This window comes from Reyranella sp., assembly GCF_036558665.1.
Classification (GTDB): domain Bacteria; phylum Pseudomonadota; class Alphaproteobacteria; order Reyranellales; family Reyranellaceae; genus Reyranella.
In genome coordinates, this window is sequence record NZ_DATBFE010000057.1 from 56,187 (window position 1) to 112,886 (window position 56,700).

51 protein-coding genes (2 of these 51 running past the window's edge) are annotated in these 56,700 nt (G+C 66.0%); 25 read left to right on the forward strand and 26 right to left on the reverse strand.

Going from position 1 to position 56,700, the window contains the following annotated elements:
• A protein-coding gene (locus tag VH499_RS08185; protein ID WP_332052215.1) for a DUF3108 domain-containing protein crosses the window boundary here: on the forward strand, positions 1–633 show its 3' portion. Its footprint begins 192 nt before the window's first position; 633 of the gene's 825 nt are visible here — the last part of the coding sequence; its start codon lies off the left edge, out of view; the stop codon is at positions 631–633.
• 16 nt (positions 634–649) lie between these two features.
• On the opposite strand, the gene scpA is transcribed toward VH499_RS08185, so the two are convergent.
• Positions 650–2,806: a methylmalonyl-CoA mutase gene (scpA, locus tag VH499_RS08190; RefSeq protein WP_332052216.1), complete on the reverse strand. Its 2,157-nt coding sequence runs from the start codon at positions 2,804–2,806 to the stop codon at positions 650–652.
• 231 nt (positions 2,807–3,037) lie between these two features.
• On the opposite strand from scpA, the gene VH499_RS08195 reads away from it, so the two are divergent.
• The 4 genes from VH499_RS08195 to VH499_RS08210 all read left to right on the forward strand — a co-directional run bounded on the left by VH499_RS08195 (position 3,038) and on the right by VH499_RS08210 (position 6,266).
• A complete protein-coding gene (locus VH499_RS08195; protein ID WP_332052217.1) occupies positions 3,038–3,619 on the forward strand; it encodes a chromate transporter in 582 nt (193 codons plus the stop codon).
• Positions 3,616–4,143 carry a chromate transporter gene (locus VH499_RS08200; RefSeq protein ID WP_332052218.1) on the forward strand — a complete coding sequence of 176 codons (528 nt, stop codon included), beginning with the start codon at positions 3,616–3,618 and terminating at the stop codon, positions 4,141–4,143. Before VH499_RS08195 ends, VH499_RS08200 begins: the two co-directional genes overlap by 4 nt.
• Positions 4,144–4,294: 151 nt before the next feature.
• A complete protein-coding gene (locus tag VH499_RS08205; protein WP_332052219.1) occupies positions 4,295–5,302 on the forward strand; it encodes a D-cysteine desulfhydrase family protein in 1,008 nt (335 codons plus the stop codon).
• 16 nt (positions 5,303–5,318) lie between these two features.
• Positions 5,319–6,266, forward strand: coding sequence for an alpha/beta hydrolase (locus tag VH499_RS08210; RefSeq protein ID WP_332052220.1), 948 nt, complete (start codon positions 5,319–5,321; stop codon positions 6,264–6,266).
• On the opposite strand, the gene VH499_RS08215 is transcribed toward VH499_RS08210, so the two are convergent.
• The 10 genes from VH499_RS08215 to VH499_RS08260 all read right to left on the reverse strand — a co-directional run bounded on the left by VH499_RS08215 (position 6,263) and on the right by VH499_RS08260 (position 18,146).
• Positions 6,263–8,062, reverse strand: coding sequence for an adenylate/guanylate cyclase domain-containing protein (locus tag VH499_RS08215; RefSeq protein WP_332052221.1), 1,800 nt, complete (start codon positions 8,060–8,062; stop codon positions 6,263–6,265). The genes VH499_RS08210 and VH499_RS08215 overlap by 4 nt on opposite strands.
• 69 nt (positions 8,063–8,131) lie before the next feature.
• Positions 8,132–8,995: an SDR family oxidoreductase gene (locus VH499_RS08220; protein WP_332052222.1), complete on the reverse strand. Its 864-nt coding sequence runs from the start codon at positions 8,993–8,995 to the stop codon at positions 8,132–8,134.
• A gap of 9 nt (positions 8,996–9,004) precedes the next feature.
• Positions 9,005–9,634 (reverse strand): hypothetical protein, encoded by a 630-nt coding sequence (locus VH499_RS08225; RefSeq protein WP_332052223.1) that lies wholly within the window; start codon positions 9,632–9,634, stop codon positions 9,005–9,007.
• Positions 9,631–11,301 (reverse strand): transporter substrate-binding domain-containing protein, encoded by a 1,671-nt coding sequence (locus tag VH499_RS08230; protein WP_332052224.1) that lies wholly within the window; start codon positions 11,299–11,301, stop codon positions 9,631–9,633. The genes VH499_RS08225 and VH499_RS08230 overlap by 4 nt, the downstream gene beginning before the upstream one ends.
• A 10-nt stretch (positions 11,302–11,311) precedes the next feature.
• On the reverse strand, positions 11,312–12,019 hold the full coding sequence (locus VH499_RS08235) for a methyltransferase domain-containing protein (protein WP_332052225.1): 708 nt from the start codon (positions 12,017–12,019) through the stop codon (positions 11,312–11,314).
• Positions 12,016–14,088: an adenylate/guanylate cyclase domain-containing protein gene (locus VH499_RS08240; protein ID WP_332052226.1), complete on the reverse strand. Its 2,073-nt coding sequence runs from the start codon at positions 14,086–14,088 to the stop codon at positions 12,016–12,018. The genes VH499_RS08235 and VH499_RS08240 overlap by 4 nt, the downstream gene beginning before the upstream one ends.
• Positions 14,089–14,181: 93 nt before the next feature.
• Positions 14,182–15,576 (reverse strand): amidase, encoded by a 1,395-nt coding sequence (locus tag VH499_RS08245; RefSeq protein WP_332052227.1) that lies wholly within the window; start codon positions 15,574–15,576, stop codon positions 14,182–14,184.
• Between the two features lie 142 nt (positions 15,577–15,718).
• The gene (locus VH499_RS08250) at positions 15,719–15,925 is read right to left on the reverse strand and encodes a cold-shock protein (protein WP_332052228.1); all 207 of its coding nucleotides are present in this window, start codon (positions 15,923–15,925) and stop codon (positions 15,719–15,721) included.
• 223 nt (positions 15,926–16,148) lie between these two features.
• Positions 16,149–17,666, reverse strand: a complete 1,518-nt coding sequence (locus VH499_RS08255) for an altronate dehydratase family protein (RefSeq protein ID WP_332052229.1) — start codon at positions 17,664–17,666, stop codon at positions 16,149–16,151.
• A 123-nt stretch (positions 17,667–17,789) separates the two neighbouring features.
• A complete protein-coding gene (locus VH499_RS08260; protein ID WP_332052230.1) occupies positions 17,790–18,146 on the reverse strand; it encodes a YXWGXW repeat-containing protein in 357 nt (118 codons plus the stop codon).
• Positions 18,147–18,607: 461 nt separating this feature from the next.
• Between VH499_RS08260 and VH499_RS08265 the strand changes: the two genes are divergently transcribed.
• The 5 genes from VH499_RS08265 to VH499_RS08285 all read left to right on the forward strand — a co-directional run bounded on the left by VH499_RS08265 (position 18,608) and on the right by VH499_RS08285 (position 22,066).
• Entirely contained in the window at positions 18,608–19,465 is an 858-nt protein-coding gene (locus VH499_RS08265) for a branched-chain amino acid aminotransferase (protein WP_332052231.1), read from the forward strand.
• Between the two features lie 38 nt (positions 19,466–19,503).
• Positions 19,504–20,094: an NAD(P)H-dependent oxidoreductase gene (locus VH499_RS08270; protein WP_332052232.1), complete on the forward strand. Its 591-nt coding sequence runs from the start codon at positions 19,504–19,506 to the stop codon at positions 20,092–20,094.
• Between the two features lie 125 nt (positions 20,095–20,219).
• On the forward strand, positions 20,220–20,438 hold the full coding sequence (locus tag VH499_RS08275; RefSeq protein WP_332052233.1) for a bacteriocin: 219 nt from the start codon (positions 20,220–20,222) through the stop codon (positions 20,436–20,438).
• A 255-nt stretch (positions 20,439–20,693) separates the two neighbouring features.
• Positions 20,694–21,395, forward strand: coding sequence for a Crp/Fnr family transcriptional regulator (locus VH499_RS08280; protein WP_332052234.1), 702 nt, complete (start codon positions 20,694–20,696; stop codon positions 21,393–21,395).
• 197 nt (positions 21,396–21,592) lie between these two features.
• Positions 21,593–22,066, forward strand: a complete 474-nt coding sequence (locus VH499_RS08285; RefSeq protein ID WP_332052235.1) for a hypothetical protein — start codon at positions 21,593–21,595, stop codon at positions 22,064–22,066.
• Positions 22,067–22,136: 70 nt separating this feature from the next.
• Here VH499_RS08285 and VH499_RS08290 read toward each other — a convergent pair whose 3' ends face one another.
• From VH499_RS08290 to VH499_RS08310, 5 genes are all read right to left on the reverse strand, one after another.
• Positions 22,137–22,580, reverse strand: a complete 444-nt coding sequence (locus VH499_RS08290; RefSeq protein WP_332052236.1) for a Zn-ribbon domain-containing OB-fold protein — start codon at positions 22,578–22,580, stop codon at positions 22,137–22,139.
• Positions 22,577–23,758, reverse strand: coding sequence for a thiolase C-terminal domain-containing protein (locus VH499_RS08295; RefSeq protein WP_332052237.1), 1,182 nt, complete (start codon positions 23,756–23,758; stop codon positions 22,577–22,579). Before VH499_RS08295 ends, VH499_RS08290 begins: the two co-directional genes overlap by 4 nt.
• A 10-nt stretch (positions 23,759–23,768) precedes the next feature.
• Positions 23,769–24,971 carry an amidohydrolase family protein gene (locus VH499_RS08300; protein WP_332052238.1) on the reverse strand — a complete coding sequence of 401 codons (1,203 nt, stop codon included), beginning with the start codon at positions 24,969–24,971 and terminating at the stop codon, positions 23,769–23,771.
• Positions 24,972–25,004: 33 nt separating this feature from the next.
• Positions 25,005–25,478: a MarR family winged helix-turn-helix transcriptional regulator gene (locus tag VH499_RS08305; protein WP_332052239.1), complete on the reverse strand. Its 474-nt coding sequence runs from the start codon at positions 25,476–25,478 to the stop codon at positions 25,005–25,007.
• A 102-nt stretch (positions 25,479–25,580) separates the two neighbouring features.
• Positions 25,581–27,182 carry a lysine--tRNA ligase gene (locus VH499_RS08310; protein WP_332052240.1) on the reverse strand — a complete coding sequence of 534 codons (1,602 nt, stop codon included), beginning with the start codon at positions 27,180–27,182 and terminating at the stop codon, positions 25,581–25,583.
• A 70-nt stretch (positions 27,183–27,252) separates the two neighbouring features.
• Here VH499_RS08310 and VH499_RS08315 point away from each other — a divergent pair, with 70 nt between their 5' ends.
• Positions 27,253–28,377: a YbfB/YjiJ family MFS transporter gene (locus VH499_RS08315; RefSeq protein ID WP_332052241.1), complete on the forward strand. Its 1,125-nt coding sequence runs from the start codon at positions 27,253–27,255 to the stop codon at positions 28,375–28,377.
• Positions 28,378–28,575: 198 nt separating this feature from the next.
• Here the strand turns inward: VH499_RS08315 and VH499_RS08320 are convergent, their stop codons facing one another.
• From VH499_RS08320 to VH499_RS08330, 3 genes are all read right to left on the reverse strand, one after another.
• Positions 28,576–28,836, reverse strand: coding sequence for a DUF4242 domain-containing protein (locus VH499_RS08320; protein WP_332052242.1), 261 nt, complete (start codon positions 28,834–28,836; stop codon positions 28,576–28,578).
• Between the two features lie 12 nt (positions 28,837–28,848).
• Entirely contained in the window at positions 28,849–32,445 is a 3,597-nt protein-coding gene (locus tag VH499_RS08325; RefSeq protein ID WP_414709761.1) for an ATP-binding protein, read from the reverse strand.
• 252 nt (positions 32,446–32,697) lie between these two features.
• A complete protein-coding gene (locus VH499_RS08330; protein ID WP_332052243.1) occupies positions 32,698–33,933 on the reverse strand; it encodes an NAD(P)/FAD-dependent oxidoreductase in 1,236 nt (411 codons plus the stop codon).
• An 83-nt stretch (positions 33,934–34,016) separates the two neighbouring features.
• Here VH499_RS08330 and VH499_RS08335 point away from each other — a divergent pair, with 83 nt between their 5' ends.
• The 5 genes from VH499_RS08335 (at position 34,017) to groL (ending at position 41,950) form a co-directional block, all read left to right on the forward strand.
• Positions 34,017–36,746, forward strand: coding sequence for an ATP-dependent DNA helicase (locus tag VH499_RS08335; protein WP_332052244.1), 2,730 nt, complete (start codon positions 34,017–34,019; stop codon positions 36,744–36,746).
• A gap of 88 nt (positions 36,747–36,834) precedes the next feature.
• Complete coding sequence (locus tag VH499_RS08340) at positions 36,835–37,830, forward strand: tripartite tricarboxylate transporter substrate binding protein (RefSeq protein ID WP_332052245.1); 996 nt, start codon at positions 36,835–36,837, stop codon at positions 37,828–37,830.
• 298 nt (positions 37,831–38,128) lie between these two features.
• A complete protein-coding gene (locus tag VH499_RS08345) occupies positions 38,129–38,791 on the forward strand; it encodes a TetR/AcrR family transcriptional regulator (RefSeq protein ID WP_332052246.1) in 663 nt (220 codons plus the stop codon).
• Positions 38,788–39,981, forward strand: coding sequence for an aromatic ring-hydroxylating dioxygenase subunit alpha (locus VH499_RS08350; RefSeq protein WP_332052247.1), 1,194 nt, complete (start codon positions 38,788–38,790; stop codon positions 39,979–39,981). The genes VH499_RS08345 and VH499_RS08350 overlap by 4 nt, the downstream gene beginning before the upstream one ends.
• Before the next feature lie 328 nt (positions 39,982–40,309).
• A complete protein-coding gene (gene groL / locus VH499_RS08355; protein WP_332052248.1) occupies positions 40,310–41,950 on the forward strand; it encodes a chaperonin GroEL in 1,641 nt (546 codons plus the stop codon).
• Positions 41,951–42,289: 339 nt separating this feature from the next.
• Here groL and VH499_RS08360 read toward each other — a convergent pair whose 3' ends face one another.
• The gene (locus VH499_RS08360) at positions 42,290–42,736 is read right to left on the reverse strand and encodes a response regulator (protein ID WP_332052249.1); all 447 of its coding nucleotides are present in this window, start codon (positions 42,734–42,736) and stop codon (positions 42,290–42,292) included.
• Between the two features lie 308 nt (positions 42,737–43,044).
• Here VH499_RS08360 and VH499_RS08365 point away from each other — a divergent pair, with 308 nt between their 5' ends.
• Positions 43,045–43,869, forward strand: a complete 825-nt coding sequence (locus VH499_RS08365) for a response regulator transcription factor (protein WP_332052250.1) — start codon at positions 43,045–43,047, stop codon at positions 43,867–43,869.
• Positions 43,870–43,898: 29 nt separating this feature from the next.
• Here VH499_RS08365 and VH499_RS08370 read toward each other — a convergent pair whose 3' ends face one another.
• Positions 43,899–44,948 (reverse strand): LLM class flavin-dependent oxidoreductase, encoded by a 1,050-nt coding sequence (locus tag VH499_RS08370; protein WP_332052251.1) that lies wholly within the window; start codon positions 44,946–44,948, stop codon positions 43,899–43,901.
• 102 nt (positions 44,949–45,050) lie between these two features.
• Here VH499_RS08370 and VH499_RS08375 point away from each other — a divergent pair, with 102 nt between their 5' ends.
• On the forward strand, positions 45,051–46,727 hold the full coding sequence (locus VH499_RS08375; protein WP_332052252.1) for a SulP family inorganic anion transporter: 1,677 nt from the start codon (positions 45,051–45,053) through the stop codon (positions 46,725–46,727).
• Here the strand turns inward: VH499_RS08375 and VH499_RS08380 are convergent.
• On the reverse strand, positions 46,719–48,125 hold the full coding sequence (locus VH499_RS08380) for a peptidoglycan DD-metalloendopeptidase family protein (protein ID WP_332052253.1): 1,407 nt from the start codon (positions 48,123–48,125) through the stop codon (positions 46,719–46,721). The genes VH499_RS08375 and VH499_RS08380 overlap by 9 nt on opposite strands.
• Before the next feature lie 117 nt (positions 48,126–48,242).
• Positions 48,243–48,896, reverse strand: coding sequence for a PAQR family membrane homeostasis protein TrhA (trhA, locus tag VH499_RS08385; protein WP_332052254.1), 654 nt, complete (start codon positions 48,894–48,896; stop codon positions 48,243–48,245).
• A gap of 190 nt (positions 48,897–49,086) precedes the next feature.
• Here trhA and VH499_RS08390 point away from each other — a divergent pair, with 190 nt between their 5' ends.
• The 6 genes from VH499_RS08390 (at position 49,087) to VH499_RS08415 (ending at position 53,043) form a co-directional block, all read left to right on the forward strand.
• Positions 49,087–49,248 carry a hypothetical protein gene (locus VH499_RS08390; protein ID WP_332052255.1) on the forward strand — a complete coding sequence of 54 codons (162 nt, stop codon included), beginning with the start codon at positions 49,087–49,089 and terminating at the stop codon, positions 49,246–49,248.
• A gap of 102 nt (positions 49,249–49,350) precedes the next feature.
• Positions 49,351–49,671, forward strand: a complete 321-nt coding sequence (locus VH499_RS08395) for a hypothetical protein (RefSeq protein ID WP_332052256.1) — start codon at positions 49,351–49,353, stop codon at positions 49,669–49,671.
• A gap of 89 nt (positions 49,672–49,760) precedes the next feature.
• Positions 49,761–49,961 carry a hypothetical protein gene (locus VH499_RS08400; RefSeq protein WP_332052257.1) on the forward strand — a complete coding sequence of 67 codons (201 nt, stop codon included), beginning with the start codon at positions 49,761–49,763 and terminating at the stop codon, positions 49,959–49,961.
• A 77-nt stretch (positions 49,962–50,038) separates the two neighbouring features.
• Positions 50,039–50,398: a GNAT family N-acetyltransferase gene (locus VH499_RS08405; protein ID WP_332052258.1), complete on the forward strand. Its 360-nt coding sequence runs from the start codon at positions 50,039–50,041 to the stop codon at positions 50,396–50,398.
• 170 nt (positions 50,399–50,568) lie between these two features.
• Entirely contained in the window at positions 50,569–51,900 is a 1,332-nt protein-coding gene (locus VH499_RS08410; protein ID WP_332052259.1) for an MFS transporter, read from the forward strand.
• A gap of 48 nt (positions 51,901–51,948) precedes the next feature.
• Positions 51,949–53,043 carry an NAD-dependent epimerase/dehydratase family protein gene (locus VH499_RS08415; protein WP_332052260.1) on the forward strand — a complete coding sequence of 365 codons (1,095 nt, stop codon included), beginning with the start codon at positions 51,949–51,951 and terminating at the stop codon, positions 53,041–53,043.
• Positions 53,044–53,074: 31 nt separating this feature from the next.
• Here VH499_RS08415 and VH499_RS08420 read toward each other — a convergent pair whose 3' ends face one another.
• From VH499_RS08420 to VH499_RS08430, 3 genes are all read right to left on the reverse strand, one after another.
• Complete coding sequence (locus VH499_RS08420; RefSeq protein ID WP_332052261.1) at positions 53,075–54,652, reverse strand: CHAD domain-containing protein; 1,578 nt, start codon at positions 54,650–54,652, stop codon at positions 53,075–53,077.
• Positions 54,653–54,718: 66 nt separating this feature from the next.
• Positions 54,719–54,892: a hypothetical protein gene (locus VH499_RS08425; protein WP_332052262.1), complete on the reverse strand. Its 174-nt coding sequence runs from the start codon at positions 54,890–54,892 to the stop codon at positions 54,719–54,721.
• Positions 54,893–54,956: 64 nt separating this feature from the next.
• Positions 54,957–55,832 (reverse strand): LysR family transcriptional regulator, encoded by an 876-nt coding sequence (locus tag VH499_RS08430; RefSeq protein ID WP_332052263.1) that lies wholly within the window; start codon positions 55,830–55,832, stop codon positions 54,957–54,959.
• A gap of 98 nt (positions 55,833–55,930) precedes the next feature.
• On the opposite strand from VH499_RS08430, the gene dapA reads away from it, so the two are divergent.
• A protein-coding gene (gene dapA / locus VH499_RS08435; protein ID WP_332052264.1) for a 4-hydroxy-tetrahydrodipicolinate synthase crosses the window boundary here: on the forward strand, positions 55,931–56,700 show its 5' portion. The gene runs 115 nt beyond the window's last position; only the first 770 of its 885 coding nucleotides appear in the window; it begins with the start codon at positions 55,931–55,933; its stop codon lies off the right edge, out of view.

Consider the following 56,700-nt stretch of genomic DNA (forward strand, 5'->3'; position numbering starts at 1 on the left):
GGGCTGATCAAGGCGGTCACCATCAATTATGACGGCAAGAACCGGGCCTGGGGTGGGTTTGCAGCGCAAGGCGCTCGCCCGGCCGGTGGTTCGTTGTCGATCGTGGTGGGCGACACGCCGCGCTCCTGGATTGCGCAATATGGCCCAGGCGGAGCCCTGAAAGGGAAGAGCGAGCCGCCCTGGAACCCGCCGCCTGACAAGGCAATTCCGGAGGACAAGCGTAACGGGTCGCTCGACCCACTGTCAGCGGCGATGCAGGTCGGCATGGCGGGCGACGCCGCCTGTGACCGGACCGTTGCCTCCAACGACGGCAAGCGGCGCATCGACGTCGTGCTCACCAAGATCGGCACCGAGCCGGCAGCGGCGGCGGGCGTGGCCGGCGCGAGAGGCGATCTGCTGATATGCAGTGTCTATACCAAGCGGGTCGCCGGCGACTTCGACGACGCACCCAAGGAAGCCGAAAGCAAACGCGAGCGACCAATGAAGCTGTGGTTCGCCCGACTCGACGACACGTCCTTCCGCTATCCGGTGAAACTCGAAGCGGAGACGGGCTTCGGCACGATCTACGGCAAGATGCTGTTTTTCCGCGAGCGGCCACTTACGGAAGAAGAGAAGATCGCGATGCGGCGGTAAGACTCGTCGCGACTGCTCACGCCGCGCGTTTGTGGTCGCGCTGACGCAGGATCGACAGGATCTCCGCCGCCGCCGCCGGAATGTTGGTTCCAGGACCATAGATCGCGGCGACTCCAGTCTTCCTCAGGAAATCGTAGTCCTGAGCCGGAATCACGCCGCCGACGACGACCAGGATGTCCGAGCCGCCCTGCTTGCCGAGTTCCTCGATCAGGTGGGGCACCAGGGTCTTGTGCCCGGCCGCCTGGCTCGAGACGCCGATGACATGCACGTCGTTCTCGATCGCGGCGCGCGCCGCTTCCTGCGGCGTCTGGAACAGCGGCCCAATATCGACGTCGAAGCCCAAATCGGCGAAGGCCGTCGCGATTACCTTGGCGCCGCGATCGTGGCCGTCCTGGCCCATCTTGACGACCATCAGGCGCGGCCGGCGACCCTCCTCTTCGGCAAAGGACGCGATGTCGGTGCGGATGCGCGCCAGGCCCTCGTCGCCTTCCCATTCCCCGGCATAGACGCCGGAGATCGAGCGGATTGTCGCCTGGTAGCGGCCATAGACGCCTTCGAGTGCGGACGATATCTCGCCCACCGTTGCCCGTGCCCGGGTCGCCTCGATGCTGAGGGTCAGCAGGTTCCCGGTGCCGTTGCGGGCTGCTTCGCCCAGCGCCTTCAAGGCCGCGACGCATTTGCCTTCGTCGCGACTCGAGCGGATCTTCTGCAGCCGCGTCACCTGGGCATTGCGCACGGCGTCGTTGTCGACCTCGAGGATCTCGACCGTCGCATCTTCCTTGGGCTGGAACTTGTTCACGCCGACGATCACTTCCTCGCCGCGATCGATGCGCGCCTGCTTGCGCGCCGCCGCTTCCTCGATGCGCATCTTGGGCATGCCGGCTTCGACCGCCTTGGTCATCCCGCCCAGCGCCTCGACCTCGCCGATCAGCTTGCGTGCCTCGGCGACCAGGCTCGCGGTCAACGATTCGACGTAGTAGCTGCCGGCCAGCGGATCGACGACCTTGGTGATGCCGGTCTCGTGCTGGAGAATGAGCTGGGTATTGCGCGCGATCCGGGCTGACTGCGGCGTCGGCAGCGCGATCGCCTCGTCGAACGAGTTGGTATGCAGCGATTGGGTGCCCCCCAGAACCGCCGCCAGGGCCTCGTAGGCGGTGCGGATGACGTTGTTGTAGGGATCCTGCTCGGTGAGCGACACGCCGGAGGTCTGGCAATGCGTACGCAGTGACAGCGAGTCGGCCTTCTTGGGGTCGAACGGCCTGATCAACTCGGCCCACAGGAAGCGGGCGGCGCGCAGCTTCGCCACTTCCATGAAGAAGTTCATGCCGATGCAGAAGAAGAACGAGAGCCGGGGCGCAAAAGCGTCGATATCGAGGCCTTTGGCCTTCGCCGCCCGCACATATTCGAGACCATCAGCCAGCGTGAAGGCAAGCTCCTGCACCAACGTCGCGCCCGCCTCCTGCATGTGATAGCCGGAAATCGAGATCGAGTTGAACTTCGGCATGTGCCTCGCCGTGTGCTCGATGATGTCGGCCACGATGCGCATGGAGGGTCCGGGCGGATAGATATAGGTGTTTCGGACCATGAACTCCTTGAGGATATCGTTCTGGATCGTGCCGGAAAGCTTCTCCTGCGGCACGCCCTGCTCCTCCGCCGCCACGATGTAGCCCGCGAGCACCGGCAGTACGGCGCCGTTCATGGTCATCGACACGCTCATCTTGTCGAGCGGAATGCCGTCGAACAGGATCTTCATGTCCTCGACGGAGTCGATCGCCACACCAGCCTTGCCGACGTCACCCACGACTCGCGGATGATCGGAGTCGTAGCCGCGATGGGTCGCCAGATCGAACGCCACGGAGAGCCCCATCTGCCCCGCCGCAAGATTGGCGCGGTAGAATCGGTTGCTTTCCTCAGCCGTCGAGAACCCTGCATACTGGCGCACCGTCCACGGCCGGCCGGCATACATCGTCGCCTTCGGGCCGCGTGTGAAGGGCGGGAACCCGGGCAGCGTCCCCACCGTCTCGAGACTCTCGAGATCGGCTGCCGTATAGAGCGGCTTCACCACGATGCCCTCGGGCGTGGTCCAGTCGAGCGACGAAAGCGGCTTGTCGCGCAGTTCCCTGGTCGCGAGGCTTTGCCAATCGGCGAGGGTTTTCTTCGGAAAATCGGCCATGAGTTCCACTTGTCGTCCCGAAGCTCAGCGGGACCTTCAGGCTGGCAAAAGGTCTCTCGCTTCGCTCCCCATCAACAATAAACGCTCGGAACCGCGAAAACAGCCACCTATTCGCAGGCGGTATGGTGCCCCACCCTGAAAGCCGGCCGGCCGAGCGCCAGACCTGGTCCATATGGATTTCGCCCAAAACATATATTGGACATCTCTGCCATCAGCTTCTAGCTCCTCTCGATGGCCCTGCGCGACAGCGAAAGAGCGGAGGCGGAATTCCCGCTCGTCTCGGCGGCGCCGACGATCGGCGAACTGTTCCGCGGTTTCCTCATGCTGGGCCTGACCGGGTTCGGCGGCGTGCTGCCGCTTGCCCACAACATGATCGTCGAGCGACGTCGATGGCTGAGCGGGCCCGAGTTCACCGAGCTGCTTGGTCTTTGCCAGTTTCTTCCCGGCGGCAACATCATCAATCTCGCGGCCGCGATCGGCATGAACTTCCGCGGCATCGCGGGTGCCTTTGCGGCGCTCGTCGGCTTGATCGCCGCGCCGACCGCGATCGTGATCGCGCTCGGCATCGTCTATGCGCGCTTCCAGTCGGACCCGCACGTCGTGCACATGTTCGCCGGCCTGGCAGCTGCGGCGGCGGGCCTGCTGGTCGCCATGGCCGTCAAGATCGCCGTGCCGATGCGGCGCAGGCCGATTGCGGTCGGCGTTGCCGCGGTCTGCCTCGTTGCCATCGCCGTCCTGCAATGGCCGCTCGTCCCGGTGATGCTTGTCCTGGCGCCGGTCAGCATCGTCCTGACCAGGAGGATCGGCGCGTGAACTCGACGCTGATCGCGCTGGCCGTCATCTTCAGCCAGCTCTCGCTGGTCGCGTTCGGCGGCGGCAATACCATCCTGCCCGAGATGCATCGCCAGGTGACGGACGTCCATCATTGGCTGACCGACGCCGACTTCGCGGCCCTGTTCGCGCTGGCGCAAGCCGCGCCGGGCCCGAACATGATGGTTGTGCCCTTGATCGGCTGGCACGTCGCGGGCTGGGCCGGCATGCTGGTATCGACGGCGGCGATCTTCGGCCCGTCTTCGGTCCTGACGGCGGTGGCCTTGCGCCTGTGGCGGCGCTTCAAGCAGCACCCGTGGCGACAGGCCGTGCAGGCCGGTCTGATCCCGATCTCAGTCGGTCTCGTGGCCGCGAGTGCCGTGCTCATCGTTCGGGCGGCCGATCACGAATGGATTCTCGTTGCCATCAGCGCCGGCGTCGCCGTGGTCGCCTCAAGGACCCGGTTGCATCCCCTGTGGCTGCTGGCGGCCGGCGCCGCCGTCGGCTGGAGCGGCTTCGGCCAATAGGCCCGGCGCCTGCCCGTCAAGGCCGCGCCGCGCGGACCCGACGCCCTGAAAACGACGTGAAATCGATAAATGGACCCAGCTCGTCAGGGGCGCCAATATCAGGTTCGATCAGTCCCACCGACGTCCCCCGTTGCCGGCGATGGATAGAGACATGCGAGCGCGCCTCGGCGACACCCTTTCCCGCTTCAAGCCTTTGGGCCTCGCGCACCTGCCGACGCCGCTCGAGCCGATGAAGCGCCTGTCGGCCCATCTCGGCGGCCCTCGCCTCTGGGTAAAGCGCGACGACTGTACCGGACTGGGCCTCGGCGGAAACAAACTGCGCAAGCTCGACTATGTGCTTCGCGAAGCTCTCGACAGCGGAGCCGATACGCTGGTTTCGGGCGGCGTCGTGCAATCGAACAGCCAGCGCCAGGTCGCGGCCGCAGCGGCGAAGCTCGGCCTTGCCTGCCATCTCGCCGTCTATCATGGACGGCTCGCGGCGCCATCGGCCGACTACGACAAAACCGGCAACGCCCTGCTCAATCGCCTGTTCGGCGCCATCCTGCATGACGTTCCCTGGACCGGCGATCGCAATCGCGCCATCAGCGCGCTTGCCGAAGACCTGCGCACTCGCGGGCGCAACCCCTATGTCGTTCCCTATGGCGTATCGAGTCCCCTGGGTGCCGTTGCCTACGCCTCGACCATGGTGGAGATCGCGAGCCAGCGCGAGGCGCTCGGCTTTGCGCCGACGGCGGTCGTGCATTGCTCGGGCAGCGGAGGGACGCAGGCTGGCCTGGTGGCCGCCCGGCATTGCCTGCCGGCCGCCCGTATCGTGGGCATTGACATCGACGCCGAACCCGAGCGGGTGCGCGCGGATGCGGTGGCCTACGGCAGGGCGGCGGCCGCCATGCTCGACCAGCCGTTCGATGCCGAGGATGTCGAGGTCGTCGCGGGCCACGCCGGTCCGGGGTACGGCGTGCCACATGAGGCGACGATCGAGGCGATCAAGCTCGGCGCACGACTCGAGGGGTTGGTGCTCGACCCCGTCTATTCGGGCAAGGGCCTCGCTGGACTGATCGCCCTGATCCGGGCCGGCCGATGGACAAGCGGGCAGGATATCGTCTTCATCCATACCGGCGGTGCGCCCGCGCTCTTCGCCTATCGTCAATCGTTCGACTGACTCCGGAGTGACCGAGATGCTCGACACCGAGGCTCGCAACTTGCTGGACCTGATGGACAAGGCTGCCCAGGACGGCCGGCCTCTCTTGCATACTCTGCCTTACAAGGTCGGCCGGCAGGCGGTCGACAAGCTGTCCGAAGACAGCGAGGCACCACCAGCGGATGTCGGCGAGGTTGCGGACGGCGCCTTTGCCGGTCCCGGCGGCGAGATGCCCTTCCGGCGCTACCGGCCGCTCGGCGCATCGGCCGGCCTCCTGCCGACGCTGATCTACTATCACGGCGGCGGTTTCGTGATCGGCAACCTCGAGACCCATGATTCGACCTGTCGGCGTCTCGCCAACCAGAGCCGGTGTCAGGTGATCGCGATCGACTATCGCCTGTCGCCCGAGCATCCCTTTCCCGCGCCGATCGACGACGGCGTGACTGCCTTCCGGCACATCCGCGACAATGCCGCCGCTTTCGGCGCGGACACCACGCGCATCGCCGTCGGCGGTGACTCTGCCGGCGGTGCCATCGCGGCGGTGGTCTGCCAGATCTGCCGCGACGCCGGCGAGACCACGCCGGCTTTTCAGATGCTGATCTATCCCGCGACCGATTCCAGCAAACCGAGCCGCTCCCGGCGCGAATTCGCCGAGGGATACTTTCTGACCAGGGATCTTATCGATTGGTTCTGGAAGGCCTATGTGCCGGCCGGGATCGATTCCGCCGATCCGCGCCTGTCACCGTTGCTGGCGCGCGACTTCTCGAACCTGCCGCCGGCCTTCGTGCTGACGGCCGGTTACGATCCGCTGCGCGACGAAGGCCGCGCTTACGCCGATCGCCTGATCGATGCCGGCGTGAAGACGACCTACGTGAACTATCCCGGCACGATTCACGGTTTCTTCTCGCTCACCCGCTTCCTGTCGCAAGGGCTCCGGGCCAACGACGAAGCGGCGGCGGTGTTGGCCGCGCATTTCGGCACCTAAGCGGCTGGCAGGACCCGCACGAAGCTGACGGGACTGTCGAAGCCCTTCAGGTCCACGCTCTCCAGGCGTGTCGGCACTATGGCAAGCAGCGGCTTCACGGCTGGATCATACGCGACGGCCTCGCTCAGCACGATGTCGCCGCCCTGGCTCTGTCCCTGCAACCGTGCGGCCATGTTCACAGTCGAGCCGAAATAGTCGAGCCGGTCGTTCAGGCTTACCATGACGCTGGGGCCTGCATGGACGCCGAGCTTGATGGCGAGATGGCGATCGGCCTTGTCGCCGCCGTGACAGCGATTGAAGTCGGCGATCTGCGCCTGCATGGCGAACGCGGCCATCACCGCATCGGCAGGATCGCCGAACGAGGCCATGACCGCGTCGCCGATCGTCTTCACAACGGCTCCATTGTGATCGCGCACGATCTTGGCCAGGAAAGCGAAGTGATCGCGCACGATATTGAAGGCCGCGGCGTCACCGACGCGCTCATAGAGCGCCGTCGACCCGCGCAGATCGGAAAAGAGCAAGGTCACATGGCCTACAGCGGCCTCGTCACCGGGACGCAACGTCGCCTCGGCGAAGAGGTCGCGGAACGCCTGCAGCGAGATGACCTCCGGCGCGGTCAGGGCATCCTGTGTCCAGCGGCGATCCTCGATCAGCGCGGCGAGCTCGAAATCCGCCTCGTTCGAGAAGGTAACCTGACCCGGGACACCCTTCTCGGCGGCCTCGACGCCGCGCGCAGTGACGCGCAGGCCCGGAAACGCGGTGCCTCCTTCATGATCCACGTCGGCATAGGCACCTGGATGCAAGGTGCGCAGGCGATAGGGACCAGCCGGCAGCTCGACCGAGATGGTGCGTCGTTCGCCCGGCGCGAGCAGAAGCTGTACCGGCACGTGCGGCGTGGTCATCGGGCCGCTCAGGCAATAGCTGCCTTGCATCAGCGGCCGGATCGCCGGGGCAGGCGCGAAGGCGAGTTCGACATTGCGCTCGAAGTCGCGCTCGTAGTCGATGTTGCAGGATGGGCAGTGTGCACCGCGTGGCAATTCGCTGAGCGCCGCGGTGCTGAACTTGGCACCGCGACAGTTGTTGCAAAGCAGCTCCCACTTCATGGTAAGCAGTCCCGCCCGGACAGCGCTCAGGCAGGCTTCGATCGCAGGTCGCTGGGTGATGCCGAATTCGAGTGCCAGGCGTTTGGGCCTGAGCCGACCGAGATCGCTTGCCATGGCATCGAGCACATAGTCGCAGAGCCGGCGCCCCAGGCCGTTGCCGTACGGGCTTTGCTCGATGGCCTCGGCCAGCGCCGCAGCGCGATCGCGTGCTCCTTCGGGTAGTCTGGGCGCCGGCAGCTCGAACATCGTCGGTCGCTCGCCATTCACGAAGGCAACCGCCTGCCGGATCCGCTTGTGGAGGCCTGCCGCAGCATGGTTCGCGAAGGCGCCGCCAATCAGTTGGCCCACGAGCGAACGTGACTCCAGCTCAATTGTACAGACTATGATGCTGCCCTGTCCTTTCGGCTCCACGTGGAATGCGGAACCGACACGACCGAAGGGGCCCCTGCTGAAGATGCGATCCTGTCGGAAGTACTGACCCTGGATCCACTCGAAGGGCCTCTCCTCCCACTGGAACATATAGCCGGCCAGTTTGGTCCGGCCGCGCCGCAGGATCGTGCCGTTGGACTGCGGCGTCTCCTCGAGGACGTACGATGGCAATCCCATCGCCTCGTTCAGTCGGCTGGTGTCCGCCAGGACCGGCCAAAGCTGTTCCGGCGGCAGGTCGAGAGGCCAAGTCCAGGTACGCCGCATCGTCTCTTGATACTCTACCTCCTTGCCGCCGGATCAGTCGTGGCAGATCACAGCACGGTGAGGCCAGGGTCAACGCTTCAGGACATCGGGCAGGCGATAGAGCGGAAAGCCGTTGAACGGCCGGGATTTGTCGTGATCGGGCACTTCGTAGAAGTTCGCCTTGCCGACATTGTGCAGACCGCCATCGACCCGCAGCGTCGCGCCCGTGACATAGGCGGCGGCCTCGCTCAGAAGGTAGACGATGGCGCCCGCGATCTCCGACTCGGTGCCGTGGCGCTTCAACGGGATACGGCTCTTGACGTTGCGCAACACGTCGTGGGCGCGCTCCGGGTATCGGTCGAAGCCGGACGAGGCGATGAAGCCCGGGATCACGGAATTCACCCGCACGCCCGCATGCGCCCATTCGACCGAGGCGGTGTAGGTGAAGTTCGTCTGGCCCGCCCGGGCAGCGCCGTTGTGTCCCATGCCGGGATTGCCGAGCTCCCAATCAGCCCCGACATTCACGATCGCGCCGCCACTGCGCTCCATCCACCGCAGATAGACCTCCTTGGAAACCAGGAAGGTCGCGGTCATGTTGTTGGCGACGACGGCATTCCAGCCATTGAGCGAGATGTTCTTGAGCAACGCCGGAAACTGTCCCCCGGCATTGTTGACCAATCCGTCGATTCGGCCCGCCCAGGCCATCACGCCGTCGATGGCCGCCTTCACCTGATCTTCCTGCCGCAGGTCGGCCGCGAAGACGAAGGTGTCGGGATCCCCGAGTTCTTGCTTGACGCGCTCGAGCTTCTCCAGGGTGCGGCCTATCAAGGCGATCCGGGCGCCGAGCGACCTCAGCTCGTGCGCCGTGCAGCGGCCGAGGCCCGAGCCTCCACCGGTCACGATGATGGTCTGTCCGGCGAACAGGCCGGGACGGAAGACGGAGCGATATTCCATCGGGACACTCTATCCTATTCGTCGGGAATGGCGGCCAGTGAGCCGGAGGCCAAGACGGCGCTGCGCGAAGCGCAGAACGAGGAAGCCCAACTGCAGCGGCACACCGAACGAGGCGACGCCGATGGCGAACAGGACCAATCGATCGCCCAATGCGGGGAGCTGCTCGGCTTGACGCAGAATCGCCGAGATCCCCTCGCCCACGCCGATCGCTGCGCCGGCGCCGGAAGACATGACCAACACAAAAAAGGCCCTCATGACGTTGGGTAGGAATTGCAGCGCCGCCAACGCCGATCCGCTCCGCAAATGACGCAGCGCATCGAGACTGCTGTCTGTGACGAATGCCGCCGAGTAGGGCACAAGGGAAAGCGCCACGATCATCACGCCTGACACGGATATTTCCCGGGGCAGGGCATTCAGCAGGAAGAACATCACGACGAAGGTAGGTGCAGCGCGCATCAGCGTGACGGCGGTGGCCGCGCCCGTACCGATCAGGCCTCCCCGCAAGTGCGCGAACGCAAGCGCCAGACCGAACGCAAGCCCAAGGGCGATCGCAATGCCTGCGATCTCGAAGTTCACGGCCATGCCGGCCCACAGCAACGGCAAGAAGTCCGACCACAGTCGCTCGAGCAGACCGATCATGACGCCGCCTTTCCGCGCTCGAGAACTGCCTGAAGGCGCCGGCAAACGGAAACGACCAGCATCACGACCAGCGTGTAGAAGATCAGCAACAGCGTGTAGGTTGTCGCCCTTCCGCTTGAGAAGGAGGTGATGTCGGTGAGTGCGCTCAGGAGCTCGGGCGCCCCGATGAAGCTTGCGATCGGCGTTCCCTTGGCGGCGTTGATCAGGAACGCCACGATCTGCGTGGCCGACCGGCCGACGGCCCGGGCGAACAGCGCGCTGGCGCTCTGCTCTTGTGCCGGCCACTCCAGACGCAGGGTCCGCATCGCCTCGCCGATCGCCTGGCCGGCGTTGCTGCCGTTGGCGAGGCCAAGCGCCGCGATCGCCGCTCCGAGCGCGACCGCGGCCGAGAAGGGAAACAGCGCATGCGCGACAGCCGCGGCGACGACGAGCGTCAGTACGATCGGCGAGGATTGCAAGAGGATGACGACACTCCTGGCCAGCCATCGCAGCGGTCCCGCCGTCGAACTCAAGGCGGCACCAATGCCCAGGGCGAAGAGCAACGTGGCAAGCAGCGCCCCGCCGATCAGGACCAGGGTATTTCCGACGCCGCTCAACAACAGCGACCAGGCCGGTACGGTGGTCAGCATGGGCAGCGAAAGCTCGACACCCGTGGCAGAAGAGAACCAGTCCTCGAAGGCGGCCACGGCGCCGGCAAAGCGCGTCGGCTCCAGCGCAGTATCGAGTGCCGGCAGGATGCAGTTGGAATCGGTGCTGCCGGCGTCGGTGTCGCAGGCGGGGCTGCGCCAGACCTTCTGCTGCTCCTCAAGGAACCCGGCCGCGATCTGGTGTCGGCGCGCGAGTTCGAGAAATATGCCGTCGCGGTGGAAAATCTGGCTGATCAGATCGAGCGCACGCGCCAATTTCTCGCCGCCGGTCCGCTCGACCGCCATGCCCCACGGCACCTGGGCGAAGCCGAACTTCGGAGCAAAGCGTGCGGCAAAACCGCGGTGCGTGAAGGCTTCGGCGAAGAAGCTGTCGTCCTGTGCGGCCAGCGTGCAGGTCCCGTCCTTCAGGCGCTCCGGCAGGACGCCGGCCTCGTCGAAGAGCAAGAGGCGCGCGCCATGCGACACCAGGCTGGCGTTGGAGCCGTTGCCGATCGTGACACAGACCGTGCGGCCGGCGATGTCCTTCCACCCGGAGATGGCAAGCTCCCTGGGCCCGACCAGGACGGTCTCCGAACGATAGTAGTGCGGCCGGATGAAGCGGACCTGTCCGTCGCGTTGCGTGTTGTGCCCCATGGTCGCGATGACCAGATCGATGCGATCCTCCGCCAGCAACGGAATGCGGCTCGCCGCATTCACCCTCGAGAACTCGATCGCCACGCCGAGTTTCGCCGCCAGCGCGCGGGCCACATCGACTTCGTAGCCCTCGCGGACGTCGCCTGTGCGCGTTGCAAACAGCGGATAGTAGTCACGCACACCGATCCGGATGTACCCGGCGCAGAAGATGCGGACCAGCCGATCGGTGTTCGCTTGCGCGCAGCCGGTCCGAGTCGTTGCTCGCGCCGCCTCGAGAAGGTTCGCCAGCGCGGCGTCCGGCGCCGGCGTCTTTCGTGCCCATGCCGGCATGCCGAGCCCGAGCGTGAGGATCGCGAGCGCAAGCCGGGCGGCCGCGAATGCTCGCATGGCCCCCATCTCAATCCGGATCGTCCGAAGCGGCAATTTCGACAACGTGCATGTCGGCAAAGACATAGGGGCCGTAGCGATGGATGCTCCGGCCGTCTTCGGCCTCGAGTATGTCGCCCGTCATCAGCTCGACCTTCGCGGTCGGAATATGCACGAGAACGGTCGAGACCACGGTCAGCGCCAGGCCGTGAGGTCGCAGGATCGCCCGCGATTCCTCCAGCCCCACGAACCCGTTGTGCGCGATGACGGCACGGCCACCGGGCAACAGATGTCGGGCAAGACCCTGCAGGAAGGGATCGAGGAGGCGCCGTCCGTCGACGCCTCCGCGGCTCCAGCTCGGTCGGCGGCCGGCGAACCTGCCGTGTGTCATCGGAAAGTGCGGGAGATTGGCGACGACAAGGTCGAAGCGGCGCCCCTTCACGGGCTGCCACATGTCGCCAAGGTGGAATTGCGCCACGTCGCCATGCCCAAGCCGGTCCAGCAGCCGGGCCCCCATGATGACGGCTTCACGCTCGATATCGACGCCACATAGAGACGCGGCGCCCAGCTCGCCGACGGCGGCCAGCACGACGCCGCTGCCGGAACCTATCTCGAGCACGCTCGCGCCCTCGATTCGGCGCGGTGCGGCACGCAGGACCTGGATCAAGGCGCCGGTATATTCGCTTGGGCGGAGCGTTGCGATCGCCTCGTCAAGTGCGACATCGGCCGCCGCGCTCATGTCGCGACCCGGCTCACGAAGGCCCTGGCCACGGAATCGGCGGGAAACTCGCAGAGCACCTTCTGGTAGAGGCCCGGCGCTGCGCCATCGTGAGCCGCCCAGGCGGCATAGGCGGAGCGGGTAAGATCGCCGAGTCGAAGCGCCGCCGCGTCGGGCTCGAGGTCAGCGCCGGCGCCGTATGCACCGAGCAACTCGTAGATGGGAATCTTCGACCGCCGGCCCTTGACCGTCACCTCGTCGACCGGCCGCACGCAAAGCCGTTCGCCGGCTTCCTTGAAGACGCTGTGGCTGATGCAGATGCGCGTACCGTACTCCTTGTTGATCCCTTCGAGGCGCGCGGCCACGTTCACGCCGTCGCCGACGACAGTGTAGCTCATGCGCTCGGGCGAGCCCACGTTGCCTACCAGTACGGCGTCGCTGTGGATCCCGATACGGAGATTGAGCGGCTTGAGTCCCTGCGCGCGCCACTGCTCGTTCAATTTTTCCATGCCTTTCTGGATACGCAGCGCCGCCACGCAGGCGCGCCAGGCATGATCCTCGAGCAGGGCGGGCGCCCCCCAAAAAGCCATCACGCCATCTCCGAGAAACTTGTCGATTGTCCCGTGCTCGGCATTCACGGCATGCGTGACCAGGCCGAAATACGCGGAGACTCGCAGCAGCAGCTCCTGCGAAGGGACTTCCTCCGACAGGCTCGAGAAGGCCTCGAGGTCGGAGAAGAATATCGTGAGGAACCGGCTGTGGCCGCCGAGCTCGAGCTTCTGATCCGACTGCAGGAGCTGCTTGACCAGTCCCACTGGCACGAAGGCGGCAAATGCCTTAGAGGCGGAATCGAGCTTGTCGACCGCCTGAGACAGGACGGAGATCTCGCGGATCGGCGAGTCCTGGCTGGGGAGGCTGTCCCGTTCGAACTCCTGGATGCGGTTCACTTTCCAGGCCAGCTTTTCCAGCGGCGCGGAGACGATACCGGTCAGCAGGTAGACGATCACGAGTTGCAGCGCCATTGCGAGCAGGCCGAAGGCAAGCAGGCGCTCGTTGTTCCGCTGCAGCCCGCTCGCGAAGTCGGAGAGAGGCGCGATGATGAAGAGCTGCCAATGCTTGCCGAGGGCTGGCGGCACGGCGGACAGGCTGGCGACATATTCCCGGCCGGCATGGGTAAACGAATAAAGGGTCGTCTGGTCGCGCGGACGCGCGGCGATCGCCGCGGCAGGCAGATCGTCCCCCGTTTCGGTCACGTGCTTGAGCTCGACCTGCCCGTCTTCGCTGGCATAGGTCTTCGACCGGCTGGAATTGGCGATGACCAGCCCGTGGGAATCGAGGATGTAGCTCAGCGTTCCCGGACTGATCTTGCGCTCGGCCAGGTACTCCGACAGGCCGTCGAGGGTGATGTCGATGGCCGCCACGCCCAGCGGCTTGCCGTGGGCATAGAACGGTGCGGCGATCGTGAAGCCTACGAGGCCGAGCGCCGAGAAGACATCGGGATCGGTGACGAACGTGGACTTTGCGTCGATCGTATGCCGATACCAGCCGCGTATGCGTGGATCGTACGTGGTGCGCTGCTCCGCCACCCCGAGAACCCGCCCTTCGGGGTCGCGGAATTCATAGCGGTCCAGCACGCCGCCGTCGCTGGTCTTGAGGATCCAGCGATAGGCAAAGCGCGAGCCGGTCGGCGGCAATTCATCGAAGACCTTGACCTGCGGGTCGACGCGGCGAGCCTGGCGAAACGTGCCGTCGTTCAGACCGACATAGACGCTGACGATCTTGTCATCATGGACCAGGAGGCTGTTGAGATACTCGAACGAGCGGTCGGTAAAATAGAAGTCGGGTTGCTCGGTGCCCAGGACAGCGGCTGAGCGCGCCATCGTTCTGAAGGGCTCGAAGTCGCTTTGTACGTCTTTCAAGGCGGCATGCCGGAAATGCTCCACCAGCGCGCCGGCATGTGCATGAGCAATCGACCGATTCGAAAAATAGGTGACCGCCACGATGGTCACCGACACCGGCACGGTGAGCAGAATGAAAAGGGTGAGGATGCTGGGCTTCAGCCGCCATTTGCGCTTGAAGAAGAAATTCATAGACTGGCTGTCTTGATCGCATCCACGGGCCGCAGCGAACAACTATTGTATCGCAGCGGCGATTCACCGTCCATGCAGCCGGACAGCCGATCCCTATGGAAGCGGGCGCCTCAGGTGCCAGTCGCTCGCCTTTTGAAAGGCGTGACCAGCCGCGAGGATTCCGCCCTCGTCGAAGGCTCGGCCCACGATCTGGAATCCTGTCGGCATGCCGTCACCGGTCATGCCACCTGGCAAAGTAAGCGTCGGGTGACCACTCAAATCAAAGGGCGCAGTGTAGCGCAGCCGCGCGGCGACGGCCTCCGGATCGCGTCCGGTCGCCGCCAATTTGTCCAGCGACCAGGCGGCAGTTCCCATGACCGGCATCAAAAGGAGATCGAGCGAAGCCAGAAGGCCGTCGAGAGCGCCAGCGAGCGCCGCGCGGCGCTGTTGCAGGCGGGCATAGTCGACCGCGGTCATGCATCGGCCGGTCTCGATCAACCCGGCAAGCACCGGACCGTACTCGCCGGCGCGGGACGGATAGGTCATTTGGTGGGCCAACGCTGTCTCGACACTGCACAAGCCTATCCAGTCCCGCGCGCCCTGGTCGAACATCTGGGGCAGTGCCACGTCGATGATCTCGGCGCCTGACTTTCTCAAGGCCGCGGCGGCCTCGCCGAGAGTGCGCTCCGAATCGGCATCGAGATCGGCGAGACCGGCAGGTACGCCGATCCGCTTGTCGCGTACGCCGGCGTCGATCACGGCCGCGTAGTCGGGCACCGGGAACGCAACTGCGGTCGGATCGTCCGGGTCGCGACCGGCGATGACGCCCAACATCCACGCGCAATCGAGGGCGCTGCGCGCCATGGGACCAATGTGGTCGAGCGAGCCGGCGAGGGGAAAGACTCCGGCTCGGCTCACGCGGCCCCACGTCGGCTTCAGGCCCGACAGGCCATTCATGGTCGAAGGAAAGCGGATCGAGCCGCCGGTATCCGACCCCAGCGAGGCATAGCAAAGGCCGGCCGCGGTTGCCGCCCCCGATCCCGACGACGAGGCACCCGTCCAGTAGGCCGCGTTCCACGGATTGATTGGCGCCGGAATGCTCGGATGGTGGGCACCGAATGCACCTTCGGTCATCTGCAACTTGCCGAGGATCACCGCGCCCGCCGCCTTCAGGCGGGCCACGACGGTCGCATCCTTGTCCGGCACGTGGTGGCGATGGATCGCCATGCCGGCGGCGGTCGCCACATCCGCCGTATCGCAGAGATCCTTCACGGCGACCGGCACGCCGTGAAGCGGACCGCGCCGCTTGCCCAGGGCCGTCTCTGTGTCGCGCTCAGTCGCGTCCGCCAGGGCGCGCTCGGGAGTGACCACCGCATAGCTCTTGAGCTCTCGATCGACCTTCGCGATCCGGTCGAGAATCGCGCGCGTCACCTCGACCGAGGAAAGGGCGCGCGCCTTGAGCCGGCGCGCGACGTCGTCAAGCGATAGATAGTGAAGATCGGTCGGCATGTCGTCTTGCGGAAGTCCGGCAAGACATAGTCGCCGCCGAGGCGACTGGCCTCAAGGGGCCCCTGCGCACAATCGTTCGCTCACCAAAACGACGACGGCGGCGCCGGGCCGGCGCCGCCGTGCTTGCGTCCACAATCGAAGATCAGTCCGTGGCCTTGAGATTGACGGCCGCCGAGCGACCGCGTTCCGTCGCGATCTCGTAGCTGATCTTCTGGCCCTCGTTGAGACCGTTCAGGCCGGAGCGCTCGACCGCGCTGATATGCACGAACACGTCCTTGCCGCCCTCCGATGGCTGGATGAACCCAAAACCCTTCGTGGCGTTGAACCACTTCACGGTGCCTGTGGGCATTACTCTCTCCTTGGTAGCGTAGCGAGCACACACGAAAACGCGCAGACGGTGCGCTCGCTGCATCGATCTGCGGCAACTCGGAGAACTTGGGGAAACAGCTCGTTGGTCCGCGCGCCGTTGTGGCTTGGGCCGCCAAAGCAAGGCCAATCTTCGTAAGTTGTGACGGGCATGTGGGAGTCTACCGCCGCCAAGTCAAGGTCGCCTCTCCCAAACGCTTCAGCGGTCACATTGTTGCACCAATTTTCCAGGGTTCGAATTCATCGTCGCCGATTCCCAATGCTTCGGACTTGGTCTTCTGGCCCGAAGCTGTCTTCAGGATCAGTTCAAATATTTCGCGGCCACTCTCCTGGATGCCCTGTTCGCCGTCGACGATCGCGCCGCAGTTGATGTCCATGTCGTCCGTCATGCGCCGATAAAGCGAGGTATTCGTCGCAAGCTTGAGTGAAGGCGTCGGCTTGCAGCCGAACACGCTGCCCCGGCCGGTCGTGAAGCACAGGACATTCGCGCCGCCGGCCACCTGACCGGTTGCGGAGACCGGGTCGTAGCCCGGCGAGTCCATATAGACGAAGCCCCTGGCCGTAATGGGCTGGGCATACTCATAGACGTCGACCAGGTTCGTTGTCCCGCCCTTCGCAACTGCACCCAAAGATTTCTCGAGGATCGTCGTCAGCCCGCCCGCCTTGTTGCCGGGAGACGGATTGTTGTTCATCTCACCGCCGGTGCGGGCGCAGTGTTCCTCCCACCACCTGATGCGACGGACAAGCTTCTCGCCGACTTGTCGCGAGACCGCTCGCCGCGTCAGCAGATGCTCGGCCCCATAGATTTCCGGCGTTTCCGACAAGACCGCCGTGCCGCCGTTCCTCACCAGAAGATCGACGGCAGCCCCCAGAGCCGGATTTGCCGAAATCCCGGAGTAGCCGTCTGATCCGCCGCACTGCAGCGCCAGGATCAGCTCGCCGGCCGATATGGTCTCGCGGCCAACATCGTTCACGTCGGGCAGCAGTTCCTTCAGGAAGCCGACGGCGCGCATCACAGTCTTGGCGACGCCGCCCTCGTCCTGGATGGTCATGGGAATGAAGTTGGGTCCTTCCTTGAGACCTTCGGCGCTCATCAGGCCCGAGATCTGATTGGCCTCGCAGCCCAAGCCCAGGACAACCACGGCCGCCATGTTCGGATGACGCGCATAGCCCGCCAGGGTGCGTCGCAGGACGTCCATCTCGAGACCCGAAGCGGCCATACCGCAACCGCCGCCGTGCGTCAGCGGCACGATTCCGTCGATGTTGGGATAGTTATCGACCAGCGGAGCGAGCTTCGCCGCGATCATGCGGCTGGTCGCCGCCGAGCAATTCACGGTCGTGACGATGCCAACGTAGTTGCGCGTCGCCGCCCGCCCGTCTGCGCGCCGATAGCCCTCGAAGGTGGCGCGCTCGGCTTCAGGAACGAAATCGGTCGGGTGGGCATCGGCACAGAAAGCATAGTCGCGCTCGAAGTCGCCCATGGCGCAGTTGTGCGTGTGGACGTGAGTTCCGGGTGCGAGATCGTCGATCGCAAAGCCGATGATCTGATTGTACTTGCGCAAGGGTTCGCCCTTCCTCACCGCGCGCGTGAGGATCTTGTGGCCCGGCGGGATGCGCGTCGCCGCGACGACATCGCCCTCGACCTTCGTGTTCGGCAGGATGTCCATCCTCGCCACGACGACATTGTCGTTCGGGTGGAGACGTAGGGCGATGGGAGCAGCCATGGTCTTTCTCCGGTGGTCGAGGCCGCAGGTCGGCGAGACATGATAGCCTCATGGCAAAGCCGGCGCCCAAAAAAGAAAGCGGGGCCATCGATACCCCGCTTCCTTCCGCCACATCACCGGTTGCTAGCCGTGGTGATGATCCCAATCGTGGTCCCAGTGACCGCGTTCGTGACGCCAGCCGTGATCGACGTGCGCCCAACGGTCGGGCACCCAGTGATAGCCGCGGCGCGCCGCCATCCAATAGCCGGGAGTCCAGACATGATGACCGCCGTCCCAGCGCCAGTAGCCCGGCGCCCAGACATAGCCCGGCCGCGGGGCGGGAACCGGCTCGTACATCGGCGCCGGCGGCGGGACGCCGATCGTAAGCCCGAAGCTCATGCTGGCTTGGGCGGCCGCCGGTGTGAAAATTGCCGGGGCGACCATCGCCGGCGCGGAAATCGCGGCAGCGGCAAGAGCGGTGATCAAGGAACGCGTCATCATGACTTGCCTCCAAACATCGGCGGATTGAAGCCGCCTCGCATGAAGGTACGACGCCGGATGAAAACGCTTCCCCGGCCGATTGGGGTATTTGCGCCGTGCTGCAGCCGTCTTTCGGCCATTGGGAGTCGCAACCGAGCGCGCCTCAAACCATTTCTCACCGTATGACGTACGCCCGACATCGCAACTTCGCCTTCGAACGGGGGCGGCCCGCGCCGCTCCTCACCGTCGAACCGGACGCCTCCGCACGGCTGCTGTTGCAGCGTCCGCATGCCAGCAATCTGGCCGGAGACCTGTCGCGCTGGGCGCTGGCGCGAAAACGTGACCGCCCTCTGGAGGTATCCTGGACGGCTCTGCGACGGTCGCCCCGTTTGCTTGGCGAGCCCAGGATCCGCCACCAATAAGCGCTGGCCCCGGCAGGCCATAGTCTGCTATTCCCGCCGGCTTTCGCGGACGAGGAATAGATGGACACGCTTACCTACTGGAACGGCACGTGGCACGAGGGCAACCCGGCGATTCTCGGCCCGCGCGATCACGCCTTCTGGCTCGGTTCGATGGTGTTCGACGGCGGCCGTGCCTTCGAGGGCTGCGGACCGGACCTCGATCTGCATGCCGAGCGTGTCGTGCGCTCGGCGCATGCGCTGGGGTTGACGCCAACCAAAACGGCGGGCGAGATCCTTGAGCTCATGCACGAAGGTGTCCGCCGCTTCGGCTCAAAGGCCGAGCTCTATGTGCGGCCGATGTTCTGGGCGACCAAGGGAGGCCCGGGCCCGATCTCGGTCGATCCCGACTCGACCCAGTTCCTGCTCTGCATCTACCTATCGCCGATGCGCGCCGGCACGCCCTTGACGCTCGGTCTCTGCCACTCGATCCGCCGGCCGACACCGGAAAGCGCGCCGACCGACGCCAAGGCGAGCTGTCTCTATCCGAATTCGTCGCGCGGCGTGGCCGAAATGCTGAAGCGCGGATTCCAGAACGGCGTCGTGCTCGATGCGCTCGGCAATGTTGCCGAGACCTGCAGCTCGAACATCTTTCTCGCCAGGGACGGCAGCGTCGCGACGCCGGCGCCCAACGGCAGTTTCCTGGCTGGCATCACGCGGAACCGGACCATCAAGCTGCTGCGCAATGCCGGCATCCAGGTCGACGAGCGAACGGTCACGACGGCTGACCTCGACGACGCCGACGAGATCTTCACCACGGGCAATGCCGGCAAGGTGCAGCCGGTCAGCCGCTACGAGAGTCGCGACTTGCAGCCCGGACCGATCGCCCGGCACGCGCACGAGCTCTACATGGCCTTTGCTCGCACCCAGCGTGTGATCTGATCGGAACTCGGCCGACCACGGGGCGTTGGCCCCGTGCCATGCGCATCCAGGTCGTCCATTGCCATCCGCTGACCGACAGCTACGATCATGCGCTGTTTCGCGTCATTGTCGAGACGCTCGCGGCCAGCGGTCATAGCGTCGTCGCCACCGATCTCTATCGCGAGGATTTTCACCCCGCGATGACCGAGTCCGAGCGGCGCAGCTATATGGGCAACGACTATGATCTCCGCGCCGTGGCGGCCTACGCGACCACCCTGAAGCAGATGGAAGGATTGATCCTCTGCTTCCCGCACTGGTGGTTCTCGATGCCGGCCATGCTGAAGGGTTGGGTCGACCGCGTCTGGGGTCCGGGTATCGCCTTCACCTATGACTCCGGGGACGCGCATCTGCGCCCTGCCCTGCACAACATCAAATTGTTCGGCGTGGTGACGAGCTACGGCTCGCCATGGTGGATCGTGCATTTGTTCGCCGGCAATGCCGGCTACAAGGTACTGATGCGGGGCATGAAGCCGCTCTGCGCGAGAAACGCACGTTCCTTCTATCTCGCACACTATGACATGGATCATTCGACAGTTCGGTCGCGCGAGGCCTTTCTGGATAAGGTACGTGCGACCGTCTCTCGCCTGTGAGGTGCGGAAGTTATCCCGCGCGCGCCATGACTCCGCCACGCCGTCCGCCGACTTTTCGCCCCAATTCCCCGCGTATTAGGGTTAGGAGGCCGCCAGGGTCTTCGCTTTGATAACAGGGGATTGCCATGCGTCATTACATCGTTCTTGCAGCCATTCTTCTGACCGCGACCGCTTGTGGCGATACCTGGGGACAGCGCGCAGTGACGGGCGGCGCCATCGGTGCCGGCTCGGGCGCGGTGATCGGCGGCGTGAGCGGCCTCGGCGTCCTGCCAGGTGCGCTGATCGGCGGCGCGCTGGGCGCAGGCGCGGGTGCGGCGACCACGCCACAGCGTCGCTACTACTGATAACCCCGCGCTCAGGGCGCGAAGAGAAGCGCAAGATCATTGCATGACGCCGCGGTATCGGCTGCGGCGTCTTGTTTGTGCGGCTGGGAATGCCGGTCATCACTGCAACTCGACCGCACGAGAGGACGTTGTGCTCGCATGGCTCGCTCCTGCAACCGAACAGGCAGGCCAGTCAGACTGAGGTGACGAATGCGGGACGGCGTGTCGAGTGAGGTGGGAAACGCAAGCATTGCCCCGCGTCGAACCTTCCGAAACGTGCTCCTCGACAGCCTGTCCGCAGCCGATGCCGCGGCGCTGGTTCCCAACCTCGAGCGGGTTACCCTGGCACGCCGGCAGGTTCTCGAATCGCCTGGCGCCGCAATCTCCACCGTCGTCTTTCCCGAAAACGGCATCGTCTCCGTCATGGCCCGCGCGCCGCGCGACCGCCGGATCGAGGTCGGCTTGATCGGTTTCGACGGCATGACCGGCTTCGGCGCCATCCTCGGTGACGAGGTCGCAATCAATGAATCGATCGTGCAAGTGCCCGGCCACGGCTGGCGCATCGCGGCAGCCTCGTTGATCCGACTGGCACGTCAGAGCGCAAGCCTCTCGGCGCTGGTGCTGCGCTATGTCCACGCCTTCATGGCTCAGACCACCCAGACGGCGCTCGCCAACGGGAGCGCCAAGCTCGAGGAGCGGCTTTCACGCTGGCTTCTGATGTCGCATGACCGCTTCAACTCGAACGACGTCGGCGTCACGCACGACTTCCTGGCGCAAACGCTGGGGGTGCGACGTGCCGGCGTGACCATCGCGCTCCAGGTCCTGGAGTCCAGACACCTGATCCGCTCCCGCCGCAGTCTGATTACCATCCTCGATCGCACCGGGCTGGAGCGACGCGCCAACGGCTCCTATGGCGTGGCCGAAACGGCGTATAGCCGGCTGATACGATCCGATTGGCGGCAAACGATCGACAACTAAAAACCGACCTCCCGGCAGCCGGCTCCGCCGGGCGGTTCGTATGTGTGTCGTCAGCGACGGTGCTGCCAGCCGCGACGCGACGCCCCGGCATGGGCGCGCGAATCGCCACACCAGCCGCCGCGCTCGCCACGGCAATAGGCGTCATCATCATGAAGATCGGCCGCGCCTTTCTTCCATCCTCGATATGAGGCCTTGGAATGGCCGCGCGAGTCGCCATGCCAGCCGCCATGCCGATCGCCGGAGCGGCGGTCTCCTTGGTCTTCATCATAGTCGCGGCCACGGCTCGACCGGTGGTCCTCATGGCCTTCGTGCCGCCCGCCGCGGCCACCTTCAGCCCAACGCTCACGACCCGCTGCGGAGTGATCTTCGGGATCACCGTACCAGCCGCCGTGGCGACGACCGCGACCGCCCCGATCGTCATCGCCGTATCGCGGCCGGGAACGGCCGTGGTAGCTCTCGTCCTCGTCGCTCATGAAACGGCCGCGCTCGCCGCGGTCAGGCATGCCGTAGCGCCCCATGCCTCCCTCCGACTCGAAGTGAAGCGAAACCGGCCGCGCCGGACGCCGACCGATGCCGCGCTCCTGGAGCTCCTGTTTCCGCTGCCTCAGTGGCTGGGCAAGCGCTGCTTCGTCGACGCCGTTCTCCTTCGCCTTGGCCCGGAGCGCGAGTGATCGCGCACGATGATGGAGCCGGCGAGTGACGCGCTGCTGGAGGCGCTGCTTCTCGCCTACCTCGCGGCCGTCACCCGCGAGAAGCGAGCTTCCACTGCACCAGAGTAAATGGCGGCCTGGCGTCGTCGTGCGGCTCGAACACCGCCTCGACCTCGGCACCGATCTTCACGTCCTGCGTCGGATCCCCCAGCAGGTTGCCCAGCATGCGCACCTGGCCGGCGTCGGGCAGCTCCACGAGGACCACGATGTAGGGACCATGATCCCTCAGCGCCGGATGCACGGGATGCCAGGGTCGCTCCCAGCTGTAGATGCGGCCCTTGCCCGAGACCTTGTGCCAGCCGAGATCGAAGCCGAGACATTTGTGGCAGATCCATTCCGGTCCCCACTGGAAGGTGCCGCACTTGCGGCAGCGCTGGACCAGGAGCTCGCCACGCCGCGTTCCCTCCCAGTAGGGCTTGTCGAGCCCGTCATTCTCCGGCACCGGCGCCGGCAGACCTTTCGGCAGGTAGCTCATAGTGTCGCTCCCGTCCCGAGGATCATGCTGGAGACTGGCGTCACCATGGGTCCGGAGATCACCATCGATACCTCGGCGTCGGGCACCTGCGACGTCGACTGCCGGCGTAGCTGACGCACCGCCTCGAGCTGCAGCTCGAGCCCGTGCATGTAGCACTCGGCGAGATTGCCGCCGGACGTGTTGAGCGGCAACTTGCCCGAGGGCGCGATCAGGTTATCGACCGTCAGGAACTCGTTCGCCTTCTCGGCCGGGAAGAAGCCGTGTTCGATCAGGCTCATTAGCACGCCGCCGGTGAAGTTTTCGTAGCTTTGCACCACGTCGACATCGGCGGGCTTCACACCTGCCATCTCGTAGAGCTGCGGCGCCACGGTAGTGAAGCTCGAGGTGGCGTAGAGCGGCGCGTTGTGGCCGCGCGCGCCGTTGCGATACTCGGAGCCCTGCGCAGCGCCCAGCAGATAGGCCGGTGGCTGGCGGAGATCACGGGCTTCTTCGGCTGGGACGATGACCAGCGCCGCCGCGCCGTCGTTCTCCTGGCAGCAGTCGAACAGGCGCCAGGGCTCTACGATCCAGCGCGAGGAGTCATAGGCCGCCGGCGTCAGAGGCCGACCGTGCATCACCGCTCGCGGATTGGCCTGGGCATGGTGGTAGGAGGCGAGCGCGATCGCACGCTGCGCCGACGGCGCGATGCCGTTCTCGTGCAGGAAGCGCATCGCCCGCATGGCGTAGCGTTGGCCGGGCGACATCACACCGTAGGGCGCGTTGAGGGCGGCCTCGCCTTGAGCGCTACCGCCGGGCGGCGCGGCGCCGAAGCGCTGGAACTGGCCTTGCGCCAGTGCGCGGAAGACCACGACGCAGTTCGCGATCCCGCATGCCACCGCGGCCGCGGCATTGCCCACGGCCGCCGAGCCCCCGCCTCCGCCGCCGCCCCAGTTCATGTTGGAGAAGCGCAGCGCCGGCAGGCCGAGGGCTGCGGCGAGGCGTGACGGATCGTTGCGATCGTTGGAATAGGAAGCGAAGCCGTCGATACGGCGCGGATCGATGCCGGCATCCTCGCACGCGGCCAGGATCGCCTGCAGGGCGAGGGTGAACTCCGAGACCGGCGCCTTGCCGTGCTTGTAGTAGGTGGTCTCGCCGACACCGACGATGGCCACCTTGCCGCGCAGCGTGCGCTTGCCCATCGCCGCGCTGTCAGTTCGCGTGATAGCGCGCCGGGACCTCGATCCCGAGGAAGCGCGCGCAGTTCAGCCCCAGCACCTTGGCGCGCGTGTCGTCGGACAGCTGCCCCATCGTGCGCTCGATCGCCTCGGCCGAATGCGGCCAAGTCCCTTCGTGGTGAGGATAGTCGTTGGCCCACATGAAGTTGCGCGCGAGATCGTGGCGTTCGGCGAGATCGAGGCCGGCCCGATCTTCCTGGAACGAGGAGAAGCCGTGCGCGCGATAGTATTCGCTTGGCAGGTTCTTGAGCTTGGGCCGTACCCAGAAGTGATGCTTCTTGTAGGCCTCGTCCATTGCCTCGAGCAGCCACGGGACCCAGCCGATGCCGGCCTCGATCGTGGCGAAGCGCAACGTCGGGAAGCGCTCCAGCACGCCCGACGCGCAGAGATTGGCGACCGGCTCGATGGTGGGCGACAGCGAATGCGAGACATAGTTCACGACCGCGCCGCCATTGCCGCGCGCCGCCCGCGGGTCGCGTCCCGTCGAGACGTGGAAGGTGATCGGCAGATTGGCCTCGGTGATCGCCGCCCACAGGGGATCGAAGTGCGGCAGGTTGTAGTTCACGTGGTTGCTGTCGTGGCCACCCCAGACCGGCTTGCAGGGCAAGGTCAGGCACTTGAAGCCGAGCCTGGCGAGCCGTTGCACCTCGGCGATCGACCCTTCGAGGTCGCCGCTGGCGAGCGATCCCGCCGGGATCATGCGATTCTGATGGGCGCCGAATTGCTCCCACGCCCAGTCGTTCCAGACCCGGCACTGCGCCATGGCGAACTGCGGATCGGGCGTGGCCCACATGGCGAGGCCCTTGTTGGGGAAGATCAGCTCGACATCGATGCCGTCGCGGTCGTGGTCAGCCAGCCGGCCCAGCGGATCGGCACCGGCCTTGTTGCGCGCCATATCCTCGCCCTCGAGCGTCGACAGACGCAGGCGGTCGGGTCGGTAGCCCTCGCACACGCGCCACTGCACGCCGTCCTTGTCGGTTACCACCCGCGGCAGGCGATCATGGTATTTTTTGTCCATGCGCTCGAACCAGAGGTTGGCCGGCTCGTTGGCATGGCCGTCGGCCGAAACCATGAAGTACTTCTTCACTGCGTCCGGGCGCGCGCTGCGCGGCCAATCTGCGGCACCCGGTGTATCGAGCCGCCACAGGTTCGGCGCATTGACCTCGATCTGGTTCATCGTTTCCTCCTTGCGGCCTATCGCTTCGACGTTTTACTCGCCTCGCTTCAGGTCTGCGGCGAGGACGCCCTCTTGCCGTTCCTCCAGCTCACGTTCGATGCTGCCGAGCACGCGCTGACAGATGTCGAGGTCCGCCGGTGGGACCTTGGCCAACAGCCGACTTTGGATTTCGGTACCGACCTTCGCCACGCGTATCGCGAGATCGCGGCCTGCCGGCGTGAGATAGATGCCGCGCGCGCGCCGGTCGGTCTCGTCCTCACGTCGCTCGATCAGGCGGCGGCGTTCGAGGTTGTCGAGGAGCCGCGCGAGCGACGGCCCTTCGATCGACAGCGCGGTCGCCAGCTCCTTCTGGCGCACACCGCCGCCCAGCCGTCCGACATAGGCGAGCGGGCGCCAGGTCGCCTCGGTCAGGCCATAGGCCCGCAATTCGGCGTCCACCGCCTGGCGCAGCCGCCGCGCGATGCGGGCGACGCTGAAGCCGAAATCGATCTGTCTGGGCCGGCCCATGGCCAGAAAGATAGGATGCTAATCAACTAAATGGCAAGCCGCGCGACTTGCGAGAAAGCCACGGCGGCCGCCTGGCGAACGGGGAGCCTTCGTGAAGGCGGATCAGGCCGCTCTCGAGAGGTCTTCGCCGGCAAGCGCCCGCTCGATCAGGCGCACGACGTTGTCGCGGCCGTAAAGTTTGACGAAGGCGCCCATGCGCGGTCCCTGCTCGCTGCCCAGCAGCACTTCGTAGAGAGTCTTGAACCACTGGCGCAGATCTTCCTTGGCGAAGTGGCGCTTGCCCGCTTCGTAGACCTCGTTCTGGATGAACTCCGCGCTCTCGTTTTCGGGGATCCTGCGCAGCGTTTCGGCGAGGTCGCGCAGCGCTGCACGTTCCTTCTCGGCCGGCAGCCGGAACTTCTTCGTGCTCTTCACGAAGTCCTGATAGTAGGCCACTGCACCTTGCAGCAGGCGATCGAGGTAGGGCGCGTTCTCGGGCGTCGCGCCCGGGACATAGCGGCGCAGGTATTGCCACAGCACGTCTTTGTCGTCGGTGTGCGCGACACTCGCAAGATTGAGCAGCATCGCGAAGCTGACGCCGGCCGCATGATGATCGACCGGCTTGCCATCGTGGATATGCCAGGCCGGGTTGTCGACCGCCTTCTGCGGATCCTCGTCCGGTACCTTCTCGACGAAGGCAAGATAGTCGTCGATGGCACGCGGGATGACGTCGAAATAGAGCCGCTTGGCCCGCCGCGGCGACTGGAACATGTAGAGCGCCAGCGACTCGGGCGGCGCATAGCGCAGCCATTCCTCGACCGAAAGCCCGTTGCCCTTGGACTTGGAGATCTTCCTGCCCTGCTCGTCGAGAAACAGTTCGTAGTTGAACCCTTCCGGCGGCCGGCCGCCGAGGATGCGCACGATCCTGGCCGAGAGCTCGGCCGACGGGATGAGATCCTTGCCGTACATCTCGTAGTCGACGTCGAGCGCGAACCAGCGGCCGGCCCAATCGGCCTTCCACTGCAGCTTGACGTTGCCGCCCGTCACCGGCGTTTCGACGGTCGAGCCGTCCTCGTCGCGATAGACGATCGTGCCGGCGTCGGCGTCGGTCTTGATCACAGGCGCCTGCAGTACGCGGCCGCTCTTGGGTGAGATCGGCAAGAAGATCGAGTAGGTCGTCCGCCGCTCCTCGCCAAGCGTCGGCAGCATGATCTCCTGCACCTCGTCGTAGTGGCGCAGCATGGCAAGCAGCATCTCGTCGAAGCGGCCGGACTTGTACCAGTCGGTGGCCGACTGGAACTCGTACTCGAAGCCGAACGAATCGAGGAAGGCACGCAGGCGGGCGTTGTTGGCGGCGCCAAACGACGAATATTCGTTGCTGAAGGGATCGGGCACAGAGGTGAGCGGCTTGCCGAGATGCTGGGCCAGCATCTCCTTGTTCGGCACGTTGTCGGGCACCTTGCGCAACCCGTCCATATCGTCGGAGAAGCAGAACAGCCGCGTCGGTACGTCGCTCAGCCGCATGAATGCATGGCGCACCATGGTCGTGCGGACCACCTCGCCGAACGTGCCGATATGCGGCAGGCCGGATGGTCCATAGCCGGTCTCGAACAGCACATGACCTTTGGCCGGCGCCTTGCCACCGATGCGGGCAACAAGCTTGCGGGCTTCCTCAAACGGCCACGCGCGCGCGGCCTCGGCGATGGTGCGATCGAACTGTGACATGAAGCGTCGAAACTAGGTGCGGCGGCCATTTGCGTCAATGTGACGACGGCGCCAAAGTGGCCGGCCCGCCATGACAAGAACACCCATAGGTCTCGCATTCGGCGGCCTGTTGGCCATGGCCGCCGGCATCGGCATCGGCCGCTTCGTCTACACCCCCATCCTGCCACCCATGGTCGAGGCGCTGGGCCTCACCAAGAGCCAGGCCGGACTGATCGCGTCGGCGAATTTCATCGGCTATTTCGCCGGCGCGCTGCTGGCGGCCTTGCGCCTGCCGGGGTCGCGCCGCGCCTGGCTCTTCGGCGGGCTGGCCGTGAACGTCGTCTGCCTCGCGGCCATGGCATTCACCGTGTCGCTGAGCGTCTTCCTCCTCTTGCGCCTGGTCGCCGGAATCTCCTCGGCCTTCATCCTGATCTTTGCCTCCGCCCTCGTGCTCGACCGGTTGGCCGCTGTTGGTCGAAGCGCGTTGTCCGCCGTGCATTTCGCCGGCGTCGGCAGCGGAATCGTCGCCTCCGCCTTGCTGGTTGCGACGATGAGCGACTGGCACGTCATGTGGCTGGCGAGCGCGGCGCTGGCGCTTGCAGCCAGCGTTGGGGTGTGGGCAACAGTGCCTGCGGATCCCTCCGGCCCGAGGGCTGCCGCGGCAGGAACACCGAGCAAGCTCAGCGCGCGATTCGCGATGCTGGCGGCCGCCTACGGCCTGTTCGGCTTCGGCTACATCATCACTGCGACCTTCATCGTCGCCATGGTGCGAAGCTCGAAAGAGATCGCGGCGCTCGAACCCTACATCTGGGTCATGTTCGGCCTTGCCGCCGCGCCATCGGTGGCGCTGTGGACGCGCCTTGGTGCGCGGTGGGGCATCCTCGCGACCTACGCGATCGCCGCGATCGTCGAGGCGATCGGCGTCGCCGCGTCGGCCGTCTGGATGACGGAGGCGACGGTGATCCTGTCTGCGATCCTGGTCGGTGGCACGTTCATGGGACTAACGGCGCTTGGCCTGATTGCCGCCCGCGAAGGAGAGGGCGATCCGCGCGGCCGCATTGCGCTCATGACCGCGGCCTTCAGCGCCGGCCAGATCGTGGGCCCCACCTTCGCGGGCTATGTGTATGACGTCACCGGCAGCTTCGCCGGCCCGTCATGGTGCGCAGCCGCCGCGCTGGTGCTGGCGGCGGCACTCTGCCGCCTCGTCAGGCGCTAGAATCGAAGTCCAACAGGGCGCGCCCGTCTATTGCTCTTTCCCCGACCGATCCCCGTAGTCACATTGGGCGGTCTGTTAGAGACTGACCCGGCTCAGACTCTGACCCCGGCCAATACCCTCCATTCAGGACAACCCGAGGCATGCCGTCGAAACATCTCCTCCGGATTCGTCGGCGCCACGGAAGGGGACCAACAGACGTCAGGCGAACATATCCGGCCGCACTTCGGCACTAATTTCGATGATCACGTCGGCCGGCACGTTCGCGCGCCGCGCCGCGATGCGGATGGCCTCTGCACTCGGCGCCTCATAGAGGCAATAGGTCTTCATCTTGTCGGCGCTGAGAAAGGAGAAGAGCCATTTGACTCCCTCCTCGTCGTTGATGCGGTTGACAGCGTCCACACCGTCTTTCGTGAGTTCCAGGCGATCGGCGAAATTTCTCTCGATCAGGTATCGCGGCATGGTGCTCTCCCGTCACTTCGAGACGGCAAGTCTGGCCCTGCGATGCAACAGGCCGCCCATACCCATGCGCTCGGCGGCGGCAATCGCCATGCTACGCAGCTCGGATGCCAGCACGCTATCTCCCTTTCGATCCCGTGCCAACAGCATGCGGGCATACTCGAACCGCGTGTCGGCGAGCCGCGGCCATGCCTTCAACCGCGCGTTCAAGGCGAGCGAAGCCTTGAAATGGGTCTCGGCGCCCTCCCAGTCGGAGATCGCCGCGGCCAGCAATCCCAGATAGTGGCCGCCGGCGCCGCAGCACAGCGTGTGGGGTGGTGCGACAATCGCCACATCGCGATAAGGCAGCAGCAGCTCGTAGAGCTTCTCGGCACGAAGCGAATCCCCGAGCGCGGCGCAGACTTCCGCAAGATAGGTGAGAGTGATCGCACGCTTGGCATCCATCGGAAGGGCGAAGTCCGACTGCGCCATTGCCTCGAAATGGACGCGCGCCTGTTCATGAAAGCCGAGATCGCTGGCGATCAGCATCAGCCCCGGCCTCCAGATCGCCTCCTCGGGCTTTTCGCTGACGAATTGCTTCACGAGCGGCGCGATCTCCGCCAACCGGCCCTGCTCCCGCCGGATGGTGAACATCTGCATCCCGTAGATGCCAGCAACGGACCCAGAGGCGGTGTCCGGGCTTGACGACACCGCCTCCTCCGCCTTTCGCTCCGCCAAGGGATAGTCGCCATGAAGGATGGCCTCCATGGCTTGGGTACACAATGCCTGCCATCGAAAGGTGAGCGACTGCGTGGTGTTGGCCATCTCTGCAAGGCGCCGAACGACCGCCTGGAAATCGTCATGGTCACCCATTTCGAGGAACTTGGAAGCTCCAAGAAGGAAGGCATATAGCACGTCAGCGGCGCCCGCCCCCGCTTCCGCAACTTGGCAAAACTGCCGAAGCAGTTGGCGTTTTTGATCGAACTCCGGTGCCGACGGTGGTGACGGACCCAGGAGCTGGTTATATAAAACCCCATACAGGCTGCGTTGATCGCCGAGGCGTTCCACCATCGACTGCGCCTCGCGCGTGACCGTCGCGGCGCGGTCCTCTTCGCCAACCAGGAGGAGGGCCCTGCCCAGGTGGCCCAGCAGGCGGCACTTCAACACAGCCTCATCGGGCCCGATCGCACGGAGCGCCCCTTCGATCTGTGCAATGCCTTCCTTGCTGTGCAAGCCAACAACTTGCTGTGCGTCGATAAAGCCCATCGCTGCCTCGGCAAATCCCGTCGCCAGGCCATGTCGTCTGGCCCTGTCCAAAGCCTCGCGATAGGTCGACAACGCTTGCGGTTCCGCATTGTGTATTTCGGTTTGGCCGCGCATCAGCAGCAGCGGCAAGGCGCGCGCCGAGCGAACAAGGTCGTCGGCCGGCAGCCGTTCGATGAGATCAAGACCGCGTGACACGTGTGTCCGGGCTTCGGTAAAGGCGCCGCGGTGTACGGCACTCTCCGCGGCCCGCTGCCAGGCCGCAATCGCAGGGTCGACCAGATCGGCTGCCGTGAGGTGCTGGGCGACGACTTCCGGCTGGGCGGCCGCCCATTCCGGGAATCGCTCGACCATGGCCTGGCCGATCGCGGCATGATGCTGGCGGCGTCGCGCCAGCAACAAGGACTGATAGGCGGCGTCCTGGATCAAGGCGTGGCGGAAGCCATACGCCTTTCCGGCAACGCGCGGCAGCCGGACCGGGCGCACGATTTCCGTCGCCACCAACTGGTCGAGCCCGGCATCCAGCGTCTCGTCCCCGAACTCGGTGACAGCACGAAGGAGATCCTGGTTGAACTCGCGACCGATGACGGCGCCGGTCTGGGCGATCTCCCGCGCAGCCGGCTCGAGCCGATCCAGCCGGGCCAGCAGCGAACCCTGCAGCGAGTCCGGAATGGCGATCCCCTGGAAGGGCCCTTCAAGTTCATAGTGGGTCCCCGCGTCGCGCCAGGCATTCTCCTCCAGAACAGTCTTGGTCAATTCCTCGACGAACAACGGCACGCCATCGGTTCGTGACACGATCTGGTCGAGCACGAAGCCCGGAAGCGCCTTACCGCCGGTGATCTGCTCGACCATGGCCTGGCGCTCGCGGCGCGACAGGCGGTCGAGGTTCATCTGAACCAACTGCGGATAGCTCCAGCCGGGCTTGAACTCAGGCCGCGCCGTGATGAGCAGCAGCAGGCGACCCGTGGTCAGCTGCTCCTGCAGCTCGCGAAGCAGATCGAGAGTCGACGGATCGACCCAGTGGGCATCCTCGACGACCATGAAGAGCGTCTGGCGTTGCGCCATCGCGCCGATGGTGGCTGACAGCGCGTCGAGAACCCTTCGTTTGAACATCAGCCCCGAGACTTCCGGTGTCTCGCCGGCGTCCATCGCCGGGAGACCGATCAGGGAGGCCAGCGTCGCTGCGATCTCGAGATCGTCCAGTCCAAGACCAAGCATGGCGGCCTGTAGCTTGGCCTTGGCCGCACCGGCATCGCCCTGCGCTTCGATGCCGAGGCTACGGCAAAGCCAGAGGATGATCGGGGCGAAGGCGCTGTTGCGATGGTGGGACGAGCAGTAGCAGGTGATGGCCTGATGCGGCTCCTGGGCCAGGCCGTCGCGGAAGGCGCGCACGACCCGCGACTTGCCGATGCCAGGCTCGCCGACCAGCAGCACGCACCGCATCTCGCCGTCGCGGGCCTGATCCCAGCGCTGGCGAAGCATGTCGAGCTCGGCGACCCGCCCCACAAGGGGCGTGAGGCCGCGCTGGACTCGGGTGTCGAAGCGGTCGATCGATTCGGAGGGCCCGACGACGCGGAAGATTCGGATCAGCGCCGACACCCCCTTCAGGGCGCTCTGGCCGACATCCTCGAAGGCGAAGAGACCTTCGACGAGCCGCCGGGTGACAGCGCTGACGACAACCGTGTCCGGCTGCGCCTCACCCTGCAAGCGAGCGGCGATGTTCGGCGTTTCGCCGACGATCGCCTCCCGGTCGCGAGCGGAGCCCGCCCCGACATCGCCGACCACGACAAGACCAGTATGGATTCCGATCCGCGTCTGCAGGCGCACCAAATATTGCGCAGCCAGCGTTTGGTTGGTCGCGTGCAGGCGGTTGACGATCCCCAATCCCGCGCGGACAGCGCGCGCAGCGTCGTCCTCGTGCGCATGCGGATAACCGAAATAGACCAGGATGCCGTCGCCGAGATAACGCGCGATGTGGCCGTCCTCGGCGTCGATGGCGGCGGCGCAGCCGGCGTGGAAGGCGCGCAGGACTTCCCGCATATCCTCGGGATCGAGCTGCTCGGACATCGGTGTCGAGCCGACAAGATCGACGAACATCACCGTGATGGAACGCCGCTCGGCCGCGAAGTCGGGTTTTACGCCGTCGACCGCAGCGGTGCGTGGCGGTTCGACCGGGGCCGGTTCAATCGGTTTGAGTCCGGTGATTGCCTTCAGAAGCCGCTTGCGGTCGCCGAGCGACAGCCCCAGCTCCTTGAGGTCTCCGTCCGACAACTCGGGCAAGACGTCCCAGTCTATGCCGTTTTCGGCGAAGCGATCAGCATGGCTGCCCAGACCGATTCCGGACAGCCAGCTCCGCAAGTCCTGCGTCATGGCCCATTCCGCGCCTTCGTCAGGGACCACTATAGCACCTGAGACGCCGCGCCGGACTCAGCCCCAGCGGGGCTGCTCGCCACGTCATCGTGACGTTCATGTTCATGGTTGTCTCCCCGTTCGACTGGTCTGGAACGAAGGAAGCCACACCAACGCAACTTTGCTTATTCTAGTTCGACCGGGACCAACGTATGTGACCAAGTTCACATTACGGCGTCGTTTGTGCCGAGTGCATTCTGGTCGATTTTGACTCTAACGCCGCGCGAGCAAAGTGAGCGCCTCGGTCGCGGCCCGCACGCCCGAGGAATGGGCGCCGGCGAGATCGCCGCCTTCGGTCGCTTCACCGGCGAAGAAGACCCGTCCATCGTGGGGCTGGGCGAGCACGATGCGGTCACGCTCACCAGCCTGGCCGTCGCGTGCGACCGACCACGCGCCGCGGGCAAAGACATCCTGTCCCCACCGCGTCGCGACAGCGCCGACAAAGGCCGGCCGCAACGCCTTGCCGAAGATCTCGGCCAGCGCGGACAGCGCCCAGGCGCCCGCGGCGCTGGGACCGCTGGCCTCGAGCTGGCGGGCCTCGTCATTGTCGGCCAGAACGATCGCACCGTCGCGGCCGGCAGGGCGCGCGATGACCTGCAGTACGCGGCCATGCGGTGTCAGCGCTGTCACGCGCGCATCGGCCGGCGCGTCGACGGCGTGGCGCGAGAAGCCGACCGCGACCTTGTCGTAGAGCGCCATCGGCAGAGCCGCGATCGCGCCGCGTTTGTCCGCCTTCAAGGGCGGCGCGAAGCCGATGACGCCGGCGGCCAGCACACCGACCGGCACGGTCACGATCGCCGCCCGCGCCCGCACGTCACCGCCCGGCGTTACGATGCGCACCAAGGGCGCCGTCGAATCGATGCGCACCGCCCGCGCGCCGGTCTTCACCGGCACATGGGCCGCCCAACGCGCGACCAGGAGGCCGACCCCTTCGGGCACATCCTGCTCCCCTTGGAAGGGCGTTCGCCGGAGAAACTCGGCGAGCGCCACCTGCTCCAGCGCCTCCTTGGGAACGAGCGCCTGCCTTGGATCGATGCCCGGCAATAGCTTGTGCACCTCCTCGACCTTCTTGGCCAAGTCGGCGGAAATCTTCTCGTAATGCGCATATTCGTCCCGGCTGAGCTCCTTGCCGTTCACCAGGATCGCGCCTGCGAGCGGCGGCGGGGCGGCCCTGGCGCCAAGCTCGCGCGCCAGCGAACTGCCCGGCATCAGACCGGCCGCCCCCATGTCGAAGGGAAAGCCGAGCGAGGTGTCGGTCACGACGCGGCCGCCGATGCGGTCGCGGGCCTCCACGACGAGCACGCGCTTGCCTTTGGCCATCAGGGTCTTGGCTGCCGACAGGCCGGCCATGCCGGCGCCGACGATTGCGACATCGAGATCGGCAGCCTCAGCCGGAACGGCGAGGCTCGCGCCCGCAGCAGAAAGGAAGAGTCGACGGCGAAGCCTCATTGTCGCGCAATTGTATGCTATCGGGGCTGTTGATGGCGCCTCCCTCTTCCTGGCCAGCTCTAATCGCGACCGCGCGTGGCGCCTTGTGGTTGTCGGCAGACGGCGAAATCGAGAGCATCGCGGCGCACGTGGTCGGGTCGCGCGCAGCGGGTTCGTTTCCGCTGGTATGCCATGCGTCGGCGGCGGCAGCGCGGCTGGGGCTCGAGTCGCTCGCCGCACGGGACCTGCTGGAACTCTTTGCCTTCGTGCGGCCGGCGACATTCTGCCTGCCGACGGTGCGCGGGCTCTGCGAGGCGCTCGACCTGCCTGCGCCCGCGACACCGGAAGCCGAACTGGCGCGTCTGCCCGATGCGGCACGCGCGCTCCTCGACGAACTCGAGTATATGGCCGCGCTGGCCTCGGCCGAGTTCAAGGACATCGCGCTCGTCATGGCGCGCGGCGGCTGGCCGTGGGGCAAAGAGGTGCTGCTCGCCTTGGGCATCGATGCCGATCCACCGAAGAAGCCGCGGCTCGGTGCAGGGCTCGACGTCTGGAAGAACCTGCCTGCCTGGGAAGATCCGCCACCGGCGACACCGCCCGGTTCGCAGCCGATCGAGCCGCGCGCCGCGCGGCTGCGGCTGGCGCAGCTCGTGGCGGCCGGCCCCAACCTTGCCGAGGCGCGGCCGACGCAGAGCGACTACGCCTCGGCGGCGTCGGAAGCCTTCGCGCCGCGCGAGGAAGAGGACAACCCCAGGGTGGTGCTGGTGGAAGCCGGCACAGGCGTCGGCAAGACGCTGGGCTATATCGCTCCCGCGTCGCTGTGGGCGGAGAAAAACGGCGCACCGGTCTGGATTGCGACCTACACCCGGAACCTGCAGCGTCAGATCGACGGCGAGCTCGACCGGCTGTATCGCGACTCGGCCGAGAAGCGGCGCCGCGTGGTGATCCGCAAGGGTCGTGAGAACTATCTTTGTCTGCTGAACTTCCAGGAAGCCGTCTTGCGCACCGGGCTGGCGCCGGAGAACGCGGTCGGCCTCGGCCTCCTGGCGCGCTGGGCGCTGGCGTCGCGCGACGGCGACATGATCGGCGGCGATCTTCCGGCCTGGTTGCTCGACCTGATCGGCCGCAGCCGCATCACGCGATTGGCCGACCGGCGCGGCGAATGCATCTACTCGGCGTGCGAGCACTACCGGAAGTGCTTCGTCGAGCGCACCATTCGTCGCGCGCGTCAGGCCGATATCGTCATCGCCAACCATGCGCTGGTGATGGTGCAGGCGGCGATGGGTGGCCTGGACGATGCCACGCGGCCGCTGCGTTACGTGTTCGACGAGGGCCATCATCTGTTCGACGCAGCGGATAGCGCGTTCGGCGCACATCTGAGCGGTGTCGAATGCTCCGACCTGCGGCGCTGGATCCTCGGGGCCGAAGGGCGGCGCGGCAGCCGGGCTCGCGGGCTCGAACGGCGTGTCCAGGATCTTCTGGGCGAGAACCAGGAGGCTCAAAGCGCGCTGCGGCATCTGCTCGAGCTCGCGCGCCGCCTGCCCGCACCCAACTGGCAGACGCGCCTCGCCGACGGCACCGTGCTCGGCCCGGCGGAGGAGTTCCTGGCGCTGGTGCGTCGCCAGGTACGGGCGCGGGCCGCGGGCGAGGACCAGGGGTTCGGCCAGGAATGCGACATCCGCCCGCTGAACCCCGGCCTGATCGAGTCGGCCGATGCCCTGGCCGGCCTGTTCGAGCAGATACTGATCCCGGTACGCAAACTGCGCGGCGTGCTGCGCGACAAGCTCGAAGCGGAGGCCGACAAGCTCGATTCAGGCCAGCGCGGGCGCATCGAAGGCGTGGCGCGCTCGCTTGCCAACCGCTGCGAGCTCACGCTCGAGGCGTGGCGTGCGATGCTGCGCGGCCTGCACCGCGACGCCGATCCGGCTTTCGTCGACTGGTTCGCGATCGAGCGCAGCCAGAACCGCGACATCGATGTCGGCATGTACCGCCACTATCTCGATCCCACCGAGCCGTTCGTGAATTCGGTGATCAAGCCGGCGCACGGCGCCGTCATCACCTCGGCGACATTGCGCGATTCGCTCGGCCTGCCCGCTCCAGCCAACGACGAGACGCAAAATGCCCTCGCCGACTGGTTCGCCGCCGAAGCGCGCACCGGCACGCGGCATCTGCCCGCGCCGGCGATGCGAGCGGCGATGGCTTCGCCGTTCGACTATCCCGCCGCCACGCGCGTCGTGATCGTGAAGGACGTGAAGCGCGACGATGCGGAACAGGTGGCGGCGGCCTATCGCGAACTGTTCCTCGCCGCGGGCGGCGGTGCGCTCGGCCTCTTCACCGCGATCGGCCGCCTGCGCGCCACCCATCAGCGCATTGCGCCGGCGCTGGAGGAGGCGGGCCTGCCGCTCTACGCCCAGCATATCGCCGGCATGGATGCCGCTACCCTGGTCGACATCTTCCGCGCCGAGGAGCAATCCTGCCTGCTCGGCACCGACGCCGTGCGCGACGGCGTCGACGTGCCGGGTCGCTCGCTGCGGCTGATCGTGTTCGACCGCGTGCCCTGGCCCCGCCCCGACATCCTGCATCGCGCCCGCAAGGCGTCGTGGAAAGCGGCCGGTGCCGGCGCCAATGCCTATGACGACATGTTGGCGCGGCTGCGCCTCAAGCAGGCCTACGGCCGCCTGATCCGACGCGCCGACGACCGCGGCATGTTCGTCATGCTCGATTCGCGCCTGCCCTCGCGCCTGCTCGGCGCCTTCCCGCCCGGCGTCGGCATCGAACGTGTCGGCATCGCCGAGGCGATCGAGTCGGCGCGCAGATTTTTGCGCGACCGATAGGGTCATTTCACCTGATGCAGGGGATGTGCGATTCGGACGAAAGTCTGTAGGATCGCATCCAACCAGAGCTCAGGGAGACACGTTCAGCATGCGCAGGTTCCTCGTGAAGCGCCGTCGCGCACTCGCCCTTTCCGGCAGCGTACTGGCGGCGCCGATGATTGCCTCCGGCATTGCCCGCGCCGCCGGCGACTGGCCGAACAAGCTCGTGCGCTACATCAACGTCTTTCCTCCCGGCGGGCCGACCGACACCTTGAGCCGCATCGTCTGCAACCAGCTGTCCGAGCTGACAAGCGTGCAGTTCGTCGTCGAGAACAAGAGCGGTTCGGGCGGCAATGTAGGCACCGAGGCGATCGCGACGGCGCCGCCGGACGGCTACACGATCGGGCTCTACACCATCGCCTCGCAGTCGATCGCGCCGACGCTCTACGCCAAGCTGCCCTTCAACGTCGAGAAGGACTTCACCGCCATCGCCATGATGTGGTCGGTGTGCAACATGCTGATGACCAGGCTCGATCTGCCCGCCAAGTCGGTGCCCGAGCTGATCGCGCTGATCAAGGACAGTCCGGGCAAGTATTCGTTCGCCTCGTCCGGCGCCGGCACCACGCCGCACATCACCGGCGAGATCTTCAAGCAGCTCGCCCATCTCAACCTGCTGCACGTACCTTATCGCGGCAGCGCGCCGGCGCAGCAGGATCTGCTCGCGGGGCAGGTCGACATGATGTTCGATAACATCCCGGGCCCGCTCACCCTGATGCGCGGCGGCAAGGTGCGTGGGCTGGCGGTGACGTCGCTCGAGCGCCACCCTGCAGTGCCCGATCTGCCGACCATGGCCGAATTCCTGCCCGGCTTCGAGATCACCTCGTGGGGCGGCATCTGCGGTCCGGCCGGCCTGCCGCCGGCGATGGTGGAGAAGTGCGCCGACCTGACCAAGAAAGCGCTCGAAAGCGCGGCCGTGAAAGCGGCCTTCGAGAAGCAGGGCGCGGTTGCCTTCTGGATGAGCCCGGCCGACACCGCCGCCTATCGCGCCGCCGACGAAAAGCGGCTCGCACCCGTCATCAAGGCGTCGGGCGCGAAGGTCGAGTGACCGGCACGGTTTCGCTTCCGGCATGAGCGAGACCCGCCCCTCGATGCGCCGGCGGAAAAGCTGTGGGCAGCCTTCCTCCGGGCAGGGACGCACATGGTCGTGACGTTCGAACCAGCGGCTGGCGGGACCGGGATTGCGACTCGCTGCACCGATCTGCCACCCGGGACAACGATGCCAGCACGCGCCTTTCGTCGGAGAGCTCGCACAACGAGCCGTCCAAGCCCCCTAAAGGCCGCGCTTGACATATTCCGAATCTTGGTTCATTCCTTCAATAAAGAATTGAACCAAGGTTCATTCCATGGCCTACCGGCGAACCGAGCGGGTGCAGGAGCAGTTGCAGGACAAGCGGAACCGCATCCTGCAGGCGGTGCGCGCGGTAGTGGCCGAAGTCGGGTTCCGGGGCGCCCAGGTCGCCACGGTGGCCGAGGCGGCCGCGGTCGCAACTGGGACGGTCTATAGCCACTTCCCATCCAAGGGCGAGCTATTCGCCGAGGCGCTGGCGCTGAATGCCGGCCACGAGGTCGAGGTAGTGGCCGCGGTGGCACGAAGCGATGGCTCCGCGGCGGCGCGACTCGCCGATGCACTGCGCGTCTTTGCGCTGCGCGCTGTGCGGGCGCAGCGCCTCGCCTACGCCATGATCGCCGAGCCGGCCGAGCCGGAAGTCGATGCCGCACGTCTCATCTATCGCCGCGCCTTCGCGGACGTCTTCGAGACGCTGATCGAGGATGGCGTCAGGAATGGCGAATTCCCGCCCCAGAATGCGCGCGCCGCGGCCGCCTGCGTGATCGGCGCGCTGATCGAGGCGCTGATCGGCCCGCTGGCGCCCGAAGCCAAGCCGCAGAAGGGCGATGCGCCGACCACCAAGGCACTGGTCGATGCGATCGTGGCCTTCTGCCTGCAGGCCGTCTCGGCGCGACCCTTCCCGCATCCCCTTCTTCGCTCCGTGGAGTCCCAGCCATGACGATGCTCGACACCAGCGACGTTGCCGTTGCGTCCAAGGCGCCGTGGCACGATCTGTTCGAACGCCTGCTCGCCGAGCTCGACCGGCGCGCGACTCCGGCAGGCCATCGCGACAGCGCGGTCGAGATGGCGAGCCTCGATCCCGCGATCTATCGCGATGCCGCGCACTTCGAACGCGAGCGTGCGCGGCTGTTCCGGCGCCTGCCGCTCTGCCTCGGCCATATCGACCAGCTCGAGCCCGGCAGCGTGCTGGCGCGCGAGATCTGCGGCGTTCCCGTGCTGCTGTCTCGTGCCCGCGACGGCGAAGTACGCGCCTTCCTGAATGTCTGCCGCCACCGCGGCGCACGCGTCCTGACCGAACAGGACGTGGTGTGCCACCGGCAGAGCCTCGTCTGCCCCTATCACAACTGGACCTATCGGCTCGACGGCTGCCTCGCGGGCGTGCCGCGCGCGGACGCCTTTCCGGGCCTGGACAAGGCGCGGCGCGGCTTGCGCGCGCTGCCCTCAGCGGTGCGGCATGGGCTGATCTTCGCCGTGCTCGATCCCGACGCCGGACCGATCGACATCGCAAGCTATCTGGGCGGCCTCGACGAGGACCTCGAAGCGATCGGCATGGGTCGGCACCGCTTCTATCGCCAGCATGCGGTGACGCGCGCCACCAACTGGAAGCTGATCGTCGACGCCTTCCTCGAGGTCTATCACGTGACCCGCCTGCATGCCGGCACGATCGGATCGTTCTTCCACGACTCGGTCTCGGCCGCCGAGCCGGTCGGCCGGCATCTGCGCTACCTGGTGGCGCGGGAGACGACCGGCGAGATCCGCACCCTGCCCGCCGAGTGCTGGAGCCCGCAGCGCCATGCCACGATGGTGCATCTCGTCTTTCCCAATTCGGTGATCGTCTACCATCCCGACTATATCAGTCATCTCGGCATGTTCCCGACCGCCGCCGACGAGACGCTGTTCGTGCACACCATGCTGACGCCCGACAGGCCCGCCGACGAAAAGGCCGAGACGCACTGGGCGCGCTCCTTCGAGCTGATGGACACCGCCGTCTTCAACGGCGAGGACCTCGCCGTGTGCGAGCAGATCCAGCGCGGCCTCTCGAGCGGTGCCAACGACCGCCTGCTCCTCGGCCATCTCGAACGGAACCTGCGGTGGTTTCATGGGAATTTGGCGGAGGTGGCGGGGTAGATTGCCGCTTACTCCCTGTTGCCTTCCTCGCTTGCCCATACAGGAACCGGCGGTCCAATTCGGCGTGGTGCCGCCCTCCGGCCGAAGCATTGAGCAATCGTCGGCGTCGGAGTTCTTTGCAGCGGGCACGACAGGGCCAGACTCCGGCACGCAAAAGGCCTAGGGTGGGCAGCACGGATGTCGGCCGACGGCCGGCGACCTCTGGCGGCGGCAGGACGGTCGCCTCGACCGATCGAGGCGTGAATGGCGTCTGCCGCGTCACAGGGGACATAGGGGGCATATGGAACGCGACTCTGGTCGCGCCTGATTTTCAGCGGAGGAAGATGACATGGCTGCGAAGGAACTGCGTTTCGGCGACGACGCCCGCGCCCGCATGCTGCGCGGCGTCGATACCCTGGCCGATTCGGTAAAGGTCACGCTCGGGCCGAAGGGTCGCAACGTCCTGCTCGACAAGTCATTCGGCTCGCCGCGCATGACCAAGGACGGCGTCACGGTGGCCAAGGAGATCGAACTCAGCGACAAGTTCGAGAACATGGGCGCGCAGCTCGTGCGCGAGGTCGCGACCCGCACCTCCGACACCGCCGGCGACGGCACCACCACGGCGACCGTGCTCGCCCAGGCAATCGCGCGCGAGGGCGCGAAGTCGGTCGCCGCCGGCATGAACCCGATGGACCTCAAGCGCGGAATCGACGCCGCCGCCGAGTGGGTCGTCGATGAGCTGAAGGCGCGCTCGCGCAAGGTCTCGACCCGTGAGGAGATTGCCCAGGTGGGGACGGTGTCGGCCAACGGCGACAAGTCGATCGGCGACATGATCGCCAAGGCGATGGACAAGGTCGGCTCCGAGGGCGTGATCACCGTCGAGGAGGCGAAGAGCCTCGAGACCGAACTCGACGTGGTCGAGGGCATGCAGTTCGATCGCGGCTACCTCTCGCCCTATTTCATCACCAACGCCGAGAAAATGATCTGCGAGCTCGAAGGGCCGTACGTGCTGATCCACGAGAAAAAACTCTCGGGCCTGCAGCCGCTCCTGCCGCTGCTCGAGCTGGTGGCGCAGTCGGGCCGGCCCCTCCTGATCATCGCCGAGGAGATCGAGGGCGAGGCGCTCGCGACCCTGGTCGTGAACAAGCTGCGCGGCGGCCTCAAGGTCGCGGCCGTCAAGGCGCCAGGCTTCGGCGACCGGCGCAAGGCGATGCTCGAGGATCTCGCCATCCTGACGGCGGGCCAGTTGATCAGCGAGGAACTCGGCATCAAGCTCGAGACGGTGACGCTCGACATGCTGGGCAATGCGCGACGCGTGCGCATCGACAAGGACAACACCACGATCATCGACGGTGCCGGCAAGAAGAAGGACATCCAGGCGCGCACGGCGCAGATCAAGGCGCAGATCGAGGAAACGACATCCGACTACGACCGCGAGAAGCTGCAGGAGCGGCTGGCCAAGCTTGCGGGCGGTGTCGCAATCATCAAGGTGGGCGGCGCCACCGAGACCGAGGTCAAGGAGCGGCGTGACCGTGTCGAGGACGCCATGCATGCGACCAAGGCCGCGGTCGAGGAAGGCGTGGTCGTAGGCGGCGGTGCGGCGCTGCTCTATGCCACCCGCGTCCTGGCGGGCCGGCGCGGCGCCAACCACGACCAGCAGGTGGGCATCGATATCGTACGACGCGCCCTGCAGGCGCCACTGCGCCAGATCGCCGAGAATGCCGGCTTCGACGGCGCGGTGGTAGCCGGCCGCCTGCTCGACCAGAAGGACCCCCACCTCGGCTTCAACGCCCAGAAGGCGGAGTATGTCGATATGATCAAGGCTGGCGTCATCGACCCGACCAAAGTCGTGCGCACGGCGCTGGAAGGTGCGGTGTCGGTGGCAGGACTACTGATCACGACCGAGGCGATGATCGGTGAACGGCCGGAGCCGCCGGCACCCGCAGCGGCCCCGGGCGGCATGCCGGGCATGGGAGGCATGGGGTTCTAGGTGCTGGAGGCTACACGGCTCTTTGCCGGGGAGACGCCGCCTTGGCCGGCGGTTCGCCTCACGACCATCAGTAGCTGTTGTAGACCTTCTGGCGCTGGGCTTCGACACTGGTCGAGACGCTGCCGTTGTTGGCGGTGGCGTCGGCGGCGGTGCCGTTGGTGCCGTAGCGGGCGCTGTAGGAGTGGGTGCGGCTCTATCCCTGTGCGCACGCGCCGAGCGAGGCCGCGAGGCCAATGCCCGCGGCGACCAGCAGCGAAATCTTCGTCATGACCGGTTCTCCTCGGGGTCAGGCACGATTAACGCCTGCCCATTCGAGGATGTTGCGCGGCCGGCCTAACGTCAGCCGGAGACTTTCGTCGGTTCCAGCAGGACCCGCAGCCGCTCGGCCAGGCTCGGGATGCCGCCCATCTTGTCCATGAAATCGACGGCGCCGCCCTTGAGCGCCATGTCCTTCAGGCCGGCCGTGGAATGGCCGGTCAGAAACACGACCGGCAGCCAGTTGCCCGCGCGACGCACGTGGGCCAGCACGTCGATGCCCATCATCGCCGGCATGAACCAGTCGAGCACGATCACGTCGGCCCTCATGCCGCGCGCGAAGGCCGCGAGCATGTCGGCGCCGTCGGCAAAGCTCTGGACCGAAAAGCCGAGATCTTCCAGTTCGCCCGAGGCAGCCTCGCGGAAGTCGTCGTCATCGTCGACCAACACCAGGCTGATCGGACGTCGGCGGCTGGTCGGAGCGTGCCCAAGGCTGTTCACGATCTGCGACGACCCCATGGAATTCATCATGCGGCTGAGTTACCCCCTTCAACGAGAGTCTGCGCTCTCTTGGTCAGCACGGACGCCTCTTTCCAAAGATATCTTCAGCGATTGAGCAAAGGGAAGGTGCGGCGCAAATTTGTCACAATCGCACTGCAGCGAAGCCTTTGCCGCCATTGCTATTTGCAGTGGCTTCATGCTCCACCGCCGGCTGTAGGTAGCACCGGGCATCATTTTTCACTTTAAGAATGCCAGATAATTTGTTTAAGTACCTCTTGGGGGCGGGGCTCTTCCGTAGGGGTACGGAACTCTCCGCTAGTGTGTGGAGAGACTCAGAAATGCTTGATATCGCGGGCAATCGTGCGCCTGAGCGCATGGATGCAGGGCCGGTGGCACACGTCACCGCCAAACCAATCCGACTGATCCTGGTGGATGACGACGTCGATTTTCGCGACGCCGCCTCTGCCGAGCTCGAGGATCTCGGCTTTGCCGTGACGAGCTTTGCCGACGGCTGGCGGCTCCTGTCCGAGATCGCCAACGGCATCGCCGGCGACGTGATCGTGCTCGACTGGATGATGCCGGCCATGCCCGGGCTCGATCTGCTGAAGCGGCTGCGCGATGCCGGTGTCGGGTTGCCGGTCGTCTTCCTCACCGGCCGGTCAACGCCCTCACTCGAGGGCGAGGCGCTGGACCACGGCGCGCTCGACTTCGTCGACAAGACGCGTGGCCTGCCGATCCTGGCCAGGCGGGTGCGCAAGATTCTCGACGCCGCGCAGAAGCCGGTCGCCGAGACCGAGGAGATCCAGCAGCGCGGCCCGCTCCTCCTGAACGGCGGCACCAGCCGTGCGTTCTGGAACGGCGCGGAGCTCGATCTCACGCTGATGGAGTTCCGGGTCGTCCGCCTGTTGGCGACCAGCGCCGGCGATTTCGTGAGCTATCGCGCGGTGTACGACGTCGTTCACCACACCGGCTTCGTCGCCGGCAACGGCGAGAACGGCTATCGCAGCAACGTCCGCTCGATCATCAAGCGGATCCGGGCGAAAATCCGCGCCGTCGATCCGACCTTCGACCGGATAGAGAACTATCCCTCCTTCGGCTATCGCTGGGAGGAGGACCGCCCGCAGGAAGCGCCAGGCGCTGTCGCGGCCGCTCACGCCCGATAAGCAAGAAAAAGCGGCAGGCATGAACCGCGCTATTTGAAGCGCGGCATCACCTCCTCGCAGAGGAACTGCAGCGCGGTCATCACGCGCTCGTGCGGGATCAGACTGCCGGGATTGAGCTCGGCCAGGATGCCGTCGAGGCCGAGCTCGTCGCGCAGCTCCTGCAGCCTGTCGATCACGCTTGCCGGCGTGCCGACGATCATGCGTTCGCGCAACACGTCGTCGTACTCGATCGACTGCATCTTCGCCCCGCGCGCCGCCCGGTTCTCGATCGCTCGAGCACCCGACGCCGTGGCCGATGCGGCCAGGCGATCGCCGATATAGCGCAGCAGATGCATGATGCTCTCGCGCGGCTCCTCACGCGCGGCCTTCTCGGTTGCAGCGACATAGACCGGCACGCGCAAATAGACTTCACCGCGGCCGGCATGGCCCGCCCTGGCCCAGGCCGAGCGATAGTTCTTCACGTGCGGCGCGAGCTCGGAGAGATCGCCGGTGCGGGCGGCGATGAAGATCGGATGACCGAGTGTGCCCATCTCCTCGTAAGTGTCGGGGCTCGCCGCGGCGACCCGAATCTCCGGCCACGGCTTCTGCACGGGCCTCGGCGCCAGCCGCACATTCTCGTACGAGAAGTATTTGCCCTTGTGCGAGAAGCGCTCCTCGGTGAAGGCACGCTTCACGATCGCAAGTGTCTCGGCGAAGCGCTCGCGGCTTTCACCGTAGTCGACGCCGTAGGTCGCATAAGTATGGGCAAAGCCCGAGCGTCCGACGCCGAAGATCAGCCGGCCCTCAGACAGCTGATCGACGGTCGCGACTTCCTCGGCCAGCCTGAGCGGATGGCAAAGCGGCAGCACCTGGACCGCGGTGCCGATCTTCATGCGCCGCGTCCGCTCGGCGATGGCGGCGGCCAGGATCAGCGGCGAGGCGAGCACGGAACGCTCGGGAGCAAAGTGCAGCTCGGCAAGCCACATGGCGTCGAGCCCGAGACGCTCGGCGGCATCCACCTGGGCGAAGGATTGGCGAAACGCCTCGGCCGCGGTCGCGCCCGGCGGCTGCTGGAACTCGTGGAACATGCCGAATTCCATCGGCGTCCTCCCGGAGAAGCGGTCTCGGACAAGCATAGACCCCGGGACAGGTGATTCTCAAACCGCCACCGGGCTCCGTGATTCTTCCGTTAGAATGTTGCGATGCGGCAGACGAAATCGACAGCCAAAGGCGGGGCAATGCGCAATGTGCTGGCCGCGCTGACGCTCGCCGCCATCACCATCCCCGAGCAGATGGCGACGGCCAAGCTCGGCGGGTTCGAGCCGCAGGTGGGCTTTTACGCTTTCATCGGCGCAACCCTGGGGTTCGCGACGCTGGCCATCCTTGCACCCGGTGCGAGCCGCGTCCTGACAGCCGGCGCCGACAGTACCATCACGCCGATCTTCGCCGGGGCGCTGGCCTTGCTCGCAGCATCCGGTGCCACCAGCCTCCCTGCGGCGGCGGTCACGCTCGCGTTTCTGGTGGCGCTCGTGTTGCTGATTGCGGGACTCCTGCGGCTGGGCTGGATCGCCGATCTCCTTTCGACGCCGATCGTGACGGGCTTTCTGGTCGGCATCGCGGTGCATATCGCGGCCTCACAGCTTCCCGACGTGATGGGGCTCAAGGCGCCGGACGACAATCTATTCGACCGGCTCTCCACGCTGACGCGCACCGCATCCGGCAGCAATCCCTGGTCGGTCGCGATCGGCCTTGGCGCGCTGGCGCTGACTTTCCTGGCCGAAAGGTTCAAGCCGCGATTGCCGGGCGCACTGATCGCCATGGCGCTTGCGAGCATGGCGGTGATCGGCTTCGGGCTCGAGCGCAAGGGGGTTGTGGTATTGGGTGTGCTGCCGGACAGCATGCCGATGCCCATCGTGCCCTCGCTGAGCTTCGACAGCTTGCGTACGCTGGTGCCGCTGGCCCTCATCGTGGCGCTGATCGTGATGATGCAGACAGCGGCCGTAAGCCGCTCGTTCGCGGACCAGGGCGCCGAGATCAACGTCAATCGTGACTACCTTGGCCTCGCCTTCGCCAATCTTGGCGCAGCCCTGCTCGCCTCCTTCCCGGTCAATGCGAGTCCGCCGCGGACCGCGGTGGTTCGCGAGACGGGCGGCACCTCCCAGGCCGCGGCGATACTGGCGGCCGCGATGGTCTCCGCCGTGGCCCTGGTTGGCGGAAGGTTGCTGGCCCATGTCCCCCAGGCGGCTCTCGCGGGCGTGCTGCTGTTCGTCGCCATCCGCATCGTGCGCATCGACGTGATCGTGGCCGTGGCGCAGCAGGCACCCGGAGAGGCCGCGCTGATCGGGCTGACGGCGGCCGCGGTGATCGCGCTGCCGATCCCGACCGGCGTCGCGGTCGGGATTGGACTCTCGCTGCTGCATGGCGTCTGGATCGCAACACAAACCCGGGTCAGCGAGTTCAAGCATGTGCCTGGCACGACCATCTGGTGGCCCGCCACCGCGGCAACCCCGAAAGGCGAAGTGGTGGACGGCGTCCTGGTCGCAGGCTTTCCAGCGTCACTCGTCTTCTCCAACGCCCAGCCATTCCGGCGTGGCATGCTGGCCGCAATCGCCGGGCGTCCCTCGGTCCGGCTGGTCGTGCTCGAGGCCGGCGGCATCGCCGCCATTGACTACACCGGCGCACAAGCGCTGCGCGAACTGGTCGAGGAGTGCCGCGCACGCGGCATTGATTTCGCCATGGCACGACTCGAATCGACACGCGCCCACGAAGCGCTCGAGAAGTTCGGTCTGCTGGCCGTTCTGGGCCGCGAGCGCCTGTTCCTCAGCGTGGCGGAGGCGATCGCAAGCCTCCACGGGGAAACCGACCGCAAGTCAGTGTAGCGCCGTCCCGATGAGCGGCGCCGTTCGCAGCTGTTCGCGATACTGACGCACGAGCGCGGAGAACCGGCTCATGTCGCGACCGGTGAGATGCCTGCGGATCGAGGCACGCTGGGTCAAGGGATTGACGGGCCGGCCGCGGCGGTGGAATTCGTAGTGCAGGTGCGGACCGGTCGCCAGACCGGTCGCACCGACGAAGCCGATCACCTGGCCCTGCTTGACGCGCACGCCGGGCCGGATACCGCGGGCCAGTCGCGACATATGCCCGTAGGCGGTGGCGACAGTGGCGGTGTGCCTGAGCTCCACATAGAGGCCGTAGCCTCCATAGTAGCCCGCTCTCACGACCGTGCCCCGGCCGGCGGCGAGGATCGGCGTGCCCTTAGGAGCGGCAAAATCGACACCCTCGTGCATGCGGCTGTAACCCAGGATGGGATGGCGCCGCATGCCGAAGGGCGAACTGATACGAGAGGCGTCCATCGGCGTGCGCAGGAAGGCGCGCACCACGCTATCGCCATCCGGTGTGTAGAACTGGCGCGCACCATGCTCGGGCTTGAAGGCAATCACGGTCGCCGTACGCTTGGCGAGATCGAGCTGGCCGGCCAGCAGATGGCCGGCGCGCGCAACGTGTCCGTCGTCGGTCACGCCCTCCTCCAGGAGTAGGGCGAAAGACGCGTCATGCCTCAACTCGCGCTGAAAATCGACGCCGTAGGACAGCGCCTTGATGAACTCGCGCAGGGCCGCCGCCGGTGCACCGGCCTTCACGCCACTTGCCAGCAAGGAGCCGATCCGGTGGGTTGCGATGCGCACGATGCGCGGCCGCACTTTGTAGACTTTCGCCTCCCCGCCGTACGAGCCGTCTTCCTGCCGCGTGACGATGTATTCGCGCTCGGCTTGCGGCCGTACCTGCAGCTCCAGCACCAGCGGCGCATCGCCAGCATCGGCCGGAAGCTGCAACGAAAGCCGTAGCGTCTCGCCCGCGGCGAGGCTTCTCTTCTTCAGGAGAGCGTCGAGCGCGTCGACGATCGCCGCGCGATCGGCATCGACCACACCGATGTCGGCAAGAACGCCGTCGAGAGTCTCGCCGCGCTCGAGCCGGACGATCATTTCGTACGGTTGGTCGAAAAGCGCGGCCGGCGCGTCCTGTTCCGCTTCGGCCAGCACTGGCTGGAATTCGGCCGTGGTGGGCGGCGGCGGCGGTTCGTACCACTCGATCTCGGGAACAGCCTGCATGCGCTCGGCGAGCGAGAGCTCGATGACGACTGCAGGTGGGCGCTGACGCAGAGCAAGAACCGCGCAGACCGCGGCCATGATCAGGAGAAGGCAGTGAACCGGCCAGGGCAGCGGCGCAATGGCGACGCGATGGCGATCTGGCCGGCCCAACGGATGAGAAGAAACCGTCATCACCACGAATTGTTGAGGACCCGTTGCACAGGTCACGGATTAGAGGTCGGAGGGTGCGAGGCTGATTAGCATCATCCGACGTGCACTGTCGCCGGGCGGATGCGCGCAGCGCCACTATCAGTCCATCATGCTGAGGACGGCGCCGTAATGCAGGGCTGCGCCGACCAGCACGAAGCCGTGCCAGATGGCATTCTGGAAAGGCAGCGCGCGCCACAGATGAAAGACTACGCCTATCGTGTAGATCAGACCGCCGGCGCCGAGCAGGGCCAATGTCGTGGTATCCATGGCCTTCATGAGGGGACCGATGGCGACGAGACCGATCCAGCCCAAGCCGAGATAGAGCGCGACGGAGACCGGCTCGATCCAGCGCGGCTGCAGGAGCTTGGCAAGGATACCCAAGGCAGCGGCGGCCCAGATCACACTGGTGAGCACAGCCGACCACACGCTTTCCAGCCGAAGCACCGTGAACGGCGTGTAGGTGCCGCCGATCATGGCGAAGATCGCGGCATGGTCGAAGCGTTGCAGCCAGGCCCGCAGCCTGCTTTTGCCAAAGATATTGTAGGCGGCGGAACAGACGAACATGGCGACCAGGCCCGTGGCATAGATCGCGATCGGCCCTACGCTGCCCGACCTGTCGTTCAGCGTCGCGAGCACCACCAGCGCAATCGCGGCCGGCAGGCCAAGTCCCACCCCAAGCGCATGCACCACCCCGTCGGCCACGAGTTCACGCGTACTGGGCAGGCGCGGGATGCCACCTATTTCTTCTGTCATCAGCCGCTCCAGGATGATCGCCGAGAGGATACGCTCCAAGACGAATCGTCATCCCGCGGGCGCGACAAGATTTCCGTGACCCACAGGCTGCGTGCGCAAAGCCGGATGACGTGGTCAGCGCGCAATGGCGCGGTCGAAGCGTCGGCGCTGCCTGGGGCATCGTTGTTCTCATGGCCAGGAGAGATTGAACTTGGCCGTGATCGGTGCCGGCATCGAGGTCCTGTTTGACCTGCTGTCCGGCCCGGAAGCGGAGACCAAGTACGGCGCGCCGTATCTGCTCGCCCATCGCGGCGAACTGCATGCCGCGCTCGCCAGCGCCGTTCCCAATCGGCGTGACCTGCGCCCCGGATGATGGACATCTGCCTGAAATCGCCGCCGACTCAGTCACCGGGAGGCAGCCCGCTCGCTCGCGAGCGCGTTGTGCTTCGACGCGAACGACAGAAGGAGGAGGACAATGATGCGCATCCCCTGCACGCTTGCCATCGCCGCCGGCCTCACCGTCATCGGCAGCAGCCCGATCGCCTTCGCCGCGGACAACGATCAGCCTCCCGGCACGGGCACGATCGAGCGCAATGGAGCCGCACGGCCGATGGACCATCAGGGAGTGATCCGTCCATCGGATCGCGACACCCGGGACCGCAACCAGGCGGAGGTGCCGGGCACACGCGACAATCCCGCCATCGATCGTGACAAGAGATTCGACCGGCACCATGATCGCCCGGGCGGCGCCATCAACCCGGACCGTGACAGCGATCCGCACGAGAAGATGCACTGACCTGAGCCTCGAGCAGACTAATTTCACGGTCCGGTCGATTGCCGGGCCGTGGAATTGGCCATCGCGCGGCCGTCGCGATAGGCTGGGACATGCCGCTCACACGCAAAATCCTGCTGATCCTGGGAGTCCTCGCCGCGCTGACGGGCCTGGTGTGGATGGGCCAAGGCAGCGGGTATTTCCCCTATCCCAAAACGAGCTTCATGATCGATCAAAGACCGTGGATCTGGATCGGCCTCGGACTGGCGTTGGCGGGCGTGGTCGCCATCGCGGTATCGCGGCGCCTGCGCTGATCGCCATGCCGCCTTTCGACTTCCGCCGTGTGCGCGACGATGATTTCGGCTTTTGCTGGCCACTGTATCGAGACGCATTGCAGCCGCTCAGTGTCGGCCTCTTCGCGTGGGACGATGCCGTGCAGCAGCAGCACGTGCGCCAGGCGCTCGCCGACGAGGGCGCGTCGGTGCTCATGGCCGAAGGCGGCGACGCCGGCTGGCTGCACTGCACCGAAACGCGATTCGCCATTCATCTTGGCCACCTCTATCTCGTGCCGGAGAAGCGCAACAAGGGACTCGGCACCGGCTTCCTGACCTGGATGAGCGATCGCGCCCGGCGCAAAGGCAAGGACTTCACCCTCGACGTGATGAAGAACAATCCGGCTCGGGCTCTATACGAGAGGCTCGGCTTCCGGCCGATCGGCAGCGCTGCCCACACCATCACCCTGCGGCTCTAGGACCTTCGACGGTTCAAGCGACCTTTGATGTTCCGCGAATTTGCGGTCGCACTGAGATTGGGCCGGCCGCTACGATGGGATGATCGCCAAGAGCGGGCACAATGCATAGAATATGGAACCCGAAACGGGTAATGGCGTTACGGGTTGCATAAGACCACGGAGGCAGCGCCATGGTGACAGCGGAAGGTCTTGGCACGCTTTCTGCGGCTGAGCACGGGACCCAGCTGCGCAGGGCGGTCATTGCCGCAACAGTCGGCACGACCATCGAGTGGTACGATTTCTTCATCTACGGTACTGCGGCCGGTCTGGTCTTCGGCAAGCTCTACTTCCCCAACGAGGATCCGCTGACGGCGACGCTTGCAGCCTTCGGGACTTATTTCGTCGGCTTCGTCGGCCGGCCGATCGGCGCCGCCATCTTCGGCCACTACGGCGATCGCATCGGCCGCAAGGCGACGTTGATCGCGACCCTGATGTGCATGGGCCTTGCTACGTTCGCCATCGCTCTGGTGCCGACGTACGCCTCGATCGGCATCTGGGGCGCGGTCATCCTCACCATCCTTCGGGTGATCCAGGGCATCGGCGTCGGCGGCGAATGGGGCGGCTCGGTCCTGATCTCGATGGAATGGGCGCGCAACCATGGCAGCCGCGGACTGGTGGCGTCATGGCCGCAGTTCGGCGTGCCGGCGGGCCTCTTCCTCTCCAACCTGGTGATCCTGGGATTCAGCGCCTGGGCGGGCCAGTCCTTCCTCGATTGGGGCTGGCGCATTCCCTTCCTGCTGTCGATCATCCTGGTGGGCATCGGGCTCTGGGTCCGGCTTGGCATCCTCGAGACACCGGTGTTCCAGAAGCTGGTGTCCGAGCGCAAGATCGAGAAGGCGCCGATCGCCGAGGTGGTCCGCCGCCAGCCGCGCGAGATCCTGCTGTCGGCGCTGCTGCGCATGGCCGAGCAGGCGCCATTCTACATCTTCACCGCGTTCGTCTTCGCCTATGCGACGACCACGCTCAAGATGTCACGCGACTTCGTACTGACCGCCGTGCTCTGCGCGTCGGTCCTCTCGTTCGTCACCATCCCGCTTTGCGGCCACATCTCCGACCGCATCGGGCGCCGCAAGATGTACCTGATCGGCGCCGCCGTGACCGGCCTGTTCGGCTTCCTCTATTTCGGCATGATCGACACCGCGATTCCGTCGGCGGTGTTCATCGCCATCGTGCTGTCGCTCATTCCGCACGACATGATGTACGGGCCGCAGGCGGCCCTGATCGCCGAGGCGTTCACACCCAGGCTGCGCTACAGCGGGGCATCGCTGGGATATCAGCTTGCCTCCATAATCGCCGGCGGCCCTGCGCCCCTGATAGCCACGGCATTGTTCGCCGCCTACCACACCGGCTATGCGATCGCGATCTACATCGCCGCCTGTGCCGTCGTGAGCCTGATCTCGGCCGCGCTGATGCCGGACTATACGGGCAAGGACATTTCGGCCGAATACGACGGCAGTCAGTGACGGTGCCGGAACGAGCTTTGGCGCAAGCGTTGCGCTACGATCCGCGTCGTGCCTGCCAAGAAGGTCCTGATCGCTGGCGCCACCGGCCTTGTCGGCTACGCCACCCTGAAACTCTTCGCACGCGACGAACGATGCGAAACCGTCGCCGTGTCGCGTCGCCGGCCGGATCAGACTTTCGGCGCACGCTGGTTCCGACTCGATCTCGATGATGAAGGCGCCTGTGCAGCGCTTGCCGCCGAATTCGACGGTGTGACGCATCTCGTCTATGCGGCCCTTTACGAACGGCCGGGCCTGGTCGCGGGCTGGCGCGAGAAAGAGCAGATCCGGACCAATGACCGGATGCTGCGCAACCTGTTCGGCGTGCTCGAGCAGGCATCTTCCGCCTTGCGCCATGTAACGCTCCTGCAGGGGACCAAGGCCTATGGCGTGCACGTGCGGCCGATGCTCGTGCCGGCGCGGGAGAATCGTTCGGAGCTGCACGAGCAGGCCAACTTCTACTGGAACCAGGAGCACTTCATCCGCGAGCGTCAGCGGGGCGCGGACTGGAGCTGGTCGATCCTGCGTCCCGTCCTGATCGTCGGCGATTCGGTCGGCAGCGCGATGAACGTCATCCCCGCCCTCGGGGTCTACGCGGCGATGGCGCGGCAAGCGGGAAAGAAGGTACTCGACTATCCCGGAGGAGCGGGGCGGGTGGCGCAGGCCGTCGACGCCGATCTCCTGGCGCGCTGCATCGCCTGGTCGGGCGAAGCGCAGGCGGCCCGTAACGAAATCTTCAACGTGACCAACGGCGACGTGTTCGTCTGGCCGAACATCTGGCCCGCCATCGCGCGTGCGCTGGGCTTCGGGGCGGGCGCGCACGCGCCCTTATCGCTCGACCGTGAGATTCGTCCGCGCGAGGCGGATTGGACTGCTATCCGCAACGCACACGGGCTTCGATCGGGACCGCTCAAGGAGTTTGTCGGGCTGTCGTTCGAATATGCCGACTATACCATGGGCCACGGCCGCACCGAGCCCGGTCCGCCCGCACTCGTGTCGACCATCAAACTCATGCAGGCCGGATTCCACGACGTCATGGATACCGAGGTCATGTTCGCCAAGGCCTTCGCCGAGATGCAGGCGAAGAGGCTCCTGCCGCCGCCTTGAGATCGGCCAGGAGCCAAGTCTCACACCGTCATCACCAGAACCGACCTTGCCGTGAGTATGCCGCGCGGGCCTTCAGTGCCTTCTTCACGAGCTTCGGCCGTTTCGCCTCGCCCCAGTTCACCAGCGCTCCCATCGCCGGGGCAAGATCCAGACGGCCGTTGTCCGCAAGGTCGACGACACAACGGGAAGCCGTCTCGAGATCGTTCAACGCGCCCAGCTTCTTCTGCAAGGCGTTGCAACGCTTGACGTAGCGCTGTGCCTCTGGACCGAACAAGGCATCCAGATACTCGATGCCATAGCGCAGCTTTTTGACGCTCTTGCGCAGCGCATGAAGGCTTGCCGGATCGTCGGCGTCACTTCGATCGAGGCGCCTGGCGACTTTGCGCTCCAGCCGACCGAGCAAGTTGCCGGCAACGTCCTTCATCGACAGGGTCGACACGTGCGGCGTCAGCGCGGCCTCTGCGCAGCCGCTCCAGGCGCGAAAGGAGAGCACGAATCGCGCGAAGGCGGGCTCGGCGATCGCCTTCTTGACCGCCTGGTGGGCCGCATGTCGCTTCTCCTCGGCTACCTGTCGCAACGACTCCATCCAGCCATGGTCAAGGCCATGTACGTGAGCCTTCGGCAAAGTTTCCTCGACAAAGGCGTCCCAATCGCGCGCCGTACCCAGGCAATCGCCAAAGCGGCGCAACTCGTCGGTGAAGCGTCGACGGTTGTTCTGCTCGACCAACGGCGCAAAAAGGAGCAGGAGCGAACGCAGGCGGCGAACGGCCACCCGCATCTGGTGCACGCCTTCAGTCTGCTCCCCGCGCAGAGCTGCCGGCTGGTTGGCGAGCAGGTGCTCGAGTGCGGACCCGGCGAGACGGGCGAAGCCTTCGGCGGCCGAGGCGCGAGGAGCGACAACGACTTCGGCAGCCTTGTGTGCTCCGGAGCCGTGGCCATCCTGCAAGCGATACCCGTGGTCGGCCCTTCTCTCGATCTGCAGGGACAGCGGCGCCGCCTGCACGAATTCGAGACCGAGCCGCAGCAAGGCCTCCGGCGGCCCTTCCTTCAGCTCGAGCTCGAGCTCGCTCAACGGCTCGGTCTGTCGGCCGGCGACGATCACCCCGTCGTCGAGCGCGAGTTCCACACGGACGCCATTTGCCGGATGCAGAACTTGCGCGCTGCGCCGCACTTCGGTGCAGAAGACAGGCTGCAGGTCAGCGTGGCCGCCCGTCAGCGCCGCCGACAGGCCGGGCACTTCATCGAGGCGCTCCAGTTCCAGATCGGCGCCGGCGATGGTCCACTCCCATTCCTGGCGTCGCAGGCCCGACCCGTTGCCGGCGGCCTTGATCGTCTGCACATATTTTCCGTCGTCGCCGGCAGGACCACGACGGTGCCGGATTCTCAGGCTGAATCCCGCCCGGCGCAGCGCGACATCGGAGGTATCGAAATAGATCGTGCGATCGGTGTGCGCGGCGGTGGCCTCGGTGGCATTGCGATGCAACGCCACATGGTGCTCGATGATGCGGCGCGCTTCGGGTGAGAGGGCGAACTTGAGCTCGGTCTCCATCAGGATGGAACGCGCGCAGGGCCTCGGGGTTACCTTGGTGCCGGCGACCGCGAGGCTCACGAAAGAACGGGCCCGGCAAGCGGTCCGCAAACCGCCCGCCGGGCCCGACGCCCCCTCGAGCTATCTCTACTTTTCGAGCGCCTGGCTCCCAGCGCTGCCATCGGCCTGTGGCTGGACCTTTGCCGGAACGTCCAAGCCGAAGAAGACACTCGGCAAGGTTGCTGTAGCAACGCTGGTCACGGCCACATAGAGAAGGCCCGCGATCGCCAGCTTGATGGACCAATGCAGCAGGAAGCGCATCAAGACCTCCGAAACCAGGCACAGGGTAGTTTCGGCGGCTGCGCACATACAGCACGGGATCGTATCAATTGTTGTGAAGGCCTCGGGGCCGGCTGGAAAAGGCCATGCGCACGTGTTCGGCCAGATCGCCCGCAGCGGGCCCGAGCCCGGGCGGCGCATAGAGGTTGATGCGAAACTCCGGCAATGGCGGAAGCTTCGCTTCACGGCCGAGAATCTCGAAACGTTCCGGCACCGAAGAGCGCAGCAAAGGCGCCACCGCGAGGCCTGCTTCCAGGACGGCATAGACCGGCTCGAGGCGGCTCACCTCGCAGACCGGACGCCAATCGCGCCGCGCCTTGCCGAGGGCCTCGATCGCGACCGGGCGAAAGACGCAGGTTGGTGCCCCAAGCGACACCGGCAGGGGATCCTTGAGATGCGCATCGCCGCCGGCCGCTCCGACCCATACCAGCCGGTCGGTGCGCAGGGTCTCGCCGTGGCGGCCACATTCGGTTTCGGTCGTGAGCGCGAGATCGACGCCGCCCGAGCGCAAAGTGGCGCGCACCACACGTGAATCCTCGCAGACAAGACTAACCCGCACACGCGGCTGCACCTTTGCAAAGCCACGCAGGATCGGCGGCACGATGCTCGCGATGATGTCGTAAGGCACGCCGAGCCGCACTTCGCCCTCGAACGGAGGCGTGTGCATGGCCGCCAGCAACTCGTCGTTTTGCACCACCATGCGCCGCGCCTGCGCGAGTAGCCGCTCGCCTGCCGGCGCCAGGGCGAGCCGCCGTCCCTCGCGCTCGAACAGACGCGACTCGAGCGCCTCTTCCAGTCGCCTGATCTGCTGCGATACAGCGGCCTGGCTGATCCCCAGCGCCGCCGCGGCGTGCGTGACCCCGCCTGTTTCCACCACGGTGAGAAAGGCGCGTAGCAAGGCGACATCGAGGTTGCGAGGCATGCGCCCAACATAAGTGTTACCGAACGATCATATCCAGAACATTCGATATTCTTATTAAGAGCCCTCGGTGATCATGTGCGAAAGCAGAGGGCAAGCGCATGAACACGAAACTCTCGGGCCTGTGGGTGCCACTGGTGACGCCGTTCAAGGACGGTGCAGTCGACTATGCGAGCTATGAACGCCTGGTCGCGTACTACATCGCCTGCGGCGCCGACGGCCTGTTTCCACTCGGCACGACGGGCGAATCGCCGACGCTCGACGATAGCGAGGTCGAGGCTCTGATCGAACGCACATTGAGCGCGGTGGCGGGTCGAGTGCCGGTGTTCGTCGGTATCGGTGGCAACGCCACGCACAAGGTCGAGCGCACACTACGGCGGCTGGAGCACCTGCCGTTCGACGGCATCGTGTCGGTCTGTCCCTATTACAACCGGCCCGGCCAGGATGGCCTGATCCAGCATTTTCGTGCGGTCGCCGCGGCGACCGATCGGCAGGTGATGATCTACAATATCCCCTATCGCACCGCCGTGAATCTCTCCAACGACTCCCTGATGGAGCTTGCACAGATTGCCAACATCGTGGGCGCCAAGGACAGCTCCGGCAGCATCGCGCAATCGCTCGACCTTCTTGCGCGCAAACCTGCGGAATTTTCCGTGCTTACCGGCGAAGATGCGTTGTACTTCACGATGATGGCCAACGGCGCCGACGGAGGCATTCTCGCGGCAAGCCACCTGATGACGGAGCGGTTCATCGAGGTCGATCGCCGCGTCGGCGCCGGCGACCTCGTGGGCGCCCGTCGGGCCTGGACGCCACTTGCCGGCATCGTGCCGCTCCTGTTTGCCGAGGCCAACCCGATGCCGATCAAGCACTG

Excerpts from the sequence above, each read along its gene's own strand:
- scpA (WP_332052216.1), bottom strand. The coding sequence starts at position 2,806 with ATGGCCGATTTTCCGAAGAAAACCCTCGCCGATTGGCAAAGCCTCGCG.
- VH499_RS08195 (WP_332052217.1), top strand. The coding sequence starts at position 3,038 with ATGGCCCTGCGCGACAGCGAAAGAGCGGAGGCGGAATTCCCGCTCGTC.
- VH499_RS08205 (WP_332052219.1), top strand. The coding sequence starts at position 4,295 with ATGCGAGCGCGCCTCGGCGACACCCTTTCCCGCTTCAAGCCTTTGGGC.
- VH499_RS08210 (WP_332052220.1), top strand. The coding sequence starts at position 5,319 with ATGCTCGACACCGAGGCTCGCAACTTGCTGGACCTGATGGACAAGGCT.
- VH499_RS08215 (WP_332052221.1), bottom strand. The coding sequence starts at position 8,062 with ATGCGGCGTACCTGGACTTGGCCTCTCGACCTGCCGCCGGAACAGCTT.
- VH499_RS08220 (WP_332052222.1), bottom strand. The coding sequence starts at position 8,995 with ATGGAATATCGCTCCGTCTTCCGTCCCGGCCTGTTCGCCGGACAGACC.
- VH499_RS08225 (WP_332052223.1), bottom strand. The coding sequence starts at position 9,634 with ATGATCGGTCTGCTCGAGCGACTGTGGTCGGACTTCTTGCCGTTGCTG.
- VH499_RS08230 (WP_332052224.1), bottom strand. The coding sequence starts at position 11,301 with ATGCGAGCATTCGCGGCCGCCCGGCTTGCGCTCGCGATCCTCACGCTC.
- VH499_RS08235 (WP_332052225.1), bottom strand. The coding sequence starts at position 12,019 with ATGAGCGCGGCGGCCGATGTCGCACTTGACGAGGCGATCGCAACGCTC.
- VH499_RS08240 (WP_332052226.1), bottom strand. The coding sequence starts at position 14,088 with ATGAATTTCTTCTTCAAGCGCAAATGGCGGCTGAAGCCCAGCATCCTC.
- VH499_RS08245 (WP_332052227.1), bottom strand. The coding sequence starts at position 15,576 with ATGCCGACCGATCTTCACTATCTATCGCTTGACGACGTCGCGCGCCGG.
- VH499_RS08250 (WP_332052228.1), bottom strand. The coding sequence starts at position 15,925 with ATGCCCACAGGCACCGTGAAGTGGTTCAACGCCACGAAGGGTTTTGGG.
- VH499_RS08255 (WP_332052229.1), bottom strand. The coding sequence starts at position 17,666 with ATGGCTGCTCCCATCGCCCTACGTCTCCACCCGAACGACAATGTCGTC.
- VH499_RS08260 (WP_332052230.1), bottom strand. The coding sequence starts at position 18,146 with ATGATGACGCGTTCCTTGATCACCGCTCTTGCCGCTGCCGCGATTTCC.
- VH499_RS08265 (WP_332052231.1), top strand. The coding sequence starts at position 18,608 with ATGGACACGCTTACCTACTGGAACGGCACGTGGCACGAGGGCAACCCG.
- VH499_RS08270 (WP_332052232.1), top strand. The coding sequence starts at position 19,504 with ATGCGCATCCAGGTCGTCCATTGCCATCCGCTGACCGACAGCTACGAT.
- VH499_RS08275 (WP_332052233.1), top strand. The coding sequence starts at position 20,220 with ATGCGTCATTACATCGTTCTTGCAGCCATTCTTCTGACCGCGACCGCT.
- VH499_RS08285 (WP_332052235.1), top strand. The coding sequence starts at position 21,593 with ATGGCCGCGCGAGTCGCCATGCCAGCCGCCATGCCGATCGCCGGAGCG.
- VH499_RS08290 (WP_332052236.1), bottom strand. The coding sequence starts at position 22,580 with ATGAGCTACCTGCCGAAAGGTCTGCCGGCGCCGGTGCCGGAGAATGAC.
- VH499_RS08295 (WP_332052237.1), bottom strand. The coding sequence starts at position 23,758 with ATGGGCAAGCGCACGCTGCGCGGCAAGGTGGCCATCGTCGGTGTCGGC.
- VH499_RS08300 (WP_332052238.1), bottom strand. The coding sequence starts at position 24,971 with ATGAACCAGATCGAGGTCAATGCGCCGAACCTGTGGCGGCTCGATACA.
- VH499_RS08305 (WP_332052239.1), bottom strand. The coding sequence starts at position 25,478 with ATGGGCCGGCCCAGACAGATCGATTTCGGCTTCAGCGTCGCCCGCATC.
- VH499_RS08310 (WP_332052240.1), bottom strand. The coding sequence starts at position 27,182 with ATGTCACAGTTCGATCGCACCATCGCCGAGGCCGCGCGCGCGTGGCCG.
- VH499_RS08315 (WP_332052241.1), top strand. The coding sequence starts at position 27,253 with ATGACAAGAACACCCATAGGTCTCGCATTCGGCGGCCTGTTGGCCATG.
- VH499_RS08320 (WP_332052242.1), bottom strand. The coding sequence starts at position 28,836 with ATGCCGCGATACCTGATCGAGAGAAATTTCGCCGATCGCCTGGAACTC.
- VH499_RS08325 (WP_414709761.1), bottom strand. The coding sequence starts at position 32,445 with ATGACGCAGGACTTGCGGAGCTGGCTGTCCGGAATCGGTCTGGGCAGC.
- VH499_RS08330 (WP_332052243.1), bottom strand. The coding sequence starts at position 33,933 with ATGAGGCTTCGCCGTCGACTCTTCCTTTCTGCTGCGGGCGCGAGCCTC.
- VH499_RS08340 (WP_332052245.1), top strand. The coding sequence starts at position 36,835 with ATGCGCAGGTTCCTCGTGAAGCGCCGTCGCGCACTCGCCCTTTCCGGC.
- VH499_RS08345 (WP_332052246.1), top strand. The coding sequence starts at position 38,129 with ATGGCCTACCGGCGAACCGAGCGGGTGCAGGAGCAGTTGCAGGACAAG.
- VH499_RS08350 (WP_332052247.1), top strand. The coding sequence starts at position 38,788 with ATGACGATGCTCGACACCAGCGACGTTGCCGTTGCGTCCAAGGCGCCG.
- groL (WP_332052248.1), top strand. The coding sequence starts at position 40,310 with ATGGCTGCGAAGGAACTGCGTTTCGGCGACGACGCCCGCGCCCGCATG.
- VH499_RS08360 (WP_332052249.1), bottom strand. The coding sequence starts at position 42,736 with ATGATGAATTCCATGGGGTCGTCGCAGATCGTGAACAGCCTTGGGCAC.
- VH499_RS08365 (WP_332052250.1), top strand. The coding sequence starts at position 43,045 with ATGCTTGATATCGCGGGCAATCGTGCGCCTGAGCGCATGGATGCAGGG.
- VH499_RS08370 (WP_332052251.1), bottom strand. The coding sequence starts at position 44,948 with ATGGAATTCGGCATGTTCCACGAGTTCCAGCAGCCGCCGGGCGCGACC.
- VH499_RS08375 (WP_332052252.1), top strand. The coding sequence starts at position 45,051 with ATGCGGCAGACGAAATCGACAGCCAAAGGCGGGGCAATGCGCAATGTG.
- VH499_RS08380 (WP_332052253.1), bottom strand. The coding sequence starts at position 48,125 with ATGACGGTTTCTTCTCATCCGTTGGGCCGGCCAGATCGCCATCGCGTC.
- trhA (WP_332052254.1), bottom strand. The coding sequence starts at position 48,896 with ATGACAGAAGAAATAGGTGGCATCCCGCGCCTGCCCAGTACGCGTGAA.
- VH499_RS08395 (WP_332052256.1), top strand. The coding sequence starts at position 49,351 with ATGATGCGCATCCCCTGCACGCTTGCCATCGCCGCCGGCCTCACCGTC.
- VH499_RS08400 (WP_332052257.1), top strand. The coding sequence starts at position 49,761 with ATGCCGCTCACACGCAAAATCCTGCTGATCCTGGGAGTCCTCGCCGCG.
- VH499_RS08410 (WP_332052259.1), top strand. The coding sequence starts at position 50,569 with ATGGTGACAGCGGAAGGTCTTGGCACGCTTTCTGCGGCTGAGCACGGG.
- VH499_RS08425 (WP_332052262.1), bottom strand. The coding sequence starts at position 54,892 with ATGCGCTTCCTGCTGCATTGGTCCATCAAGCTGGCGATCGCGGGCCTT.
- VH499_RS08430 (WP_332052263.1), bottom strand. The coding sequence starts at position 55,832 with ATGCCTCGCAACCTCGATGTCGCCTTGCTACGCGCCTTTCTCACCGTG.